At 67.9% G+C, this 44,754-nt stretch carries 44 protein-coding genes, 3 pseudogenes and 1 riboswitch; of the genes and pseudogenes, 25 read left to right on the top strand and 22 right to left on the bottom strand.

From position 1 onward, the window contains the following. Window positions 1-648: 648 nt before the first annotated feature. Window positions 649-1,179, bottom strand: a complete 531-nt coding sequence (locus AB0J93_RS22025) for a pyridoxamine 5'-phosphate oxidase family protein (protein WP_363924178.1) — start codon at window positions 1,177-1,179, stop codon at window positions 649-651. A 495-nt stretch (window positions 1,180-1,674) separates the two neighbouring features. Here AB0J93_RS22025 and AB0J93_RS22020 point away from each other — a divergent pair, with 495 nt between their 5' ends. Beyond that, window positions 1,675-2,112 (top strand): hypothetical protein, encoded by a 438-nt coding sequence (locus tag AB0J93_RS22020; RefSeq protein ID WP_363924177.1) that lies wholly within the window; start codon window positions 1,675-1,677, stop codon window positions 2,110-2,112. An 84-nt stretch (window positions 2,113-2,196) separates the two neighbouring features. On the opposite strand, the gene AB0J93_RS22015 is transcribed toward AB0J93_RS22020, so the two are convergent. Next, the gene (locus AB0J93_RS22015) at window positions 2,197-3,012 is read right to left on the bottom strand and encodes a hypothetical protein (protein ID WP_363924176.1); all 816 of its coding nucleotides are present in this window, start codon (window positions 3,010-3,012) and stop codon (window positions 2,197-2,199) included. 105 nt (window positions 3,013-3,117) lie between these two features. Here AB0J93_RS22015 and AB0J93_RS22010 point away from each other — a divergent pair. From AB0J93_RS22010 to AB0J93_RS22000, 3 genes and pseudogenes are all read left to right on the top strand, one after another. Next, a pseudogene (locus AB0J93_RS22010) lies at window positions 3,118-3,323 on the top strand (DUF4291 domain-containing protein); the annotation flags it as partial. A gap of 157 nt (window positions 3,324-3,480) precedes the next feature. Then, complete coding sequence (locus tag AB0J93_RS22005; protein ID WP_363924175.1) at window positions 3,481-3,645, top strand: hypothetical protein; 165 nt, start codon at window positions 3,481-3,483, stop codon at window positions 3,643-3,645. Between the two features lie 41 nt (window positions 3,646-3,686). Further along, complete coding sequence (locus AB0J93_RS22000) at window positions 3,687-4,127, top strand: hypothetical protein (RefSeq protein ID WP_363924174.1); 441 nt, start codon at window positions 3,687-3,689, stop codon at window positions 4,125-4,127. Window positions 4,128-4,980: 853 nt separating this feature from the next. Here AB0J93_RS22000 and AB0J93_RS21995 read toward each other — a convergent pair. Continuing rightward, window positions 4,981-5,685, bottom strand: a complete 705-nt coding sequence (locus AB0J93_RS21995) for a hypothetical protein (protein WP_363924173.1) — start codon at window positions 5,683-5,685, stop codon at window positions 4,981-4,983. 756 nt (window positions 5,686-6,441) lie between these two features. On the opposite strand from AB0J93_RS21995, the gene AB0J93_RS21990 reads away from it, so the two are divergent. Then, the gene (locus AB0J93_RS21990) at window positions 6,442-6,864 is read left to right on the top strand and encodes a Rid family hydrolase (RefSeq protein WP_363924172.1); all 423 of its coding nucleotides are present in this window, start codon (window positions 6,442-6,444) and stop codon (window positions 6,862-6,864) included. 125 nt (window positions 6,865-6,989) lie between these two features. Here AB0J93_RS21990 and AB0J93_RS21985 read toward each other — a convergent pair. Beyond that, window positions 6,990-7,866, bottom strand: a protein-coding gene (locus AB0J93_RS21985) for an IS5 family transposase (RefSeq protein ID WP_363924191.1) whose coding sequence is annotated in 2 segments (ribosomal slippage) — window positions 6,990-7,524 and window positions 7,523-7,866 — 879 coding nt in all. Because the reading frame shifts where the segments join, the coding sequence is not laid out codon by codon here. A gap of 7 nt (window positions 7,867-7,873) precedes the next feature. Between AB0J93_RS21985 and AB0J93_RS21980 the strand changes: the two genes are divergently transcribed. Continuing rightward, on the top strand, window positions 7,874-9,532 hold the full coding sequence (locus AB0J93_RS21980) for a glycoside hydrolase family 15 protein (RefSeq protein WP_363924171.1): 1,659 nt from the start codon (window positions 7,874-7,876) through the stop codon (window positions 9,530-9,532). Next, the gene (locus AB0J93_RS21975; protein WP_363924170.1) at window positions 9,424-9,777 is read left to right on the top strand and encodes a glycoside hydrolase family 15 protein; all 354 of its coding nucleotides are present in this window, start codon (window positions 9,424-9,426) and stop codon (window positions 9,775-9,777) included. Before AB0J93_RS21980 ends, AB0J93_RS21975 begins: the two co-directional genes overlap by 109 nt. A 196-nt stretch (window positions 9,778-9,973) precedes the next feature. On the opposite strand, the gene AB0J93_RS21970 is transcribed toward AB0J93_RS21975, so the two are convergent. From AB0J93_RS21970 to AB0J93_RS21950, 5 genes and pseudogenes are all read right to left on the bottom strand, one after another. Beyond that, window positions 9,974-10,537 carry a hypothetical protein gene (locus AB0J93_RS21970; RefSeq protein ID WP_363924169.1) on the bottom strand — a complete coding sequence of 188 codons (564 nt, stop codon included), beginning with the start codon at window positions 10,535-10,537 and terminating at the stop codon, window positions 9,974-9,976. A gap of 73 nt (window positions 10,538-10,610) precedes the next feature. Beyond that, a pseudogene (locus AB0J93_RS21965) lies at window positions 10,611-10,901 on the bottom strand (amino acid permease); the annotation flags it as partial. A 279-nt stretch (window positions 10,902-11,180) separates the two neighbouring features. Beyond that, the gene (locus AB0J93_RS21960; RefSeq protein ID WP_363924168.1) at window positions 11,181-11,546 is read right to left on the bottom strand and encodes a GntR family transcriptional regulator; all 366 of its coding nucleotides are present in this window, start codon (window positions 11,544-11,546) and stop codon (window positions 11,181-11,183) included. Beyond that, window positions 11,543-12,319, bottom strand: coding sequence for a hypothetical protein (locus AB0J93_RS21955; protein ID WP_363924167.1), 777 nt, complete (start codon window positions 12,317-12,319; stop codon window positions 11,543-11,545). Before AB0J93_RS21955 ends, AB0J93_RS21960 begins: the two co-directional genes overlap by 4 nt. Window positions 12,320-12,516: 197 nt before the next feature. Then, a complete protein-coding gene (locus tag AB0J93_RS21950; protein WP_363924190.1) occupies window positions 12,517-12,723 on the bottom strand; it encodes a hypothetical protein in 207 nt (68 codons plus the stop codon). 229 nt (window positions 12,724-12,952) lie between these two features. On the opposite strand from AB0J93_RS21950, the gene AB0J93_RS21945 reads away from it, so the two are divergent. The 4 genes from AB0J93_RS21945 (at window position 12,953) to AB0J93_RS21930 (ending at window position 16,046) form a co-directional block, all read left to right on the top strand. Continuing rightward, complete coding sequence (locus AB0J93_RS21945; protein ID WP_363924166.1) at window positions 12,953-13,141, top strand: hypothetical protein; 189 nt, start codon at window positions 12,953-12,955, stop codon at window positions 13,139-13,141. After that, entirely contained in the window at window positions 13,138-14,037 is a 900-nt protein-coding gene (locus tag AB0J93_RS21940; RefSeq protein ID WP_363924165.1) for an ABC transporter ATP-binding protein, read from the top strand. Before AB0J93_RS21945 ends, AB0J93_RS21940 begins: the two co-directional genes overlap by 4 nt. Then, entirely contained in the window at window positions 14,037-14,831 is a 795-nt protein-coding gene (locus tag AB0J93_RS21935) for an ABC transporter permease subunit (protein WP_363924164.1), read from the top strand. The genes AB0J93_RS21940 and AB0J93_RS21935 overlap by 1 nt, the downstream gene beginning before the upstream one ends. Before the next feature lie 87 nt (window positions 14,832-14,918). Continuing rightward, on the top strand, window positions 14,919-16,046 hold the full coding sequence (locus tag AB0J93_RS21930) for a helix-turn-helix domain-containing protein (protein ID WP_363924163.1): 1,128 nt from the start codon (window positions 14,919-14,921) through the stop codon (window positions 16,044-16,046). A 411-nt stretch (window positions 16,047-16,457) separates the two neighbouring features. Here the strand turns inward: AB0J93_RS21930 and AB0J93_RS21925 are convergent, their stop codons facing one another. Continuing rightward, window positions 16,458-17,297 (bottom strand): helix-turn-helix transcriptional regulator, encoded by an 840-nt coding sequence (locus AB0J93_RS21925; RefSeq protein ID WP_363924162.1) that lies wholly within the window; start codon window positions 17,295-17,297, stop codon window positions 16,458-16,460. A 51-nt stretch (window positions 17,298-17,348) separates the two neighbouring features. Between AB0J93_RS21925 and AB0J93_RS21920 the strand changes: the two genes are divergently transcribed. Next, window positions 17,349-17,729, top strand: coding sequence for a nuclear transport factor 2 family protein (locus AB0J93_RS21920; protein ID WP_363924161.1), 381 nt, complete (start codon window positions 17,349-17,351; stop codon window positions 17,727-17,729). A gap of 244 nt (window positions 17,730-17,973) precedes the next feature. Here the strand turns inward: AB0J93_RS21920 and AB0J93_RS21915 are convergent, their stop codons facing one another. From AB0J93_RS21915 to AB0J93_RS21905, 3 genes are all read right to left on the bottom strand, one after another. Then, window positions 17,974-18,396: a hypothetical protein gene (locus tag AB0J93_RS21915; protein WP_363924160.1), complete on the bottom strand. Its 423-nt coding sequence runs from the start codon at window positions 18,394-18,396 to the stop codon at window positions 17,974-17,976. 10 nt (window positions 18,397-18,406) lie between these two features. Then, window positions 18,407-19,372, bottom strand: coding sequence for an MBL fold metallo-hydrolase (locus tag AB0J93_RS21910; RefSeq protein ID WP_363924159.1), 966 nt, complete (start codon window positions 19,370-19,372; stop codon window positions 18,407-18,409). 119 nt (window positions 19,373-19,491) lie between these two features. Continuing rightward, complete coding sequence (locus AB0J93_RS21905) at window positions 19,492-20,361, bottom strand: serine hydrolase (protein ID WP_363924158.1); 870 nt, start codon at window positions 20,359-20,361, stop codon at window positions 19,492-19,494. 32 nt (window positions 20,362-20,393) lie between these two features. On the opposite strand from AB0J93_RS21905, the gene AB0J93_RS21900 reads away from it, so the two are divergent. Further along, entirely contained in the window at window positions 20,394-21,398 is a 1,005-nt protein-coding gene (locus tag AB0J93_RS21900) for a LysR family transcriptional regulator (RefSeq protein WP_363924157.1), read from the top strand. Window positions 21,399-21,992: 594 nt separating this feature from the next. Here the strand turns inward: AB0J93_RS21900 and AB0J93_RS21895 are convergent. Together AB0J93_RS21895 and AB0J93_RS21890 are read right to left on the bottom strand one after the other, a co-directional pair. Beyond that, a complete protein-coding gene (locus tag AB0J93_RS21895; protein WP_363924156.1) occupies window positions 21,993-22,376 on the bottom strand; it encodes a DoxX family protein in 384 nt (127 codons plus the stop codon). A gap of 260 nt (window positions 22,377-22,636) precedes the next feature. Then, window positions 22,637-22,801: pseudogene (locus AB0J93_RS21890) on the bottom strand (MBL fold metallo-hydrolase); the annotation flags it as partial. 95 nt (window positions 22,802-22,896) lie between these two features. On the opposite strand from AB0J93_RS21890, the gene AB0J93_RS21885 reads away from it, so the two are divergent. The 4 genes from AB0J93_RS21885 to AB0J93_RS21870 all read left to right on the top strand — a co-directional run bounded on the left by AB0J93_RS21885 (window position 22,897) and on the right by AB0J93_RS21870 (window position 28,535). Then, on the top strand, window positions 22,897-23,463 hold the full coding sequence (locus tag AB0J93_RS21885) for a hypothetical protein (RefSeq protein ID WP_363924155.1): 567 nt from the start codon (window positions 22,897-22,899) through the stop codon (window positions 23,461-23,463). A 324-nt stretch (window positions 23,464-23,787) separates the two neighbouring features. After that, entirely contained in the window at window positions 23,788-23,931 is a 144-nt protein-coding gene (locus AB0J93_RS21880; RefSeq protein ID WP_363924154.1) for a hypothetical protein, read from the top strand. Between the two features lie 356 nt (window positions 23,932-24,287). Further along, window positions 24,288-27,407: an NACHT domain-containing protein gene (locus tag AB0J93_RS21875; protein WP_363924153.1), complete on the top strand. Its 3,120-nt coding sequence runs from the start codon at window positions 24,288-24,290 to the stop codon at window positions 27,405-27,407. Window positions 27,408-28,025: 618 nt separating this feature from the next. Then, window positions 28,026-28,535: a hypothetical protein gene (locus AB0J93_RS21870; RefSeq protein WP_363924152.1), complete on the top strand. Its 510-nt coding sequence runs from the start codon at window positions 28,026-28,028 to the stop codon at window positions 28,533-28,535. Window positions 28,536-29,221: 686 nt separating this feature from the next. Here AB0J93_RS21870 and AB0J93_RS21865 read toward each other — a convergent pair. Next, window positions 29,222-30,016 (bottom strand): endonuclease/exonuclease/phosphatase family protein, encoded by a 795-nt coding sequence (locus tag AB0J93_RS21865; RefSeq protein ID WP_363924189.1) that lies wholly within the window; start codon window positions 30,014-30,016, stop codon window positions 29,222-29,224. A 365-nt stretch (window positions 30,017-30,381) separates the two neighbouring features. On the opposite strand from AB0J93_RS21865, the gene AB0J93_RS21860 reads away from it, so the two are divergent. The 3 genes from AB0J93_RS21860 (at window position 30,382) to AB0J93_RS21850 (ending at window position 33,045) form a co-directional block, all read left to right on the top strand. After that, a complete protein-coding gene (locus tag AB0J93_RS21860; protein ID WP_363924188.1) occupies window positions 30,382-30,612 on the top strand; it encodes a phosphotransferase in 231 nt (76 codons plus the stop codon). Window positions 30,613-31,123: 511 nt separating this feature from the next. Next, on the top strand, window positions 31,124-32,362 hold the full coding sequence (locus AB0J93_RS21855) for an IS110 family transposase (RefSeq protein WP_363924151.1): 1,239 nt from the start codon (window positions 31,124-31,126) through the stop codon (window positions 32,360-32,362). A 143-nt stretch (window positions 32,363-32,505) separates the two neighbouring features. Further along, complete coding sequence (locus AB0J93_RS21850) at window positions 32,506-33,045, top strand: DinB family protein (RefSeq protein ID WP_363924150.1); 540 nt, start codon at window positions 32,506-32,508, stop codon at window positions 33,043-33,045. 587 nt (window positions 33,046-33,632) lie between these two features. On the opposite strand, the gene AB0J93_RS21845 is transcribed toward AB0J93_RS21850, so the two are convergent. Together AB0J93_RS21845 and AB0J93_RS21840 are read right to left on the bottom strand one after the other, a co-directional pair. After that, the gene (locus AB0J93_RS21845; protein ID WP_158240193.1) at window positions 33,633-33,818 is read right to left on the bottom strand and encodes a hypothetical protein; all 186 of its coding nucleotides are present in this window, start codon (window positions 33,816-33,818) and stop codon (window positions 33,633-33,635) included. Between the two features lie 143 nt (window positions 33,819-33,961). Further along, complete coding sequence (locus tag AB0J93_RS21840) at window positions 33,962-34,645, bottom strand: GNAT family protein (protein ID WP_363924187.1); 684 nt, start codon at window positions 34,643-34,645, stop codon at window positions 33,962-33,964. After that, window positions 34,604-34,720: riboswitch (SAM riboswitch) on the bottom strand. Its footprint overlaps the gene before it by 42 nt. Before the next feature lie 211 nt (window positions 34,721-34,931). Between AB0J93_RS21840 and AB0J93_RS21835 the strand changes: the two genes are divergently transcribed. Beyond that, window positions 34,932-35,327 carry a VOC family protein gene (locus AB0J93_RS21835; protein ID WP_363924149.1) on the top strand — a complete coding sequence of 132 codons (396 nt, stop codon included), beginning with the start codon at window positions 34,932-34,934 and terminating at the stop codon, window positions 35,325-35,327. A 32-nt stretch (window positions 35,328-35,359) separates the two neighbouring features. Here AB0J93_RS21835 and AB0J93_RS21830 read toward each other — a convergent pair whose 3' ends face one another. Further along, window positions 35,360-35,887, bottom strand: coding sequence for a hypothetical protein (locus tag AB0J93_RS21830; RefSeq protein WP_363924148.1), 528 nt, complete (start codon window positions 35,885-35,887; stop codon window positions 35,360-35,362). Window positions 35,888-36,130: 243 nt separating this feature from the next. On the opposite strand from AB0J93_RS21830, the gene AB0J93_RS21825 reads away from it, so the two are divergent. The 3 genes from AB0J93_RS21825 to AB0J93_RS21815 all read left to right on the top strand — a co-directional run bounded on the left by AB0J93_RS21825 (window position 36,131) and on the right by AB0J93_RS21815 (window position 38,762). Then, window positions 36,131-36,601, top strand: a complete 471-nt coding sequence (locus AB0J93_RS21825; protein ID WP_363924147.1) for a hypothetical protein — start codon at window positions 36,131-36,133, stop codon at window positions 36,599-36,601. 90 nt (window positions 36,602-36,691) lie between these two features. Then, entirely contained in the window at window positions 36,692-37,159 is a 468-nt protein-coding gene (locus AB0J93_RS21820) for a hypothetical protein (RefSeq protein ID WP_363924146.1), read from the top strand. A 481-nt stretch (window positions 37,160-37,640) separates the two neighbouring features. Next, entirely contained in the window at window positions 37,641-38,762 is a 1,122-nt protein-coding gene (locus tag AB0J93_RS21815) for a 5-methyltetrahydropteroyltriglutamate--homocysteine S-methyltransferase (protein WP_282237760.1), read from the top strand. Window positions 38,763-39,098: 336 nt separating this feature from the next. Here the strand turns inward: AB0J93_RS21815 and AB0J93_RS21810 are convergent, their stop codons facing one another. After that, window positions 39,099-39,527, bottom strand: a complete 429-nt coding sequence (locus tag AB0J93_RS21810) for an integrase (RefSeq protein WP_363924145.1) — start codon at window positions 39,525-39,527, stop codon at window positions 39,099-39,101. A 286-nt stretch (window positions 39,528-39,813) separates the two neighbouring features. Here AB0J93_RS21810 and AB0J93_RS21805 point away from each other — a divergent pair, with 286 nt between their 5' ends. After that, entirely contained in the window at window positions 39,814-40,494 is a 681-nt protein-coding gene (locus AB0J93_RS21805) for a hypothetical protein (protein WP_363924144.1), read from the top strand. 111 nt (window positions 40,495-40,605) lie between these two features. Here the strand turns inward: AB0J93_RS21805 and AB0J93_RS21800 are convergent, their stop codons facing one another. Together AB0J93_RS21800 and AB0J93_RS21795 are read right to left on the bottom strand one after the other, a co-directional pair. After that, on the bottom strand, window positions 40,606-41,772 hold the full coding sequence (locus tag AB0J93_RS21800; RefSeq protein ID WP_363924143.1) for an IS110 family transposase: 1,167 nt from the start codon (window positions 41,770-41,772) through the stop codon (window positions 40,606-40,608). Window positions 41,773-42,370: 598 nt separating this feature from the next. Next, a partial coding sequence (locus tag AB0J93_RS21795; RefSeq protein WP_363924142.1) for a CHAT domain-containing protein occupies window positions 42,371-44,754 on the bottom strand: 2,384 nt, incomplete at its 5' end.

Here is a 44,754-nt window from a genome sequence, read left to right as displayed (position 1 = left end):
GATCGCGGCTCGGCTGTGAAGGGGCTGGACCTGCCATGACGCAGCCGCCGTCGTGCACCCGCCGAGCACGGAGCGCGGACGGCGGCAAATCCGGATGGCGGCCCGCTTGGTAGCCCGGGAAAGATCAAGATCATGGGATGCAGAGCTGCCAGGTGGGCATGGTCGAAGGTCAGCACGATTCATGAGGCTCGTGCTGGGAGCGCCGATGCGTGTGCCGGTGAGATCTATTCCTACAGATACCGCTCCTACACCCTCTGACAGTCTGTACGAGAGCTGTGTCGGCTTGGCGTGGTGCTCGAGCTGCCGTGAGTACTCCGGGACGGTGGTGTTTGTACCGCAGGACGAACGTGTCCCGGACCTGCTCGCCGAGATGCCAGCATCCGAGCGTGGGCGGTTGTTTCGAAGCGAGGTGAAACTGCTCAACCACCTTGATCGACTCGTCCCGCCGGGGATCTTGGCCGGGTCGCTGGCCGTGACCGGCGGACGTTCCCGACGAGCTGAAGCTCGTCCAGGACGTCGCGGATGCTATCGGCCTGTCCGAAGCGAACAGGCCACCTCTCGGCTTGAACGGATCGCCCGTGGCTAGGCGGTAACGAGACCTCTGACGGCGCGGGTCTTGGACGCGCATCGGTTGGCCGGTGCTGTGGATCAGGGCTGGGACGCCACGGTGAGCTTTGCGATGTCTGGGGCATAGACGGTCATCCAATGCGGATGCAGTCGGTAGTAGACCACGTCGTTGTCCCAGTCGAAGAGGTCGTCGCCGTAGAAGTCCTTCAAGTACGCGAGCACGTCCGGCCAGTCCGTGGCCTGGTCGCCGTTTCGGGGGTTGAGGATCTCCACCTTGCCGTGCGTGAAGACGCCGAGGTCCTCACCGCGCATATGTGCGGCGCTGACGGCGGGCCGCGCCGCGAGGTGGCGCGCCTTGGCGGCGTCGGGCGCCGTGCCGAAGTACCACTTGCCTCGCAGGAAGTGCCCGTCCACACCGCTGATCCGCGGCTCACCCTTCGCCGTCACGCTGGACAGAGCGAGGGTGCACATGCCGGTGAGGACCTGGGTGAGCTGTTCCGCGTTCAGTGTGCGCGCGGTGTTGATGATCGAGCGGAGGTGGGAGGTGGAGCCGGCGAGGGAGGCGTCAAGGAGAGCTTGGAGCCTTTCGAGATCTTCTGGGGTTTCGCGCATGGAGGTCCTTGTCTCTCCGTATCTATCTGTGCCGAGGCCCGCACCTATCACCGGCGCCGACCGATGAACCCATGCTCCACCCAAAACCTGACACCTTGCGTCATATTTCGTCAACTGGCTTGCGGACGCAAGCGGACCGCACGGCAGCCGGCGCGACATGAATGACTCCCGGCTGGCGACGCGCACGCTCGGCAGCATGTGCGTGCGTCATCGCCACCCTCTAAGCTCTTCCCGTCCTCGCCCAAGGTGCGGTGGCTCCGGATGACCGCGCCCGCGATCCTGCAGGAGAGGGTGGCAGCCCGTTCGAGCCGGGCCGGGTCCGGGGGACGCCTCGCCAATGGCGAGGCCTCCCCAAGCCCTTTGTGAGCGGACAGCGGCATGAGCCTGCGATCCGCTGCGGAACCGTGCCTGCCCGCCGTTCTAGCGACGACCCGGGGCAGCAATGACGCGAGGGCGCCGGACCACGTCAGGGCGCAGGATCCTAGCCTTGGGCTCGTGGAACGTATCGAATTCCGTACCATCGAGCAGGAACTCGGCGTCGGGATGTTCACGACACTCGTTCCGTACCTTAACGGCATGCCCCTGCCTGACCTGGTTCGCACGGCTGAGCTGCCCTTTGCGCGGCGGGAAGGGAAACCCAACCTCGCGGGCAGCTATGCGGGGCTGCTGGGCGACAGCGTGCGCTGGCCGAGTCGGCACTATCTCGGTGATCCGGTCCTGAGCTGGTTCGGTGACGGCGACACTGTGTTACTAGGGTGTACCTGCGGTGACTGGGGCTGCTGGCCGTTTACCGCGATAGTCACGGTTGCTGAGGACACGGTCAACTGGTCCGGCTATCGCACCGGACATCGTGATTGGGGCTACCACGAACTGCTTCCCGTCACCTTCGATCGCCTCCAGTACGAAGAAGCGCTGCGGGCGACAGTTCGCTGAGCAGGAGAGGCCACATCATCACGCCGTCGGCTCGCAGGGATGAACGTCCTCAACTCGGCAAAGCAGATTCCGTGTGGGAACATGTCAGAGGTTGTCGATGTAAATGTTCACTGTTCCCTGTGGTGCCGCCGGTTGCAGCACGGTTGCGGGTTCGGCTTCGGTGTACAGCCATATTCGGTGTGGACTCCAGTGCAGGAGCCCGCTGATGTCGCGGCTGCCGGAATAGCTGCCGTGTTCGGGTTGCAGCGGCCATCCGCGGGCGCGCAGGTGGGCGACGAGCCGGGTTACGGTCGCTTCCCGGCTGGCGCCGTCGTTGGCCGTCACCACGAACTTGGCCGTGCAGTTGCCGCTGCTGCCGCCGGAGGCACATGTGTCAGCCGAGACCAGGCGCAGCGACGTCGGCAGCGGAAGAATCTCGTCTACGCGAACAGGTACCCGGAACCTGCCGTCGCCGTCGATCTGGGCGATGCCGAGCCCGCCACCGCATAGCAGCACCACGCCGGCCAGCGGCACCACCGAGGCGATCCACCGAACTGTCAGCCAGTTCCACTCCACCATCGAGGAATGCCAGATGCGGTCGATGATCAACGCCGCCAGGCACACCGCACCAACGAGCAACCACATCACGAACCAGTCAAGCCACGGCGCGACCGGCAGACCACGGGGCCACTGCGAGACAGCGAACAACGTGGCCAGCACGACGATGAACCCGGCACCGACAACCACACCCACACCACGACCGCTGCGGGTGCCCCACGCCCACGCACTGACCACGATTACCCCGAAGACCGCCGCCACCACCGCCGGCCAGGGCGCCCCCTGCCAGTACGGCAACACCACCAGCCCCGCGCTGCCCGCGCTCAGCCCCCACCGCCAGCCGTCACCAGCCGCCATCGCCATACCCGGATCGTAGGATCACCAGGGCCGTCAACGGCACGCACTCGACCCCAGCACACCTGCCGCCCGACACCGAGTCGGACCACGTGGGCCGACACTCACGTCGCCGTGGACGGCTGGACGGTGGCCATCACGGACATTACCGCCACCGTTGAGCGCGTGAGGGACCTCCTGCACAGTGGCGACGAACAGGCCGCAGCAGCCCACCTGCCCGTCGAACATGCTTACCGCTGCCGGCTCAGATCGGCGCCGGCCTCGACGCCAGCCCGCATGTCACCGCCGACGACGTGCCCGAGCAGCAGCACGGACAGTGACGGCCGCTCGGCAGGTCAGCGCGCCCACTCGGCGGCATGTGACTGATCCGATGGCAATCGACTATCGGTCAGCGCAAGGGGCTGGTGATGAACAGCCGCGTCCGAGGTCTTGCCCCTGCTGTTGTGAAGTCCGCGCGCCGGCCCTGGGTCGCATACGATGGCCTTGGCCTGCGATGCTGCCTGGGCCGAGACGATTGTGGACGTCGGCTGCGGCAACCGCACCTTCCGCGAGCTGCGCCGCCGCGAGCGGACCGTGCTGGTCACCGGTCTGGAGCGGTCCAGCACGGTGGTGCTTCGCTTCTGCGGGCTGCGCCGGCCTTGATCTCCGACGCATCACGTACGTCGGACCGATGGGATGAAATGATGCGCAATACCGAGATGGCGAAGCTGGGCGGGCTTGTCGGCGAATGGGCGACGAAGATTTCGGATGCCTTCTTCCTCGAACCGCCGGGCACCGAGGTGCGGGGCACTACCAGGATCGAGTGGCTCGGGGAATCGCTCCTGGTCGCGAAATCGCAGTTCGGCGGGGGCGGGCAGGCGCGTTCCGAGATGAGTCTCGTCCTGGGACGCAGCGACGCGAACGATCGGTTCGTCGCGCTCTATGAAGACGACCGCGGCGTCTGCCGCGAGTTCGCCATGACCTTCGACGGTGAGCACTGGACGATGACCCGTGAGGACCCGGACTTCCACCAGCGGTTCATCGCCAACGTCGACAAGGACCGGATCCTCGGCCGCTGGGAGGCGTCCGAGGACGCCGGCCATTCCTGGCGGAAAGACTTCGACCTCACCTTCGAGCGCGCCTGAGATCTGGCGCCTCCGATCGACGAGCACCGCGCACCATCGGCGGCAGATCCGCGCACGAGTGGATCTACGCTTACGGCCATGGCTCGCTTTTACCGTCGTCGCTGGGACGAATCGCGCGGCGACGAGTTCGACGCCTGGGGGCACTCGGTCTGGTACTTCGAGGTGGATGACGACGGTTGGCCGGTTCGGCAGATTGAGGTGTACGACCGCGGCCCGGTTCTCCGGTACGGACCCGGACATGAGGCAGACCAGTGCGGTGGCCTCGGGCAGGCTAGCCTGGATGATCTAGACGAGGACTGGAGCGGATTCGTCATCACGCGAACCACGTTCGAAGACGCCTGGGGCTCCGCTGGCGGGTAGTCCGAGCCCCTCAAACCAGCCTCGCCTGGCGGCATGTGCATGCGCGTGATCTCGTGCGTCTGTGGGGGTTCATCCGGCGGTGGCTGCCGCCTACGGCTATTCAGGGCCATTCGTTTCCGTTCGCTGGGGGCGATCGGTTGGTCGCGTCCCACGGCGTTGACCCGTGCGGTCGCCGTTGAAGTCCGGGTTGAGGCGGTCGGCCAGACAGGACCGGTGCGCGACGAACGACGCACATCCCGGTCCCTCACTGCTGCGCACATCGACGGTGACGCCGTCGCCGCTAGGGCTGAGGATCGTCAGCTGACCACAGCATCCGCACGGCCAGCTGAAATCATGTAGGTCCGCGGCCCGCATCGTGAGGCGTATCCAGACGGGCGGGCGGTACCGGCTGATCCACTGGACGATCGCGTCGACCTGCTCGCCGACTGGCGGGTACTCCTCGGGCAGCGCGCGAGGTGCGCCCGGGACTGCGTAGATCGACACACTCCCCGCGTCAACACATCCGCTTGATCTTTTGCAGCAGATCGCCGGTCTTTGCTGCATGCCGGTGAGGAAGGTTAGGGAATCCGAGTTGTCGTTCTCCAGCAGCGGAGGTGATGACCAGCCGGAACCAGTAGTCCATCTGCCCGGCGCCGACGTTCACCTTCGAAAATTGTTTGAACTCGATAACCGTCTGCGGCAGGTCCGCATAGGGAAGGTCGAGTGGCCCTAGTCCGTCTGAAAAGGAATCGGCCTGATAGCGAAACCGCCGGTCGGTAAAGATCGCTGACTGAGCGCCTTGGCGCAGAAGCGTGAGGTCGATGAAGGCCAGCACCACTTCGTCAGCGGTGATCGGGTGGGTGCGCCGGGCTGCCGCGAGAAGCCGAGGTGGAATGTGCGGGGTAACGTGGAACCGGCCACCAGACTTGGCCAGCTCCAGCATCTCGACCAGCCGCGGGACGAAGGCTTGCCGGCGCCAGGTCGGTGTCGCGTCCTCCTTCTGCGGCTCGGACGGTAATGGATGAGCTGCCCGCTCGGCCCGGTTCGGAAACATCGGCACAGCGCCGAGATCGCCGCCGGTCTGGTCGGGCACATGCAGCTCTGGACGGGGCGGGTCCTTCACTCGTCCCGTTAGTAGATTCGCGTAGGTAAGGTGCATTATGCAGCGCAGCGACAAGGCTTCGGCCGTCTCTGGGGTTCCTGCCCACAGCACCCGCATCAACGCTCGATTAAACAAGGTATATGTGTTTGGGTCCGCGAGTCTTGCTGGCATACGGGCCGACGCCGCGGCGACGATCGCGACGCCGGGATCGCCCGTCTCCGCCGCGGCTAGCCGACGGACCTCAGCAGATGCCGCCTGCTCCGGGCCACCCTGGACATGGCTAGCCTAGGGGCTGTGTCAAAGTCCCGGGTCGAGCCGAGGCGGAGTCCAGGCGGCGATCCGGCAAAGCCGATGATTCCTGCCCGTGGTTGCCGACCGCGTCCCGCAGGGTAGAAGCTGATCCATGGATTCCAGGATTGGTGGAACGTGGCCCTGGGCGCGGCCGGCCTGGCCGTGGCCGGCTGCGGTGTCCGCATACTGCTGACTCGTCGCATGTCTGCCGTCATGCGGAGGAGGTGGAGGCAGCCCGTCGACGCCGGGATGTACCTCCTCTGCGGCGGGCTCTGCCTGGTACTTCTGTCAGTAGGATACCTCGGCCGGCTCAGCGGTGTGTTCAGCCCCGTGACCGGCTGGATTCTGATGGCCTTGGCGTTCGCCTCATTGACGGTCGGCCTCATCAGGTACCGGCGATGGCAGCAGCCGCAGGTCCGGGATGTGACGGGCCTGGCCTGGCCGACGCCACGAACGTGAACACGGGCGCCCTTCACACGTGAAGTGAAGGGTGCGGCGGTGTACGCGTTGCCGATCCGGGAACCCGCCAGGGCGCGAAGCTCCCTTCCGGCACCGATCAGCAGAACACGAGGAGGAAAGCTCATGAACAGGCCGACGTTCTACGCCACCCCCGGCTACGGCGACACGCAACTGGCCAACATGCATTACAGCCAGGCGGTCCGGATCGGCGGCCGCGTCGAGACCTCGGGTCAGGGAGGCTGGGACGACGACTTCAACTTCCCCGAGGCCCTCGAAGAGGAGATCGTCCGGGCCTTCGACAACGTCGAGCGGACTCTCGCTGAAGCCGGCGCCACATGGCGTGACGTCATTTCCGTGAACTCCTACCACATCCCTGACTCCCCCGACTCCATCGGAGACAGCCACAATCGGGTCATGGTGGAGCAGTTCCGCAAGCGCATGGGCGACCGCGCGCCCATCTGGACCGAGGTTGGTGTGTCGGCCCTCGGTGCGCCGAGGATGCGTGTCGAGATCCGTGTCACCGCCATCGTGGGCGACGACGACTGACACGACATTCAGATAATTCTGGGCGTTTACGGACGCCTCGAGGGCGATCTGGAATTACCTAGATAAACGCGAGGCCCCGACCAGCATTCTTGCTGGTCGGGGCCTCGGGCCTGTGTCGAAGTCGGTCACCGCCACTCGTTGATGGCGGCGAGGTGGATCGTGGCCTCGTACCGGACGGCCAGCTTGCCGAAACGGGTGGCCACGGCTCGGTTGCGCTTGAGGCGGTTAATGCCGCACTCCACGGCGTGACGTTGCTGGTAGATGTGCGGGTCGAAGGCCGGTGGCCGGCCGCCTTTGGATCCTCTGGCCCGCCGGTTCGCGTCCTGGTCGGCCTTGCTGGGGATGGTCGCGGCGATGCCTCGCCGGCGCAGGTAGGCTCGGTTGGCCTTCGAGGTGTACGCCTTGTCGGCCAGGACCCGGTCCGGTCGTGTTCTCGGTCGGCCGGTGACCAGGCGGGGAACGCGGATCGCGGCCAGAACCGGGATGAACTGGGGGCTGTCGCCGCGCTGCCCGGCAGTGAGCACGATGGCGAGGGGTTTCTCGCCTTGCTCGCAGCCCAGGTGCAGCTTTGTGGTCAACCCACCGCGGGACCGGCCGAGCGCATGGTCGGTCGGCTCAACGCTGACACCGCCGGGTGGCCGGCCTGCAGATCCCCCTTTTCCTCGCCCCAGCCGCATGCTGGTGGGCGCGGGCGCTGGTCGAGTCCACCGACACGTCCCAGGTGATCCTGCCGTCCGCATCGGCGAGGGCCTGCAACGCGGTGAGCACCTGCTTCCAGGTCCCGTCGCGCTGCCACCTGCGGAACAGGGCATACACCGCCGACCAGGACCCGTACTGCGGTGGCACGTCCCGCCACGGCGCACCCACCCGGATCCGCCACCGAATCCCATCGATCAACTGCCGCCTACTCCACAACGACGGTCGACCCGGCCGCTTCGGCGTCGGCAGCAACGGCTCCAGCACCGCCCACTGCACGTCGCTCAGGTCGAACCGCCTCGTCACCGCTAGGGTGTCCACGAGGTCTCCGTTTTCAGGTTCTGCTTGGTCGCTGAACCATCTACCGGAGACCTCGCCTACTTTCGATCTCCGACACGCGAAGATCCTCAAACCAGCTCAAGCCCTGGCACCGACTTCGACACAGGCCCTAGTCGCCGGTGACGGCGGACTCGACTGGCTCTGCGTGCCCCGCTTCGACGGCGAGCCCCTGTTCGGTCGACTGGTCGGCGGCGCGGACGCGGGAACCTTCCGGGTCGGCCCGGCCGGGCCGGCCACGGTCGTCGAACGGCGTTACCGACGGCACACCGCCACGCTGGAGACGACCTGGGCCGTGGGCAAGGGCCGCCTCACCCTCAGCGAGGGGATGATCGCGGAGGCCAGCCGCCAGCTCCTGCCCACGACGCTGCTCGTGCGTCGGCTGTCGGCCGAGGCGGCAGCCGTCGACGCCGTCGTCGAGTTCGACCCCCGCCTCGGCGTACGGCACCGCCCGCCAAGGGTTCACCACCGGCACGAGGCCCTGGTGTGTGATCGGGGGTCACTCGCGGTGGGTCTGGGCATCGCACCCAGGCTCACCATCGAACCGGGGCGGCTCCTCCCGATCACGGTCCGCCCAGGCCGTCCGGTCAGCCTCGTGCTGGCCGTGGCCCACCGCGAACCACTGATCCATGTCGACCCGGCAGCTGCCTGGGATCTCCTCGTCGAGGACGAGAATCGGTGGCGGGACTGGAGCGGCGAAGTCGACGAATCGCTGCCCTTCCGGGAGGAGGTCGTACGGAGCCTGCTGACCCTGCGGCTGTTGACCTACTCGCCCTCGCGAGCCCCGGTGGCCGCGCCGACCACGTCCCTGCCCGAGGAGCCCGGCGGAATGCGGAACTGGGACTACCGCTACGTCTGGCCGCGAGATGCCAGCATCGGCGTCAGCGCCTTCCTCGGCGTCGGCAAACCCGACGAGGCCCGCGGGTTCCTCGCGTGGCTGTTGCACGCCAGCCGGCTGCAGCGGCCACACCTGCCAGCGCTGTTCACCCTGTACGGCCGCCACGTGCCGGCGGAACGGGACCTGCCTGGCTGGTCAGGCTATCTCGACAGCGTTCCCGTGCGGGTTGGCAACGGGGCCTCCGGCCAACACCAGCTCGACGGCTACGGTTGGGTGATCGACGCCGCGTGGGCGTTCGCACAGGCAGGGCACCGCCTCTACTCAGAGACGTGGCGGGCGGTGCGTGGCTTCGCCGACGTGGTCGCCCGGTGCTGGCAGGAGCCCGACGCCGGCATCTGGGAGATCCGCGAGCCCGCTCACCACGTACATTCCAAGCTGATGGGTTGGCTCGCCCTGGACCGGGCCCTGCGCATCGGCGACACCCATCCGCTGCCCGAGCGCCAACGTCAACGGTGGCGGAAGGCCCGAGATGCCATCGCCGCCGAGGTCCGCACGCGCGGCTCCGACCCGACGACGGGCAGCTACGTCCGCAGCTACGGCTCCACCGACCTCGACGCGGCTCTGCTCGTCCTGCCGTTGCTCGACCTGGACGACATCGGATCACCCCGGTGCGTGGCACCATCGACGCCATGCGGGACCGGCTCTCCGCGGGCGGCCCGCTGCTCTACCGTTACCCGCCCGGGCGGGACGGCTTCCCCGGTACCGAAGGCGCGTTCCTGCCCTGCTCCTTCTGGCTGATCCAAGCCCTCGCCCGCACCGGACGCCGCGATGAGGCGATCGATCTGTTCCAGACCATGCTTGGTCACGCCACTCCACTCGGTCTCTACGCCGAAGAGCTGGACCCCGCGACCGGTGCCCACCTCGGCAACTACCCCCAGACGCTGACCCACGCTGCGCTCATCCAAGCCGCGCTCGCGATCCGAGACGCCCCTGCTCCTGATCCCGGATCCGACCGCCCGCAGGGAAGTACGTCATTCAACTGAGCTACGAGGAGATCCTGGCGGGGGACGGCTGAGCCGCGAGGCTGACGTCGTCTGCACCCCCGGGCTGCGGGCAACGCGACGGGGAATCGTGGGGCAGCCCGCACCCGAGATCGCGGCACCGCTCGCTCGTCGCCACCCGACGCACCGTCACCGACGAGCGCCTCGCCGACTGCGTCGGCCGCTGGCCCGACGACGCTCAGCAGGTTAGGTGGGTGGGCATACTGGTGACGACGATGCCCGGGTGCCGGCGCAAAGCCCGACGCAGTCGCTGTTCGGTGCGGTAGTGCAGCAACCGCTGCCAGGGGCGGTCGACCACCACATCGGGTGCGACGACGGTGAAAGTCAGGTCGGGATGGCTGAGGCGCAGCGCGGTGGCGTACCCGGCGAGCCGCTGGATGATCACGCGGTGCGGCGACAGGATGGTCTCCAGCGGGATGTGGTCGCCCCAGGTGGCCCACTGCGTGCGGAAACGCTCGGCCTCCGCCCGCTCGGGGCTGACGTGCAGCGCCAGCGCCGGTTGACCGAGCGAGCCGACGTAGGCGAGGGTCCGCAGCGTCGCCTGGTTGAGGCGGGCCACCGGGACGAGGAAGAAATGCCGTACCTGCTGCGGGACGACGGCGGGCGGCTCGTCCTCGGCCGGTTCCAACCCGCCGCGCCCGGCGGCGGCGTGCAGGCCGAGGGCCTGCTGGACGTGGTCGTAGTGACGGCGTACCCGGGAGAACAGGTAGATCAACAGCGGCGAGCACCACCACCCACGCACCTGCGGTGAACTTCGCGACCGCGGCGGTCACCAACACCACGGCCGACAGCGCGGCACCGACGCCGTTGACGGTGGCGCGCCGCCGCCAGCCGGGGTCACGGTGGTGTCGCCAGTGGTTGACCATGCCGGTCTGGGAGAGCGTGAAGGCGAGGAAGACGCCGACCGCGTGGAGCGGGATCAGGGAGTGCGTGCGGCCACCGAAGGCGACGAGGATCACCGCCGCGGTGACCGCGAGTGCGATCAGTCCGTTGCTCAGCGCCAGCCGGTCCAGGTGCAGGAATCGACGGGTCACGTAGCCGTCCCGGGCCATGAAGTGCAGCAGGCGCGGCAGCTCATTGAAGGCCGTGTTCGCCGCCAGAAGCACCGGCGCAGCGATCACGCCGGCACAATGACGATCACCTCGTGCCCCAGGTGAAGGACCACAGGTGCTCCACAGGCGATTACTAACGAATGACGCGGCGGTCGAAAAGCGCGCCGCCGGTTTGCCCACTGGTCACCCTGATTCGGTGCCGGGTCAGGACGTACTCACATCGCCGCCGATCGGGGGTCGGGCCGAGACTTCTCCGTCATCAGTCGTCGCACGGCGGTTTCGTAGCAGCGCAGAGGTCTCAGCAGGAGTGAGGGGCGGTGGGTGGCGGGGGTCTTACGGTGTTGGATGACGGCTCAGGGCGGCCTCGACGATGCGGATGGCCTCGTGGGGATCGATGCCGACGCTGGTGATGACCGCCGCGTAGTCGTGGGCGGCGCGGCGGGCCCGCTCGAGGGCCTGCTCGCCGGCGGCCGAGACGAACGAGCCGGCCCGCCCGCGGGTCTCGATCAGCCCGGCCTCCTCCAGTTCCCGGTACGCCCGACCGACGGTGTTCACGGCGAGGCCGAGGTCGGCTGCGAGTCGGCGGATCGTCGGCAGTCTCGTGCCGACAGCGAGCGAGCGGTCCTGGATCTGCCTCGCGAACTGGGCCCGGAGTTGCTCATACGGCGGCGTTGGCGAGGTGGCGTCGATGACGATCATCGGGTGACCATGGCTCGCCGTGCCGCAGTCCCGACACCGGTCGTCCGGGCCTGGATCAGGCTGAGCGCGAGAGCGCCGGCCACCACGAGGAGCAGCGAGACCACGTTCCACCAGCCGAGCGATTCCCCGTACAGAAAGATGGCCGGCAGCAACCACACCAGGCTGGGTGTGACGAGGGCACGGGCGTCCTCGACCCGCATAATCACATCGGCGGTGAGCGATGCCGCGTCCTCCGCCACGGCCGGGCTCGCCAACACCTGACGCAGCTGCATGACGGTGCCGGCGCCGCTGCCGGCAAGGCCGATCAGCACGACAGCCGCCCCGTACCGCAAGCCGGAGTCCGACACCGGCAGCACGCTCACCGCGAGCAGCACGGCGCTGGTGAATGCGGTGACCGTGAAGATGGCGTACGGCCGGCCCAGCACCTCCGGCCAACCGAGCTTGACCGGGTGGGCGACCCGTCGGGACAGTTGCGCGCCGGCCCGCTGGTCGACGCGTCGCACCCACCAGCCGAGCAGCCACCGCGCCACCAGCAACACGACCACCAACGCCGTCAGCACCAGCAATGGTAGCCAGGAGGACGGGGCGTAGGTCAGTCGCACCGTGTGCGTGAGTGCCGCACCGAGCAGGAAGGCCGCCAGCAGGAGACTGTCGGCGAGCTTGGCCCGCCGCCGCACCACCAGCCGCGCCGCGAGCAGCGGTGTCGGCTCGACGCCGTCCAAGCCGTGCCCGGCCAGCCACCGCCCGGTCTCCGTGTGATCCGCCGGCCGCATGGCACCACCTCCGAATGTCGCAAGCACTGTATCAGTAATGTGAGTCATGGCATGCGACAATTTCAACCCCGGATCGAGCACCGCCACAGAGGTCAGACCACGTCTCCCCCGTCGGCCCGTCGCGGCAGGCCCCGGTCCGGGGCCCAGGATCACGCCACGGACCGGCTCTCCGGCAAACTCGGCTACGGCGGGCACGCTCATGCCGTGCGCATCAATCGTGACCGAAGATGAAGTCGACGCACCCGGAGGAGCTGCTCGTTCCATCCCTCTTCGTCAGCGTCGCGCCAGCGGTGCTGACGCGAGCACTGCCAACTCGGCGGCTCGTCACCCACGATGCAGCCGCCGAGCGCCAGTTGCCCATCGATGGCGGCATCGAACGCCTCCGGGACCGGCAAGCCGAACATCAACGGCACCCCCGGCTCACTGCACTCCGGACAAGCTGAGACCACCTCAAAAGCGTAACGACACGGCGTCCGGTTTCCCGCCGGTACCCGATCCGATCGTTCGCACCACCTGCGGCAAGCCCGCCTGCCAAAGGCCAGTTTCGTCGAGTGATCCTGCGAAGCGGCGCCGGACACACCGCAGCCGCCTTGGTGCTCTGCGCCTGGTCGGTCCGTCGGTAGCGAGCCGAAGGTGATCGTCGACAGTGGTTTTGCCGGAGTTCGGCAACGAAGTGCCCCTGCACCTGTCACGACATCGAACTGGAATATCCCGGGGACGCGGGTGAAGCTTCCCGGCATGGCTGAGTTCCAGCGCGGGCCCGCCGAGGCCGGCGGGTCGCTGTTCCGCATCGTCTCCACCGAGAAAGGGGGTGTGTCATGACATCAGCGATCGAAACCCAGGGTCTGACGAAGTTCTACGGCAACCGCCGCGGGTTGGAAGATCTCGATCTGCGTGTCCAGCCCGGTGAGGTGTTCGGCTATCTCGGTCCGAACGGGGCCGGGAAGACAACCACGATCAGACTGCTGCTGGACTTCATCCGCCCCACCCGGGGCACCGCCACGGTGCTCGGCACCGTTCCCCGACGCGGCGTCGACAATCGCCGCCGGATCGGTTACCTGCCTGGCGAACTGTCGTTCGAGGGACGGGAACAGGCGGCTGAGCTGCTGCGATTCTTCGGCGACGCCCGTGGCGGCGTCTCGGCCCGACGCATCGCGGAGCTGGCGGAGCGGCTGGAACTGGACCTGTCCCGCAGGATCCGCAGCCTGTCGAAGGGCAACAAACAGAAGGTCGGCCTGGTGCAGGCGTTCATGCACGAGCCGGAACTGCTGATCCTCGACGAGCCGACCACCGGCCTGGACCCGCTGATGCAGCAGGAGTTCCTGGAGATGGTGCGCGAGGCTCGTGCGAACGGGCAGACGGTCTTCATGTCCTCACACATACTCGCCGAGGTGCAGACGGCGGCCGACCGGGTCGGCATCGTCCGCGCCGGCCGGCTCGTCGCCGTCGAACGGGTCGAGTCGCTGGGCAAACGAGCCGTCCGCCAGGTCGAGGTGCACTTCGCCGAGCCGCCCGTGGCGGCCGACTTCACCGGCCTGCCGGGCGTCACCGACGTCTCCGTCGAAGGACCGGTGCTGCACTGCACCGTCGACGGGCAACTCGACCCGCTGATCAAGGCGCTCGGCCGGCACACCGTCGTCGACCTCATCAGCGCCGAACCCGACCTGGAGGAGACCTTCCTCAGCTACTACCACCAGTCCGAGGAGACGACGTCGTGATGCCCAGCCTGGTCCGCAAGTCCCTCCGCGACTACCGGCGGGCGGTCGCCGGCTGGATGGTCGGCATCGGGGCCTTCGTCACCATCTACGTCTCGTCCTGGTCCCAGTTCAAGGGCGATCCGGACGCCGCCGAGTCCGCTGCCGAGCGCATCCCGCAGGGGATGCAGACCGCGCTGGGATTCCAGGATCTGTACAGCGGCGCCGGCTACCTGCAGGCCGTCATCTACACCGTGTTCGTACCCCTTCTGCTGATCATGGCAGCGACCGTGTTCGGCACCCGCGCAATCGCCGGGCCCGAGGACGCCGGTGTGCTCGATCTGCTGCTAGCCAACCCGATCAGCCGCCGCCGGTTCGTCCTGCAACGCTTCGCAGCCCTCGCCACTGCCGTCGGCGCCGTCGGCGCGGTCGCCTGGCTGCTGGTCCTTGCCCTCGCCGCCGCGTTGGACATGAACGTCGGCGTCAGCAGGATCAGCGCCGCGTCCCTCGGCCTACTGCTGGTCGGGCTCTGGTTCGGCGCTCTCGCCCTGACCGTCAGCGCGTTCGTCGGACGCCGTCCCGTCGTGCTGGCCACCACCGGCAGCGTCGCCGTTGCCACGTACCTGTTGCATGCCCTCGGCAACCAGTTCGACGCCATCCGACCGTTGCGGTGGCTGTCGCCGTTCCACTACTACCTCGGCGCCGACCCGCTACACACCGGCTTCCACGTCGGCTACCTCCTCGTCCTGGCCGGCACCATCGCCGTCCTTGTCGGGATGGCCGCCGCGGCGTTCGAGCGACGCGATCTCGCCGTCTGATGTCTCGTCCGGTGCCGTCGGTCGCGCGTCGGCACCGGACGAAGCGAAACCGCCCGTGACCATACAGTTCTTGCTGTGGAGCCAGGTGTGAGTGACGAGTCGTCCGGCCCGACATGTGACCTCGGCACACCCGGCGTGCCAACCGAACTGCTGCAGGGTTACCTCGACGCCCTCGCCACCGCCGCAGCAACCGGCCGCCGCCCGCAACGCGCCGACCTCGACAGGTGCCGGCGGCACGGCGAGCGGGCTGCGGACCTCAACATCACCCTGCGTGCCCTGATCGCCGGCTACCTGCACGCCGCCGAGACCCTCCTGCCCACCCTGCCCGGCCTCGCCGACGCCCCCACCCCCAGCGCCGCCCGCGCCGCCACCACCGCCGTCTGGACAGCGGCCCGACGCCTCCTCGACGCCGCCGCAGAGGGACACGAACGTTCACACCTGCACGCCGCCCGCCGCGACCACACCGCCCGCCGCGAATTCATCGACGATCTGCTCTACGGTCACGGTCACCCCGGTCGGCTCGCCGAACGTGCCCACCGCTTCGCGGTCCAACTCGCCGGCCGGCACCAGGTCATCGTCGCCCGCGCGGCCACCGGGTTCACCGACCCGGTGCTCGACCTCGTCGAAGCAGGACTCGCCGCCCGGTTCGGCAGCCGGAACACCCTGATCACCAGCCACGACGACCTGCTGGTCTGCATCACCCCAGCAGCACTTCGCGGCACCACCGGCGAAGTCGCCCACCACCTCCTCACCGCCCTCGGCACCGACAACCGATGGCAGATCGGTGTCGGCCGCCCTCATCCAGGACCAAGCGGCATCCAGCAGTCCTACGAAGAAGCCCGCGACACCCTGCAACTCGCCGACCGACTCGGCCTCACCACTCCCGTCCTGCGCGCCGCGGACCTGCTCGTCTTCCCCGTCCTCCTCCGCGACCGCGCCGCCATCACCGACCTCGTCCACACCGTTCTCGCGCCACTGACCGAAGCGCGAGGCGGCGCCGTACCGATCCTCGACACCCTCACCGCGTTCTTCGCCTGTCACGGCAACACCACAGCCACCGCCCGACAGCTACACCTCAGCGCCCGCACCGTCGCCTACCGACTCGACCGGGTCCGCCACCTCACCGGGTACGACCCCGACGACCCCACCCAACGCTTCACACTGCAAGCCGCCGTCCTCGGCGCTCGTCTACTCAACTGGCCCGCCGAACCGTAAGAACCCCCACCCGGAACCCTCCCACGGGCCGCTGCGGCCACCCCGACGAAGCGGCCACCTGACTGACCGGACAAGTCCTCACCATCGACGGCGGGCCCGATCTCGCCTGACAGCAGCACCTCGGCTGACGAACGACCGCAGCCCGAGCCCCCACAACTCCTATCTGGAGCAACGACACGCCGCTGAGTGCCTGCTCAGCCCCGTCATCACGATGAAAATGGCATCGCAATACTGATGTCAGTCGGGTACATCAACTCGAATACGTGGATGAACTGTGCCCGGCTCGACGGTGGGTGCGGTGGCGGCGAGTTGGCCGACCTCGCGGCCCCCGGTCGTACGGGCATTGCCGTCAACTTGATCTCTAACCTGTGGGCACGAACGTTCCACAGTACGGTGTTGCCGGGAATGGCCCTATGCCGTGCTGTTGTGGGCGCGTGCTCGGCTGAACTGGTGGCATTGACGTTCCGTCGCCTCATTGGCGGGCAGGTAGATTTCTACGGTGACTTCCTCAAGCATGAGGTCGAATGCGGCCCCGAACGTCGTGACGGTGTTGATGAAGCACAACTCGGCACCGCGGTAGTCGAGCCGGATCGGCAGGGCGATGTCGGCAGGGTCCGGTGGCCGCATGTACTCGTCTTGCCCATAGGCGAGCAGTTCTTCATATAGCGCCATCAGCTGCGGGTCTCCGGTGTGCGCCGCTTGACGGCCGAGTCTGGGCAGCAAGTGGGCACGGACCTGGGCGAGGTTGCGCAACCGTGACGCGAGTCCCTTGGGGTGAAAGCCGAGCCGCATCATGTTGACCGGCGGTTGCAGTAGTTCGGGGTCGGCGTCCTCGACGAGGAGGTCGAACGCTCCGTTGGCGATCAGCACGTTCCATCGGCAGTCGAGCGCGATCGCTGGGTACGGCTCATGCGCCCGCAGGATCCTGCCCAGCGCCTCCCGCACACGATCGAAGTCCGGATCGTCCGGCAGTCGCTCCCGGTAGACCGGGGCGTGGCCGGCGGCGACCAGAAGGCGGTTTCGCTCACGCAACGGCACATTCAGGTACTCGGCCAGCCGATGCACCATGGCGCTGCTGGGGACAGTCCGCCCGGTTTCGACGAAGCTGATATGTCGGGTTGAGACGTCGGCTTGGATCGCCAGCTCGAGTTGGCTGAGTTTGCGCATGCGGCGCCAGCCGCGCAGGAGTTGACCGGCGGTTTCGTCGGGGGGCACGTCCCGAGTGTCGCGGAGGATCGCCTCCTTGGCCATTACCTCTGGTGTAATCGACGGCGGGTGGGTGTGGCTGCGATCGTCTGCGGCATGACTGACATGACCGCCGCCCACAACAACAAGGACCTGGTCCTGCGTGGCTTCGCCGAATTCGCTGCCGGCAACATCGAGGTGCTGCGAACCCTGCTGCGGGAGGATTTCATCGAGCACAGCCCGGACAATCCGTCGGGCCGTGACGCCTTCGTCGAGTTCATCGCCACCGCGTCGGTCGCGCGCGCGGAGCTGGATCTCAAGCGGATCGTCGCTGACGACGAGTACGTCGTCGTGCATTACCACATGCATACTCCTGAAGATGAACGCGGTACTGCCGTCGTCGACATCTGGCGGCTGGTAGACGGACAAATCGTTGAACACTGGGACGTCGTCCAATGCGTTCCCGATCCGTCCAGAATCCCGAACGGGATGTTCTGACCCGTCCGGACGACAACCGCACGTCGGCAGTTCCGTGTCCCCTCCTATGGCCGCAACCTGCCCGAGCCGATGCGCGAGGTCAACCGCTCCCACGCAAGGATCCGCGCCACTGCTGCGCTCGAAGGAGCGGCCGCAGGGCGCTACACGCCACGCCCCGGCGATCCAGTTGATCTACCTGTTCGCAATTCGCATGTTGACGCCCTGTTCTTCGCCGCCCGCACCAACTCAGCGGCAGTCGGTTCGGTCACGCTTCGCGCGTCTTGGCTCGTTGGTTTGCGATCCCCAGCCAGACGGCCGCACCGAGGCAGGTGGTGGTGAGCAGGAGCAGGAGCACCAGAGTCGGGTTGACCCATGCCGGCACCAGGTCGTAGGTGGCGTTGCACTTGTTGTGCAGGGGGAACCATCGCGACGGTTCCTGCCAATGGGTGGAACGGTAGGCGCCGTCATAGGTGGCACCGACCGCGCGGCAGGACTCTTCCGCGTCCAGGGAGGGACCCGAGAAGGCACCGATGAACCAGGTGACCGCGGCAGCGACGGCGCAAAGCGCGGCTGTTGCGAGGAACCAGCCGGGGGTTTTCCACCGGCCGGCGCACAGCGGTCTGCCCCACAGCCACAGCACGAGTAGGGCGGGTGCGGCGACCAGGAGAGAGCAGGCGATGAGCGACATGGTTCCGGTGCTAGGCGAACGTGTACGGGGTCAGGTACCGCGGTAGCAGGATCTTGGTGCGCGGTGCGGATTCGCGTACGGCAGCGAGGAACGCGTCGAGCCGTTTCTGGTCGCCGGGTGTGGTCGTCGGCGGGTTGGTCAGCGGGACCTCGAAGTTGTCCCAGTGCACCGGCACGATGGTCGCCGGCCGGCCGAGCGCCGCGAGCAGGCGCGGCACGTAGGTGTGGGTGACGTCGGTGCTCGGAACGGCGACCATGGCGACGTCGGGGCTCAGGCCGGTGAGGTTGCGTTCGACGAAGTCGCTCGCGCCCATGAAGAACACTGACGGCCCGCCCTTGACGGTGACCTGGTAGGCGAGTGTGTCGCCCTCGGGGAGGTCCGCGATCGTGGCCGGTTTGTCGGGCACCGCCATGCGGACACCGGGGAAGGCCATCGAATAGGAGGCGTTGCGGCTGTGCAGCGCCGCGACCACCTCGACGGTGTACTCGCCGAAGTCGAGCACCTCGCCGCCCTTGACCGGGCTGAGCTGGGAGGACGGCAGGCCACCGGCCAGCCCCAGGTGGTACGCGGTGAGGGTGCCGAACACGCGGGCGCCGGACCGCTGCGCGATGTGTGGTACGTCGTTGTAGTGGTCCCAGTGGGTGTGGGTCACCAGGATCGCCTGCGGGGTGCCGGGATGGTCGGCGATGCGCTCGACGTCGACGGTCAGCGGGGTGTCAGGGTTGAACTGCCCGTCGAACAGCCCGGTGCGGAAGCGGCTCAGGTACGGGTCGATCAGCAGAGTCTTCGCCCCGAGGTCGACCCGCCACCCGGAGGTGCCGAGCCAGCGGAACGTGGCCGGCACGCCCCGTGATGGACGGCGGCGGGGAGCGGCGGTCGCGGTGGCCGGCAGCACGGTGGTGCCGGCCACGGTGCCCAGCGCGGCGCCGGCGGTGGTACCCAGGAATCGGCGGCGGCTCAGTGGTGGTTCGGTCATGACGCGCAGCCAACCATCGCGCCAGGCGCGGCGTCCAAGACCATCCTGCGCCAGCGCCGATACGCGCTCGCGTATCGCCCCAGCAGAGCGGCCCACCACGGCGGCGGCCGAGATGTCGATCACATCGTCCGTAGCGTTTCGATGGCCGCCCGGGCCGCCTCGCCCATCGCCAGGTCAATGTCGATCCGTCGGGTGGCCAGCCGCTGGGTCTGCGCGAAGACCGCGACCGCGTAGCGGCCGCCGTCGGGATACTCCACCACCCCGGCCTCGATGTGCAGCCCGGGTAGCGTGCCGGTCTTCGCGGCCACCCGGACCTCGGGCGGGAAGCCGGATGGCAGCCGGGTCCAGAACAGTTGCCGCGCCATCAGGTCACGCACCATCGCGCAGGCGGCGGGCGGGCCGGCCTCGTCCCGCCAGATCAGGGTCAGCAGCCGGGTGATCTCCCGTGCCGTGCTCGAGCTGGTGTGGGCGGGGTCGAAGACCCGCATGGCCCGTATCCGCTCCTCGGGCAGGGCGGCGAAAGCGCGGGCGAACTCGGTCGCGTCCCGCGCGCCAACATCGGCGAACATCGACTCCAGCAACTGCCGGGGGCCTCCGACAATCCGGGTGCGGGTGAGCCCCAACTCGCCTGCGAGCAGCGGGAGAAGGTCCGGGCCGACCCGGCGCAGGAGCAGGTCGGCCGCCGTGTTGTCACTGACCGACATGGCGAAGTACGCCAGGTCGCGCAGGGACAGCTGCACATCGTCGGCGCAGCCAGCGGTGCCCCAGCCGCCGAGCCGGTCCTCAGCGCGCACCAGCACCCGTTCGGTGGGGTCGAGCTGCCCGGCCGCGGCCTGTCGCGCGAACTCCAGCACCAGAAGGATCTTGAATACGGACGCGATCACGACCTGTTCGTCCGCGCGCATCCCGACCTCGCGGCCGCTGTCGATGTCGACCGCGTGTAGGCGCGCGTCGACGCCCACCTTGTCGAAAATCTCCCCCGCCAGCACGGGCGCCACCCTAGTACGCCTATCGTCGGGGCGTGGATCTCTTCCGGCACCTGCGCTACTTCACGGTGGTGGCAGAGGAGCTGCACTTCGGCCGGGCTGCCGAGCGGCTGGGCATCGCGCAACCCCCGCTGAGCCAGTCGATACAGCGGCTGGAGCGGGAGCTGGGCGTCGAGCTGATCGACCGGTCCCGCCGCCAGGTCGACCTCACCCCCGCCGGCCGGCTGTTGCTCGACGAGGCGCACGCCCTGCTCGTCGGCGAGCAACGGATGCGCACCCTCATGCGGATGGTGCGCGATGGCACGCTGGGCACGCTGCGCGCCGGCGTGCCGCCGGAGACACCCGCGGTGACCCTCCAGGCGTTACTACGGCGCCTCGCCGACCAGATACCCGGCCTCGACGTCGACCTGCAGGAGCTGACCACCGGCGAGCAGCTGCGGATGCTCGCCGACGCACGGCTCGACATCGGGTTGATCCATCACCCGGTCGATGCCCCCGACCTGCGATTCGGACCAACCGCACAGGTACGGCTCGGCGTGGTCCTGCCGCGCGCCTCGCCGCTGGCTGTGGCAACCGAGCTCGCCCTCGCCGACCTCGCCGGTCACGACCTCGTCCTGCCTCCGCGCCCCACCGCACCGGGCTGGCACGATCATGTCCTGGACGTGTGCCGCCGCCACGGCTACACGCCGGCACGCATCCGGCATGCCCGCAACCCCGAGTTCCTGCTGGGCTTGGTGCTCGCCGGCCATGGCGTCGCATTCGAACCGGAGAACGCCGCTCGACGCGAACCGCGTGTGGTTTGGCGTCCTCTCACCGGTCACCCACTGCACAAGACGACCGCCGCGGCGTGGGCGGCGCAGTCACCGCACCCCGCAGCCGAGCGGTTCGCCGAGATCGCCGCCGAGACGCTGGACGAGGCGGCGCCACCGCCGATTACCGTCCCGGCGCCGGACGCGGCACGCCCCTGGAGCATCGTGTACGCCGCCCGCACGGCCGGCACCGGCGAATCAGCAACAGCCCGCCCCGCTCGTCATGGCTGACAGACTGTCCCGCCGCGCGGGAGAAAGATCAGTCTTTCGGTGGCTGGCATGTGCGGATTGGTCTGCTCGGCGGTCCCTATGCCGGCTCATCGAAGCTAAGCGGGGTTGAGGTGTCCGCGGTGGCGTCGGGCGGTAGCGGTGCGGGTGCGTAGCTGCTGATTCTCCGGGTTGCGGAAGCCGTAGGCCCGCGGCGCCCGCCTGGGGTCAGCGTCATGCGCCGGCGGACCTCGGTGACGGACCACCGCCAGGCGAGGCCGATCCGACGCCACGTCGGCCGCGGACCGGCCTCGCCCGAGGTGGTCAGTCACGTACGCTAAAACCGCCGCGGCTGGGCTGGAAGCCCGAAGCGATCCCCTGACTGAACCGCCCTGGACCTTGTAGAGACCCCACAGCACCCGGGGCGGTTCACTCTGCTGACGACGTTCTGGTTCTGGCAGGACCGGCGACGCCGCGCTCGTACCCTGATCCGGGTCTGTCGGGTGTGTCCGGCCGGCGAGGCAGCCGGTCAATCCGGCCGAAGCCACCGCCGGGGCGGCCCGTGCTGCGGACTACCCCCGCGAACAGGACACCACCCCGGCCAGCGGCACATCCTCGTCAGCCGGTAAAAGGCTCAAGGACGAAGCGGCCCCACGCGATGAAGGCTGCAAGCAAAAGATAGACCAAGTTCAGCATTACCAACTTGGGCTGACCAAAGCGGGCATGGGTGATCATCGCGCCTACCATGAGCAAGATCCAGCAGACGGCGGTCACCGGGACCATGAACGGCGCGATGTCGAGCACAGCGGGCAGGATCAGGCCAACCGCAGCCAGGAGTTCGAGGACCCCGAGAGTCTTGACGAAGACGACGCTGGCGTGTCCGGTCCACTCCCCTCCACTGTGCGCAGCCAGTTTCTCCTTGGGTACGAATGTCTTGCTGATGCCGCCGGCTAGGGCGACCGCTGCCAGCAGTCCGGCAGCAATCCAAAGAGCGAGGTTCATCCGGTCTCTCCTTGCTAGGTGTAGATGAGTCCGATGTCCTGGAAGCCGTCCGGCACCAATGGATCTCCCATGGGACACCCTCGGTGGTCGGTAGCCGTTCGAGGTGGGATCGCCGATACCTGACCAAGAGGGCAGGCCCTCCGTTCGTTTCCAGGGACTCAACCTCAAGACACCGCGTGACTGATCCTTCTGACGGGGTGTGAGGCAGACAACTACACAGGCGTGGACGCCAACACGCGGCGTCACCAGGGGACGGAGCCGCCGAAACCGTGCGTCGGCCACACCTCGGCCCCGTCGGGGAGCAGGTCGGCCAGCCGCTTCGCCGAGGCATGCTGGTGGTGAGCGAGCTCGTGGGCGTGCTCCTTGCCGAGCAGGTCGGTGCGCCCCGTCGTTCCGAACAGCAGCGACCCGCCGGTGAAGACGCCCGTTGACTTCCGGATCTGGCGATTTCAGTGCGGTACGCGAGCCAGCCGGACGGGCCGACTGATTTATCGCACATGGTGCAGCTACGCTGCGGGCCATGTCGACAAGAGAGGACCAGGTGTTCGATGCGGTAGTCAGACGGGTCGCCGCCGGCGGGTACATCGACGAGGTGCCAGCCAGCCGGTTGGCGCCGCTGCGACCCGCGCCGCCTGCCGCAGTTGCAGAGGCCGAGGAACTGGCCGGCCGGTCACTGCCGTCGCTGCTGCGCCGGCTTTACCTGGAGGTCGGCAACGGCGGTTTCGGCCCCGGTTACGGCCTCCTCGGCCTCAGGGACGGACATCGAACTGGCGGCCTTGACGCGCTGACCAGCCTCAAGGGCGGCGTCCTCACTCTCTGCGACTGGGGCTGCGGCATCAGCAGCCAGCTCAACCTCCCCGACGGCCAGATCTGGGGCCACGACCCGAACCCGGCCCCTGACGGCGTGTCATGCACGTTCCCTCAGCACATGACGACCGTTGACTGGTTCTCTCAGTGGGTCGAGGGCACGCTCTACCAGCCGTGGCTGGTCCAGGACCCGATGACCGGTGAGTGGCGCGGCGCGACGGACGCCGAGTACGCGGAGATGATCGAGGAGGCGTTTGGCCCCAGCGGCCCGGAGGACTGACCGCCGGACGTTGAAGGGCCACAGCACGCCGGTGTCCCACCGCCGAACAGCGGGCATGGCTCCATCCCCCGCGTCACATCACACGCTCATGGCAACCGCCAAGGCATGGCCGGAGCGAGTGTTCTAGGGTGGGGTTTGGCGGGTCCGGGAAGTGGCTTGTCCGAAGTGTCGGCCCAGGGGTTCGGGCCGGCCGCGCTGGATTGCAGAGTCGCCCCCACGTGTCCTCCCGGGCCCGTCCTGAGCCGTGTGACGTCGGCGGTCATCTGCCGGTAGACGATGTCGGCGAGTCGCCGTTTCAGCGCACGCATGGCTTGCATCGTGGTCTTGCCGTCGACGATGTCGCCGATCAACCGAGCAGCGCCGGACGAAGCCGATGCCGTTCAGTTGCTCAAGACGGCTCCCAGTTGCCGCGACGAGTTCGGTCAGCTCTCGGATACCCTCAGCGGCAATTCCACCATCATTCGCTGACGCCCGAGGGTGGATTGGCGGGAACCTGACCGCAAGGTTCCGACACCGGTCCCCGAGACCATCGAGGGCCTACCCACTCCGCCCCCGCAGGAATGCCGGAACCCGGCGCTGGCCGCGAGGACGAGCACTAGCGTGTGCCTGAGGAGGCTCGGAGTCTCCGGCCGGTACCAGCCATGTGGATCATGGGGGTGTCCATGCGCGGGCCGAAACGTGGTCCGGTCTGGGTGGCCCGCCTGTGGGTTCGTCAGCGTCGGCGTAGGTGGCGTACGCGGCGGGAACGGCGGGTTGAGCGGAACCGGCGCCGCCGCACGGAGGAGCGGCCAGACCACCGGTTGGATTGGCGGCACCATCGTGGGTTGCGGTGGGCGATCGTCGCCACCGCCGGAGCGCTCGTGGTGTGGACCGTCTTCTCTCTGGTCCTGACGGTCCTCAACCGCGAGCCCGGTTTCCTGCGGATGTCGAAGTGGTGTGCGGGGGACCAGCCGAGGTCGTACTACTGCGGGCAGGTGGAGGGCTTCGTCAAGGGGCCGCTCATCCTGGCGCTGGGCCTCGCGGTGTTCCTGTTCTGGCGGTACGTCCCGGTCCGTCGCTGGTACGACGGCAACGCCCTGCGCAATCTCCGGATGGTGCTTCCCACCGCCGAACGCGACAGCAGAGCGCATTATGTCGTGGGCCGAGACGAGCTGTGCGAGCTGATGGTCCAGAGGCTCCGCGACGAGCAGCGCCGGCGGCCGCTGCTGCTGGTGGGCGGCATCGGCACAGGCAAGACCGCGACCCTGGTACGCCTCGCGGAGATGCTGATGGCCAGTGACGTCGTGCCGGTCGGGATCGACCTGCGCACCGTCACGGACCCTGCGAAGCTGAACTTCCACCAGCTCGCCCTCGAACAGTTCCAGAAAACGATCGACAGTCAGCTGCACGCCGCCGGCGAGGCCGACAAGGTGTGGCGACGGCTGTGGCTGGAGAACCGCATCGTGGTGCTGGCCGACGGCTTGGAGGAGGTGCTCGCCGAGTCCGGCCAGCCGGCAGACCGGGACAGCGTGCTGCGCGAGGCGGTGCGCGGCGCGGTCCGCGAGCGGCTCCCCCTGGTCATCGCCTCACGACCGGACGATCCGCTACGCGGGTTGGATGCGCTGCTGCTGCAACTGGAGCCGCTGTCCATCGGCGCCGCCCTGGAGTACGTGCAGGCCCGGAGCCACCGCTCGGACACCGGCCAACAGTGGGACCGGATCACCGAGCTGGTCAAGGCCGCCGACGTGGCCGACTCACCGTTCTACCTGCGGGTCATCAGCCAACTCCACGGGGTGGACCGCCTGGACCGGGTCGGGCCGACGGACCGGGGCAGGGCTTTCCTGCGCTGGTGGCTGCTGGAGGAGTGGTGGGCGGCCGTCGTCGCCGGGGATCTGTACGAGGACTACGGCATGCCGCAGGCAGAACGGGCGGACGCCATGGAGGTTCTCTCCGCGCTGGCCTGCGTCGGGTTGCGCGACAACCGGCTGTCGGTGCGTACCACCGATCTCACCAGCGCCGACGGCCGGAAGGATGGTGGCCGGCGGTGGATCCTGGACGAACTCGGGGCCCGGCTGCACAAGCTCGGTGCCGACAACCCGCAGGATCTCGGGCTCGCCGAGACGACCGGCGAGGAGCTGAACATCGTCGTGAAGCGGCAGGACGGGGTGCGTTTCCAGAGCGGGGTGCTCCAGGCGTACCTCGGTTCGCGCTACCTGACAGCGGCCCTGCGCGACGAGGGCTTCCTGGAGCATGCCTTCACCGAGAACCACGGGCCGGGACGGGAACTGCTCGCCGCTCTCACCCTGCACGCCTGCAGTGCGGGCGCGTTCGAGCGGCTCGACGGGCGACGGGCACCACTGGCGGCGTACCGCGCCCTGCCGAGGCTCCGCAAGGTCCTCCGGTTACCGGTGGGGCCGTCGGAGAGCGCCCGCGACGCCAGGGCCACCCGCGACCGGTCCATCGCCCTGGTGCACCGGTTGTGTGCCGAGGCGATCGGGACACGCAACCGCACCCGGGCCCTGGAGCTGTTCGCGGCGGCGCTGGAGGTGGACGCCGCCACCGGGCACACGGCGCACGGGAAGCTGGCGGACGCGATCCTCGGCAGCTGGCCGAACTACCAGGGAGACGGCTCGGTCACCGACCGTCCGCTCGAGGACGCCAAGGTCGCCCTGGTGCACCGGTACGGCGATGCCGCGCGGCAACTGAGGGACCAGCCTCCCGAGCCCGTCGGGTTCCGGGGACAGCCGCCCACGCCACAGTACCGGCAGCTGTTCCAGACGATGGCGCACGAGACGTCGTACCTGCCTCGGCTGACGGCGGCCCGGCAGATCGCCAGCGGCGGCAACGCCGCGATCCGGGCGCTGCACGACCTGCTCGACCGGCCGCCGCAGGCGGCCGACACCCAGGGCCGGGAGCGTCTGGAGGAACTGCGCACCTGGTTGGCGCCGCTGCTGTTTCTCTTCTCCGATGCCACGCACACCCCGGGCGAACCGGACTGGCAGCGCGTGGCGGCGGACACCTTGCGCCGCTGGGTCGACCGCCTGGCCACCGACTTCCGCGAGGGGGCGCGCGTCTACGAGATCACTCTCGCGCAGGGGTTCCGGATGGCGGCCAACTGCCGCACCTACCCGGCGCATCGCAGCGTGCTGATCGAGGAGGCCGAGAAGGCGCTGCGTCATTCCCGGTTCTGGTACTCCCACCTGGTGCTCATCCAGGCGCTCACCCTGCTCACGCTCCCCCGTGATCCGAGCGAGTCACTGCGCGAGCGTGGTCATGGTTCCGACCCGCGCGGCTTGGTGGACCATTGGACCTCCATCGCCGGGGGCGGGCTCCGCGCCCCGCACCCAGGCAGCGGTACGAGGCACCCGCTCGTTGTCGAGGTCGCGGATCTGTGCGTCGACGCGCTCATCGACCGTCACCCGGAGCGGCACTGCTGGTTGGACGAGCGGGAGATCGTGGGTCGGATCGGGTCGGTCAGCCCGCAGCCGGGCGTCCGCCGCCTTCAAGCCTCCTGGTTGTCGCCCTGGCACGGCTGGGCCGTCCTGGAACCGCGGGCACAACGGCTACTGGCCGACGTGATGCTGCTGCTCAACCTGGCCGACCGGGGCCGGGACAACGATCAGCGGGCCCGACGGCTCAGCCGCGCCAGCCGGGCCGAGTTGCCCCCGTGTCTCACGGTCGACCGCACCGCCCTGCGGGTGAACCTGAGCCGCCGCCAGGCGCACGACGTGCAACCGGGCGCCACGTGCATCGATGATTGCCCGTTCCGGCTGTGCCCACTACCGCCGAAGGGGGACGACCTGCCGTACCAGATGGACGAGGCCTTCTGCGCCCACCAGATCGACCTCGTCGGGCGGTCCCTCCGCTCGCCCGGACGGGCGGACTGGCAGGCGGTCAACCGCCAGGATCTGCGAACGTTCTGGCGGGAGATGTCGGAGCGGATGGCCCCTGCCTGGCGCAAGTAGTCGAACCCGGGGCCAACCTTTATGGCTCTGCCCAGACGAGTTGCTCAATGAGCAGCCGAACCGCAAATCCCCCACATGATCAACGCGGTGTTCGTAGACGTCCCCGGCGGAGACATCTACCGCCGCGCAGGGCTGCGGGTCGCCACCACGGCAGAGCTGAATCAGCCGCTCCACGAGCGGCACCTACATCTTCTGACCGAAGAAGAACGCCGGGATGTCGCCTACCACCAGCCGAACAGGCTCGGCGACCTGCTGTTCACTGGTTCGACTGAACCGCCCTCCGCGCGCACCGTGCGGCAGATGCGGATGTCGAGACAAATCGGATTGGCAGGCCAGCGCGGTTGTTGCCTGGCGCGCCTTCTTGGCCGGCACCGCCGTGGTGACGCACTGACCCGCGATGGGTCAGTGGACGATGCTCGCGGCCATCACGGGCCGGTCCCTCAACGCGCGCCCGGCCGCCCGCTGCCTGGGTGCCGAGCGAGTTGGTTGAACCCGACCCAAAGGGGTCATGCTGTTGACGATTGTCGATGTTACCGTAGACAATTTGTCGTCGTTGTTCTACCCCGCGCATGGTGGTTTCCACCGCCCCTGTAGCGAACTCGGTGAAGGGAGTAGGCGATGAGCAGGCTGAGGCTGGCTGCGGTGGTCGCCCTCGCGGTCGTCAGCTGCGTTCTGGCGACGTCCGCCGCGGCGCACGCGAACGCGGTGTTCCCGTTCAGAGCTGACTCTGGTGACAACTGTCGTTATGGTTCCACTCAGGGCAGCTTGATCTGGCGGTACAGCACCACAACCCCGATCCGGCCGATCGCGCTCGACGTCCGCGGCACGCTGGTCGACCATCCACTGCCCGACGAGTGGGGCTTCTTGTGTCGCGACGACGGCTACTACTCGGTGGCGACGTTCGTCGCGTACCTGAGCAACGGCATGACCTCACGAGCAGAAGCCCGGGCTGACGCCGCGCTCGTCAGCTTGGACTTCACCCTCGGATCCAGTACGGCGACGGCCAGTATCAGCCGGGCGACCGTGCAGGTGTGCCGATCGCCGCTGTTCGGCACCGGACCCACTTATTGTGGCCCGCCACAGCACTACGCACCCGTGGTCTACGACCCGCCGCCACCTATCCCGTAGACCGCGACGGACGAGTAGTCGGTGAGGACGACCCATCTCGTCGGTCTGGTTCGGGTGGAAAAGTCCGAGGATCAGCTCAGGTCGAGTGGCACAACGAGGTCTTCATCGGCGATGACCTGCGGGTTCGGCAGTGTAGGGCTGGACACATGGCCGCGCCGGGCGCCTCAGCTTCACTGGGGAGTCAGGCATCCCTGATCCGCCGCTCTCCAAGGCGCTGCGTGGCACCGCGTGCGACTCGCTGCTGGGCGTCATCGTCGGCCTGGTGATTTGCCTGACGGCTGTCAGCTCCGGGTGGGCAGAGCACGCGGGCATAGCCGGCCTGGCCGCTACTGGGATACCACAAGCCCGCCGGGGATACCGGCTACGAGGGCGCTCATTTTTCTGGTCACGACTGCAGCCTGCCTGGTAGTCGGCATCGTTCTCGGAGGCGGACTGCGGGCGCCGTGGGACTTGTTCTTCCCGCTGGCCTTCGCCCTGTCCGTCGGCAGCCTCGCGGGGACGACTGCCGCCTACTTGCCGTGGCGGATTCGTGAACAGAGAGGATAGGAGCAGCAGCCTCGAACCCCGAGCCCGGACATCCACTGTCGCCATGGCCGCGCTCGACCCCGCGGCAGATCCGGGTCCGCGCGCCCGGGTCGCGGCTAGAAGAGAACCTTGAACGGTCGGTGCCGATGACGGCTGTGACCTTATGGCTGCAGGTCGGCGACCACCGCGAAGTGGTCGGACGGGTACCGCCCGTTGATCGGGTGGTCGCCAGCTAGGAACACCCGCGGCACTGTGATCGTGCTGTCGACGCGGCCGGGGCGGGCCAGGATGTGGTCGATGCGGCGGTCGGTTTGCTTGCTCGCCTCCAGTGGTGCATCCGGGACGGCGGAGCTGAGCGTGACGGCGTTTGGGTCGCCGCCGCCCGCTGTCCAGGTGTCGACCATTACGTCGAGCAACGGAGCGAGTTCGGGCTGGTCTACTGCGGCGTTGAGGTCTGCGAGGAGCAGTACCGGTAGCTGACCGTCGAGCCGAGGATCGGTGGCGAGCGCGGCGAGGGCTCGGCTCTGCGCGAGTTGGTCGGCGGCGTAGGCGGGCTCCCACTCGATGCAGGAGACGATCACGTGCAGCGGCCCGTGCGGGTGTTCCACAGTGGCCAGCAATGCCGTCGGAGGTGGGCCGGGCCGTTGGCCGTGCGGCAGGTCGTGGACGTCGGTTGCAAGGACCGGCCATCTGCTGATCAGGCCGATTCCCATGTCGATCCCAGCCTGTGTCGGATCTTCCGGCGGGTTCGGTAGCGGTGGAAGCGACGTCGGCGCGAACAGGGCGGCCGCCGCGCCGAGCCGGTCGGCCAGTCGCTGCGCCTGTATGGTGCCGTCGCCGGCCCAGGTCTCGACCAGCCCAACGACGTCAGGGCGGACTTGCTCAAGCGTTGCCGTGATGCCCGACTCTCGCTCCTGCCACGCACCGCCGAACCGCCACCAGAGGTTCCACATCATGACCCGCACAACGTTGACAATAAAGGCGGAGGCGATTGAGGTGTGTCTGGGTATGAGGGACGAGACGGGCACCATCAGGACGGCTATAACTCGCCCATCAGGGGCTGACTATCGCTGCTCCCGGTTACCGAACGTAGTCGGAGCTGGTATTACCGAGCGGCGATTGGCACCGACCCTCAAGCGGTCCCACCCGCGGACTACGCCAGAGCGCTCGAACGTCTGCACACCGGAATGCGCCGGATCGACCTGCCCACCCCACACGTCACGGACCGGGTTTGCGAGGCCCAAACGCTCGTGGCTGACTCCGAGCGCACCCCGAGGCTGGGCGAGGAGGAGCGGACTTTTCTCGCTGGCACGTTGGACGGCTGCGCCGAGCGGTCAGCGACAGCAGCCGGCCCGAACAACTCCTGCACGGCGAACCTCACCCGGGCAACCTGCCCTCGACCCCGACCGGCCTGCTCTTCATCGACTTCGAGACATGCTGCCGGGGGCCGATCGAGTTCGACCTGGCCCACGCACCCGACGAGGTCGCAGATTTCTACCCGGGCACCGATCACCACCTGCTCCGAGACTGCCGGCCCTCATGCTCACGATGATCACGACATGGCGCTGGGATCGCGACGACCAATTCCCCGACGGCCACCGCCTAGGCATCCAGTGGCTGAGCGAACTCCGGACGGCGACGGCTCGCTAAACTTGAACCCCCGCGCACGGCGCATGCGCCGGAAAACGGCGCAGAAGCATGGTCGCCATGCGTAGCAGGAAGGGCTGGGCTGCACCGGCTCGAGGGCCGCAGCAGCCCGTCGCCTGTCCCTCCATGGCGGACTCCCCCATCACGACGTGCGTTGCCTTCCGGATCTCATGGGTTCTGTCGGGTCGGTTCTTGGAGCAGACTCGGCGTCGGTAGCGGCTGGCGGGTCAGCACTCTCCGGATCTGACCCGTGCGAGGTCTTGCGGCAGACCGTGCGTCCGCTGGTCGTGAGGAGATGCATCACTGCTGGGATGACGTGCCCCTGTACGTGTGGGTGAGCACTGGACCATGAGATCGTCGGCTGTCTCCTCCGCGCTGCTGCTTGATCTTGGTGGAACCGTGGGAGCGAGGTAGTGATGCTGTTCGTGGGTGATGACTGGGCCGAGGACCACCACGACATCGAGATCGTGAACGAACAGGGCCGTCGGTTGGCGCGCCGGCGTCTGTCGGAAGGTTTGGATGGCGTCACGCGCCTGCACGCTCTGATCGCCGGCGTGATGCCGAAGGAGTGGGCCGAGCTGCCCGCCTCCGATGCTGCCGCTCGGGTCAAGATCGGGATCGAGACCGAACGCGGTGCATGGGTCGCCTCGCTGGTGGCCGCCGGTTATGAGGTCTTCGCGATCAACCCGATGTCGACGGCACGGTACCGGGAGCGGCACTCCACGTCGAAGGCGAAAAGCGACGTTGGCGATGCACACGTGTTGGCGGAGATCGTGCGCCTCGACCGCGATCACCACCGCCCGATCGCCGGGGACTCCGACGACGGCGAGGCGATGAAGTTGGTCGCTCGCAGCCACCAAAGCATGATCTGGGACCGGACTCGGCACGTGCTACGTCTACGGAGCGCGCTACGGGAGTACTTCCCGGCGGCGTTGACCGCCTTCGACGACCTCGACGCGCCTGACGCGCTCGCCGTCCTGGCCGCGGCACCCGATCCCGACCGGGCCGCGCGACTGTCCACGGCCAGGATCGGCACGGCACTGCGTAAGGCAAACCGTCGTGACGTCGCGGTCAAGGCGCTGCAAGTCCAGACCGTCCTACGGGCGCCTGCGCTACGGCAGCCTCCTGCCGTGCAGCAGGCGTTCGCGGCCATCGTCGCCGGTGAGGTCAGGCTGATCGCAGCGCTCAACGCGGAGATCGACGCCCTGGGCGAGGTGGTGGCAGAGCATTTTGGTCGGCACCCGGACGCTGAGCTCTACACCAGCCTGCCCGGCCTCGGTGTGGTCCTCGGTGCTCGGGTGCTGGCCGAGTTCGGCGACGACCCCAAGCGTTACGCCGACGCCAAGGCGCGCAAGAACTACGCCGGCACCTCACCGATCACCCGAGCCTCTGACACGAAGAGAACCGTGCTGGCGCGGCATGTCCACAACGACCGCCTCAGCGACGCCGTGCACCAATGGGCCCTCTGCGCTCTGCGTGGCTCACCCGGTGCCCGCGCCTACTACGACGCGATGAGAGCTCGAAAGATCGGCCACCACGCCGCACTGCGCCAGCTCGGCAACCGCCTCGTCGGCATCCTCCACGGATGCCTCAAGACCCGCTCAATCTACGACGAACACAAGGCCTGGGCTCACCACAGCACAGCAGCCGCTTGACATTTTGAATCCTGGGATGTCTGCCGCCAGCCGCGCGGTCGTGCCGATGAGCGAGTGGAGATCGAATTCCTCCTGGCGGCCGTCGAAGTTGAGGCGCCGCAACCAGCTTGACTGGTGCGGTCCGCCCGCGATTGGGTGGCGCCGTGAGCAAATTGTGGACTGCCCCCGAGGACGACCCCAGGACCTTCGGCCAGCCCGTCGGCGAGAAGGCAACCTATCGGGAGTACCTCGACAACTACCGTCTGACCATAGAAATGAAGTGCGACGGGCTGCACGCCGAGCAGCTCGGCCGACGCTCGGTACCGCCCAGCACCCTGAGCTTGCTCGGCCTGGTCCGCCATCTGGCTCAGCTGGAGAACCACTGGTTCCAGCATGTGCTGCAAGGGCGGACCGACGCACCGTGCCTTTGCAAGCACGAGGACGACGCAGATTGGGACTTCGGGGGCGCGGTCCCCGACCCAGCGGTGGTGAAGGACGCCTTTGCAACCTGGAAGGCCGAGATCGCCAAGGCGGACGAATGGCTCGACGCCATCGAGGAGGCCGACCTGGGCCGCGAGGTGCTGGTCGACGGTGGCAACCACGCCACGCGTGACGTGCTTGTCCACGTAATCGAGGAGTATGCGCGGCACGCCGGCCACGCCGACCTCCTGCGCGAGTGCATCGACGGGCGAACCGGCCTGTGACCCACCGAGGCGGTGGGTCGGCATAAGGACCGCCGCCAGCGCGGTACCAACACCGTGGCACCGGAATGCTGGCGGCAGATCGAGCACCGCGCCAAGCCGACGCAGCGCTCGTAGAGTCTGTGCGAGGGCGCGTAAGAGCGGTACCTGTAGGAGTAGATTCGCCGGTACACGCGGCACCGTCCCATCACGGACCCCGTGAATCGAGCTGACTGTCGATTATGTCTACCTGGCAGATCAATGCCCCATGACTTCGATCTTCTCGGGCCGACAGCACCCGAGACCATCCGAGTTGTATACCTCTGCATCGTCGTCTGCGAGACAGGCAGCCGCACTTCGACAGCGACTTGCCTACCGTCGCCCTCCCGGTCTGCTCTTTCGCACAGGGTCAGTCTCTCGCACGCGAGTGCCAGACGCGCCGCGAACCGGGTGCGTGACGGCGACAGCAGTCCGTCACTGACCGCACGTTGTCGGGCAACCTGGCGGAGCACGCTCATACCGATGGGACTGCGCCAGCCTCCACCCCTGCCGCACCGACAACTGGGCTGCTGTACTGGCTGCTTTACTGCCGGGAAGGTCAGCGGTCGAGGCTATCGTGCCTGGCGTTTCGGGGCACGGATGGCGGCCTCCAACCGCAGGCCGGTCCCGACGAGTACGAGCAGCCAGGCCAGCGTAAATGGACGGTCGGTGGTTGTGCCGAGAGTCAACAGGGCGATGAGCAGTCCGACGACGATTGCGGCGGTACCGACGTTCCGGAGGGTGATGGTGGTCAACACGCGGCTGAGTTTGCCAGGGCACGTGGCCGTGCAGTCATCCGGACGCACTGATCCGCCACCGACCGGCTATCACGTGACGTGACAGACGCGCGATCTTGCCGATGGGCGCCTACCCGTCTCCCATCAGAGCTCTGGTTGTCGGATCAGCGATTCGTGACCCGTCCGACCTGCGCCTGTAGTGCGGTCCGGCAAGCCGGCCATTCCGAATTGATGATCGAGTACATGGCGGAGTCTCGCAGCAGGCCCGCCTCACCCGGTGCCCAAGACCGCGACCAGCACCGTAGTACACCTTCGAGCCGGGCCCCCGTACGCTCGATCGCTTTGCGGGAGACCGTGTTGCGAGCATCGGTCTTGAGGTCGACGCGGGCCACTTTCCACACCTCGAACGCGTTCGCGAAGAGCAGGAGCTTCGCCTCCGTGTTCACCCCAGTGCGCTGCGCCGACGCTGCCAGCCAGGTGAAGCCCACCTCCACCGCGTAGGGCGCATCGCGGTCGGGCAAGAACCGCGGATCCCAGTAGGCCGTTACGCCGACGGCGCGTCCACTGACCTTTGCCACCTGAGCGTACGGCATCAGCCTCCCCTGAGCCGCCCGGCTCAACTGTGCGTCGATGTAATCGTTGACTCCGGCGGCGGTGGGCACCCACGTGAAGCGGTACGAAGTTCGGTCCTCTTCGGCCGCTGCAGCCAGGTCGGCGGCGTGCCGGTGATCCAATGGCTCCAGCCGAACGAGGTCGCCGTCGAGAACATGGGCGGTACGCGTCATGGGGAATGGCATGGTCTCTCCGTCCGCGGCTTGCCCGATGCGACGCGCAGCGAGCCAGGTCATCACCCGGGGCACCCCACCCACGAGACGGAGGGTTGCCGGCCAGCAAGCCGGGGCTTCGCGCTGGCGCTCATGACCTGGAACGACCCTAACAAGCGGCACGACCGCACCGCGACCCCGAAACAAACGCCCGACGCCACCGCCTTCGCCGTCGCCGGCCGATACGACTTGGTCGGCCGACGGATCGCCCAGATCGAATCTGCGCCGCAGTGCCGCCCACAATTCGATGCACGCTCATGCCGCTGTCGGCGCGCGGGCGGCGAGCACGACGGACCCTTCGTACGCTGCCGTGGTGCAGATCGACTTGGTTGCCCTGATCGTTGACGAGTACGACCCCGCGATCGCGTTCTTCACTGACGTACTCGGCTTCGATCTCGTCGAGGATTCCCCATCGCTGACCACTGACGGGCGGCCCAAGCGGTGGGTCGTCGTCCGGCCGCCGGGTGCCCAGACCGGGATTCTCCTCGCACGCGCCGACGGAGAACACCAACGTGCCGCAACCGGTAACCAAGTAGCTGGCCGAGTCGGGTTCTTCCTCCGAGTCGACGACTTCGACGCCGCTTACCGACGGACGGCGGAGGCCGGTATCACCTTCGTCCGGGAGCCACGGGCCGAGCCCTATGGCCGGGTCGCGGTCTTCCTCGACATCGCCGGCAACCGGTGGGACCTCCTCGGATCCGCATGACGTCGCCGCAGTTGCCAGTCGAGGCGCCCAGCTCAGACGTCCTGATTTGCCGCCGTCCGGACGTCACAGCCCGTGACGGAGGAACGGCGGCGGCAGGCGCGGTCGTGGCCGACGTCAGCGCGTTCGATCATGCCGAGGACTTCGCGCCCTGATCTATTGGGGAATGCATGGTCGTCGAGGACCGTCTCGCGCGTCTTCTCATAAGAGAGGACGACAACCTTGTCGCCGGGTTGGTGACGTGCTGCATCTCGGTCGGCGTTGGCCCAAGCGACCTGCGCGAGAGCGCGTCGTCGACCGGGTCCGGCGCCAGCGATGATGTCAGCGTGTCCCCGAATCAGAAACCCTCCACGGAGAAGCTGGCCCCGGTCCGCCCACACGGCGGGGCTGGACGTTTCCGATCCCGCGCCGTTGACGTTGACGACCGCGCGGTTGCTGCGCTGCTTGCCTATCACGCGCTTATCGAGATCCGCTCGTCGGCCGGGAAAGCACGCCGGCAGCCGGAAACTGCCGTCACCGACGAGGTTCTCGAACGCATCCGGTTCTTGGCGGACCTGACGCACAACCTGCCCTTAGTCGCCCGCCCGCAAGGCAGATGGCGACCTTCTCGCCCGGGGCTTATAAGCCGGCGAGACCGGGCGATGCAGACCCGGCCGATGAGCTGGACCTGGAACACCACCGGAGAACAAGGGCGGAAGTGGATGCTGCGCCACATCGCCCAAGCCGGATACCAGTGGACACCGCCTCCCCCGCTCCCGACGCCCCGCAAGGATGCTGCTGCCTGGAACCTTCGACAAGGATTACGTGTGCTGGCCGGCTGGCCCGTCCGTACCCCACCCGGTCGGCAGCCCCTTCCCCGGCAGGCCCGGATACTCAAGGCCCTCAACCGCGACCAGATGTACGCCCTGTACGAGGAGGCGGGCAGGCGACGGCTCGGGATGGGATCCGCAAGCCCCGAGTTTCGGGCACACCTGGACCCGAATACCCCGCACTACCTCTTCCCCGACCCGGCCAACTACTACTGGCCCGACAAGGACCACCCCTGGTGGGAATGCCGCGTGCTCCTACGCATGGCCGACGGCGAGCAAATCACCGGCACACTGGCTGTGCTCCCGGAAACGTTCACGGCACTGCCATCGACCGTGCCCGTAATACGGCAACGCCGACTCGCGGTGACTGCTCGGATGCTTGAGCGGGACTACTACCTCTGGTCGAGGGACCACACAGAGGACTGCTCGCCGCAACGGTGCGGCTATCCCGCCGAGCCAACCGCGTAGTACCTCCGTCCGTCAGCGGCGAGTCGCCACATTCGCGCGGACGATGGCCCGGACGTTGATGAGGGCATCAGGCAAGGCATCCTGACTGCCGTGAGTGATGGATACATACGTCTCATCCCGACGGACGTGACCTGGCAGCCCACCCTCGAGGCCGCCGCCGCGGCCGTGGCCTACGTCGCTCGACTGTTCTCCGGTCCTGACGACGACGTCGAACAAGTCGAACACGAGTTCTACGACAAAGTCACTCTGATCGACGCCGGCGAGAACACCACGAGGATCACGTGCTCGTGCTGCCTCGCGGAGATCGATATGGAGTGGTTCTACGATCTGATCGAGGAGAACGGCGAGAGCTTCGACAACCTGGATACGACGGTGCCGTGCTGCGCTGCGGTCACCTCCCTGGTCGCGCTTCGCTACGACTGGCCGGTCGGCTTCGCCCGATTCGAGGTGTGCGCCATGAACCCGACCCGCGCGAAGTACGAGCTCGATGCCCGGGAACTCGCCGACGTGGCCACCCTTCTCGGCCACCCTGTCACGCAGATCCTTGCCCACTACTGATCGGGCGGCTGCGTAGTCCTTCCAGACTTGATCGAGTGCACTGTCATGCCGCAGATCGGGCGTTGCGGTACGTGACCGAGGACAGCAGAGCCTGGCGCGCGGTCGTGCCGAAGAGCGTGCATCCGATTCAAGAATGCCTGATCGGCCGCAGCTACTCACCGTCAGCGAACTCTGTCCGGCACCGCCTGACGCCACCGACCGATCACGACGGGATGTGCACCGGAGGGCCATTGTGAATTTCTTCGATCGGATTCCACGGCCGGCCGCCGAGCCCGAGCCGGAGCAGCCGCCCCGGCCCGCCTGGATGAAGCCGGCGGATCTGCTCGGCGCGGCGGTACCCCGGCATGTCGACCCGGTGCCTGTGGCTTGCCGCTGCCTTGCTAGCCGGAGACATCGCCCTCTGCGGCCCGCGAGCGCCATCGCCTGATCCGCTTGCAAGCGGTAGCGTATCGAGCGGGGTAATTCCACGGAAGGATCAACGATGACGCTGCGCGACACCCCGCCGTTTCGTGCCGACCACGTCGGCAGCCTGCTCCGCCCAGCCCTTCTACTCAAAGCGCGCGAGCAGATGGCCACCGGCGAGATCAGCGCCGACGAGCTGCGCGCCATCGAGGACGAGGCCATCCGCGACGTGATCCGCATGCAGCGCGACGTGGGTATGCGCTCAGCCACCGACGGCGAGTTCCGGCGCACCTCATGGCACATGGACTTTATCTACCGTTTAGGGGGGATTCGTCCCACCGATGAGAAGATCCAGGTGCACTTCCGTAACGATCAGGGCGAGCTCGATTTCGAGTCGGCGGCGCTGGCGATCGACGCCCCGGTCCGGCTCACCGAGACGATCTTCGGCGACGACTTCACCTTCCTGGCGAACGAGGTGGATGACGACGTCACCGCCAAGCTGACCATCCCGTCGCCCAGCATGGTCCACTACCGGGGCGGCCGCGCGGCCATCGACCCGAAGGTCTACCCCGACGAGGAGCAGTTCTGGGCCGACCTCAGTGCCGCCTACGCCGAACAGGTCCGCCGCGTCGCCGACCTGGGCTGCCGCTACCTGCAACTCGACGACACCAGCCTCGCCTACCTGAACGACCCCGCTCAGCGGCAGCTGCTCAACGAACGCGGCGACGACGCCGAACACCAGCACCTGCGCTACATCCGCCAGATCAACGCCGCGATCGCCGACCGCCCCGCCGGCCTGGCCGTCACCACCCACATGTGCCGCGGCAACTTCCGCTCCTCATGGGCCGCCGAAGGCGGCTACGACTTCGTCGCCGAAGCCCTGTTCAGCGAGCTGGCCGTCGACGGCTTCTTCCTGGAGTACGACGACGAACGCTCAGGCGGTTTCGCCCCGCTGCGTTTCGTCCCGCCCGGCAAAATGGTCGTCCTCGGCCTGGTCACCACGAAGAAGGGCGCCCTCGAATCCAAGGACACCCTCAAGCGCCGCATCGACGAGGCCGCCAAATACGTCCCGCTCGACCGAATCTGCCTCTCCCCGCAGTGCGGCTTCTCCTCAACGGTCGAAGGCAACGTGCTCACCTACGACGAAGAGGTCGCCAAACTCCGGCTGATCGCCGAAACCGCAGAGGAAATCTGGGGCTGACCGCTCAGAGGGCGGTTGGAGATCTCTGGTGTTGGTCTATGCGTTGTGTCCGGTTGGGGATCGTTGCGCCTCGCACCAGAAAGGTCCCGAGCGATCCAGGTCGGCGCAGTCCAGGACCACCGCCAGGATGACGTCGCTGCGTCCACCAAACCGAGCCCGGCCCGTCAGTCATTGCTGCAGGCTATGCGACAACCATGGGCTCCGGACGGGGCGCCTCGCAGGAGGTACTGCGCTTGCCCAATAGGCCACCGGGTCTGGCACCGCCGACCGGGCATCACAGTACGTGACCGAGGAGGGCAGAGCCGGGCGCGTGGTCGTGCCAATGAGCGGTAGCTGTCAGGCTCGTTGCCGGGCCTCGTAGGTGCGGATCACTCGGGCAGTAGGGTCCGCGCCGCCCTCGGGTGTACGGAACCGATCGGTCAGCAGAAAGCCGGGCAAGGAGAACTGGGCCGCATGCTCGCGCTCGGACAGCAGGAACCATCCGCCCTGTACCTCTGGCTGCCACCCGATCTTCAGGGCATAACTGATGATTGCCCGCATGTCGGCTGATGTGGGATAGGCGCCGTCAGTCGCACATGCTCCCCATGGTGCTGGCCAAGCGACTGACAGCAAATCCGCCTGGAGCGCCTGGCTGGTCTTTCCGGCGCCCCAGGCTCGAACACGGATGCACCGGTGGCAATCGCCGCTGCCCTGCACGTGATTAATCTCCGCGCGCCACACAAAGGTCTGCGCGGCGACTCGCAAGTGCCGCAGGCGAATTCTCACGCGAGTCACCCCCCCCGACCGGTGGATCTTCCCCGATTCGCCAGCAAAGCGTCAACATATTCGCCGGTAGCACCAGTCGCAGTCGGTGTGCACTCTCAGTAGCCGCGATCTGCGGTCTATCTGTGGGGACTGAGCCTGCGTCAGACGGCGCCGGTGCTGATGAGGCTGTCATCGATGCTTTGCTGAACGGCTGCCGGCGAAGGCAACGTCCGCCTGCCACCGTCGCCCAGCCCGCACGCTGCGGGAGGGGACGGGGGCGGGTGCGGACGACTGGGATCATGGGCCGATGATGCATTCGTTCCATCTCGCACTGCTTCCGCCGGTCTTGACCTTGCGCACACTGCGTCGCAGCCCTCAGGCTGCTGGGCTGCGGCACGCCGAATGCCTCGCGCTCATGCGACTCGACTCCCCGGCGTTGTCGGTGGAACGGATGCAGCTGCGACGCCTTGCGATGTTCGCCGAATGGGACGACGAATCGGCGTTGGAACGGTTCCTCGCAGACGACGATCTAGGGCGGCAGCTCGACGGCGGATGGCATGTGCGATTGCAGTACCTGCGCCGTTACGGCGAGGTGGCCGCCCTCGCCGGCCTGCCGGTGCAGGCGGGCCGGTGGGATCCGCAGGAGCCAGTTGTGGCCGTCACCCTCGCCCGGCTAAAGGTTCTCGAACTACCCAGGTTCCTGAAGTGGGGGCGGCCCGTCGAACGCTTGGTCGCCGGCCACCCCGGCACCAACTTCGCCACCGCAGCGGTACGCCCGCCCCACACGTTCTCCACCTTCACGATCTGGCGCAGCGTCCGCGAGATGACCGACCTGGTGTACGGCCGCAGCGCCGTCCCACAGGCCCACGCACATACCGTCGCCATGACTGAACAGCATCGCCGGGACTTCCACCACGAATCCGCGTTCATGCGGTTCCACCCTTTGTCCGAACACGGAACCTGGGACGGGCGCACCCTTCTCCCCTGAGCGACTCCAGAACCACGCTTGATCAGATGCACGCACATGCCGCGAGCCGGGCGCTACGCAGCGTCCCGCCGAGCCAGCCCGGGTTCCGTACGGACGTGGCTCCCCTCTGTGTCAAGACACCGCCGGGAGGAGAGTTCTATCCTGGGTCTCGGCGGGTCCGGGAAGTGACTTCTCCGAAGAGCCGGCTGGGGGATGAGAGTCGGTCACGCTGGAGCCAGTCGTCGTTCCCCGTTGTCCTCCCGGGCTCGCCGCCGTGGCCACGGCGTCGTTGGTCATGCTGCGGTAGACGATGTCGGACAGGCGTCGTTTCAGCGCACGCATGGCCTCCATCGAGGTCTTGCCGCCGGCTTTCTTCCGGTCGAAGTAGGCGCGTCCTTCGGTGGGGTTACGCAGTTGGACGGTGGCCATGATGTGCAACACCCGGTTGATCTGCCGGTTGCCGGCTCGGGAGAGCCGGTGTCGCATCTGCTCGCCGGAGGACGCGTCGATGGGGGCGGTGCCGTTCCAGGAGGCGAAGTGGGCCCGGTTCGGGAACCGGGTGATGTCGGCGACCTCGACCAGCAGCCGGGCGGCGCCGGAGGGCCCGATGCCGTGCAGGTCCATCAGCGTGGTGCCGGTGGAGGCCACCAGTTCCTTGAGTTCCTTGTCGGCTTCCTTGGAGCGTCGGTAGACCCGTTCGAGGTCGGCGATCAGCTCCGCGGCGACCCGCCGTCGGGCCTTGCCGACCGCGTCACGGGGCCGGACAGTGGCCAGCAGTGCCTTGGCTTGGGCTGCGGACAGGCTCTTCTTCGCTCCACCGGGGATCAGTTCCAGCAGCAGTTGGTGCAGCTGGGAGACCATCCGGGTGTGGTCCTCGCCGAGGGAGCGGCGTCGGTCGACCAGAATTCGCAGCAGGGCCAACTGCTCATCGTTGACCAGCGGGCGCAGCCCGGCCATGCGGGTGCCGACCAGCGCGATGGAGTGGGCGTCGGTGGCGTCGGTCTTGCGGCCCTGGCCGGTGGCGAACACCCGCGCCCGGGCGGACAGCTTCGGCGGCACGTCGACGACCTGTTCGCCGTCGGCCAGCAACCGGTTGGCGATGTGCCGGCCGATACCCTGGCAGCCCTCGATCGCCCAGACCCGGTTCGGCCACTGCTTGGCGTACTTCCTCATCGCCGTGTAGCCGTCGCGGTCGGTGTCGAACCGGCCGCCGCCGGCAATCGTCTCGTCGCGGGCCATGACCTCGATCGTTGCCGAGCGCTTGTGCGGGTCCATCCCGATGACCACACGATCCGACACGACAGTCAACGCGTCCTCCGATGCTCGATCCACCTGGGTTGTCGAGCCGGGAGGGCAACGCTACTTCGAGCCGAGCAAACCCCTCTTGAGCCTCTCCCCGCCCTGGAGCGGTGCCCGGGCTACGCAGGCCAAATGAGAGCCACACGACCAGCGTGGGCAGCCGAAAAGTGAGCGACAGCCCGGGCACCTCGACCGAAGCCTGGCCGGGCAACAGTCGCAGGTCAATGAAACAAGTAGCCGATGACAGTGCACCCGACCGATCAAGGCGCGTTGGGCCAGAGTGCCGGTCGTCCGGTAGGCATTAGGCCGCTGGAGGCTAGCTAATGAGGTGATCTCAACAAGGCTCGGAGCGCCGATCGGCGCGACACGGGCGCTGCGTCCAAAGCGGACCATGCTGGGAAGGGCACCCGATAGACAGGTTCTTGTGAAAGAAAACGATCTATCTGGAGGACCCCACGTGATTGCCTATCGTGCCATGCTCGATGTCCCCGGGGAACTCGTGCGGCACGTGGCGCGGCTACTCGCGTCGAGCGTCGAGCGGTGGATGTTCGGCCATCGCCCGGCCCACGATCGGGCCACCTCCGGGGCGTGGGCTTCGCTACGGGCCCGCATGGATGAACGGTGCCCAGATGCTGGGGCTGTGGGGGGCGTCGTCGCGTAGTGTGCGGACGGCGCGGTGCAGGGCCCAGGCGGCGTGGGCGGGATCGAGGTGGCCGTCTCGGACCAGGTGGGCGTAGACCTCACGGCTGATGGTGGCCGCGGATTCGTCCCAGACGCGCCATAGCGTGCCGATCACGTGTCGCCATCCGGCGTGCTGCATGGCGGCGGCGACGGTGATCGCTTCGTCGAGGGTGGTGACCCCACCCGTCGCGGTCTTGCAGGCGGACAGGAACGCGAATTCGCCTCCGAGGTGGCGGGCGGCGGTCAGGTCGGTGACGCTGATCGGGCCGGCGGTGTCCCAGTCGTACGGCAATAGGCCGCCCTCGGTGGGGCCGGCCATGTTCTGCGTGCCGTGGCAGGAGGCGTGCAACCAGCGGTGCCGGCTGATTTCGGCGAGAACCGTGTCGTGGGTGGCGTGGGGGCCCGTCAGGAGAGTTCGATGGGTTGCGGGGAAGCTCGCGCAGAGCAGGTCCTGTTCGATGCTGGCGCCCCGGAGCGGCTCGCGTCGGGGGGTTTCGGGGATGGCGATGACCAGGATCTCGCGCGGTTGCGTGGACTCGGGTCGTACGCGTGCCTCGTGCAGTGCCCGCAGGGTCGGAGTGTAGGAGGATATGACCCGGTCGTGGACGGTGTTCGTGGTGTGGTGGTAGCCGGCGGCGTGCAGGGGGAGCACGGTGAGGGCTCCGGTGGGGCACCACCACAGTCGGGGCCATCGGTCGCGGGGGATGGTGGCGTGGCCGAGGGCGTCGAGGATGGGGCGGGTGATGTAGTCCCACAGCCATTCCAAAGTGGCAGTGATCGCCATTTCGAGGATGAACCGGTCCGTGTAGTCCCGACGGCCGGTTTCGAAGGTGTGCAGGGCGTCGAGGTATCGGTTGGCCTCGGTGACGACCTGCTTCTCGGTCACGTCGGGCAGTTCGACCAGTTCGACGCCTCCGTGGGTGAGGACGAGGGCGTCGCAGCGCCATCGACTCAAATTGACGATCACCGTCGGGTCCTGGCCGGGCTCGGGCAGCAGGGTGTGGACGGGTGGCGGCCTGAGGAACCGATCCGGGTGGGGAAGGTGTTCGGTCGGGGGCAGCGCGCGGACGAGGTCGAGAAGTTCCTCGAAGCGCCGTGCGGCTCGTAGCCGCGTTTCGCCGGACGGTGCCGAATGGTGGTCGCCGGTCGGGACGGGACGCGTGAGGACAGCACGGCAGCGGTGGAGTTGCTCGGCGAGGTCGGGGTCGGCCCGCTGAAGTGCGGTCAGGTCGGTGCGGGTGTCGAGCAGCTGGGACCAGAACATGCCTCGGCCGTGTTCGAGCAACTCGACGGCGAGGTCGAGTCGACCGGCGTCGACGGCGCAGGCGGCGCCGTCGCGAGCCAGGGAGGCGGCGTGGGTCTCCAGGAGGTGCTGCCGGTCGGGATGATCGATGCCGCGCCAGGCCATCAGCGGTAGCAGGTCGATGCCGGCGGCGTACGCCTCGGTCGCGGCGGCGGGGCCTCGCGCCCGCGCGACGGCCCGCCCCCAGCGGCTCGCGGCCGCCACCCGCATCGAGGCCGGCGCGGCAGTCGACGCGCAGGCCTGTGCCCACGCCTGTACGGCGCCGTCCAGGTCTGTGGCGTCGGCGCTTCGGGTGAACCGGGTGTGCAGCGCCGCGCCGAGGTTCGACAGGGTTCGTGCCCGGTTCGGATGGCCGGCGGGGGTGGCCTGGACCGCTTCCCACCCGACTTCCACCGCTTCCTCCAGGTCGGTGCTCACTCCGGTGTGTTCATACCGGGTCTCCAGCGACAGGCTGAGGTTGGACAGCCGCGGTGCTCGGTCAGGGTGGTCTCGGGGAGTGGCGTCGACGGCTTGCCGCGCGATGTCGATCGATTCGTCCAGGTCCGCGTCGGCCTCGACCTGAACGAATCGGTCGAACAGGGCCACGGCGAGGTTCGTCAGGTAGATTGCCCGGTTCGGGTGGTCGGTGGGGGCGGCTTCGACCGCTTGTCGTCCGATCCGCACGGCCTCGTCGAGGTCGGCAGCGCTGCCGGTGCGGTCGTAACGGGACCGTAACGCGTGGCCGAGGTTGGACAGGCAAAGAGGACGGGAGGGATGGCCGGCCGGGCTGGCGTCGGCGGCCTGCCGCAGGACGGTCACCGCCTCGTCCAGGTCCCTACCGGTTCCGAAGTGCTGGAATCTGACCTGTAGCGCGTTGCCGAGGTTGGACAGGCACCCGATGCGGTAGGCGTGGTCGGCGGGGGTGGCGTCGAGGGCCTGCCGTAGCACGGTCACCGCCTCGTCGAGGTCCGCGTCGGCGCCCGTGCGGCCGAACCGGGCGTGCAGCGTCATGCCGAGGT

The organism is Micromonospora sp. NPDC049374 (assembly GCF_040677165.1).
GTDB lineage: Bacteria > Actinomycetota > Actinomycetes > Mycobacteriales > Micromonosporaceae > Micromonospora.
The sequence above is the reverse complement of the archived record's forward strand: the minus strand, read 5'-3'. Positions and strand labels throughout refer to the sequence as shown.

Coding starts and splice junctions, on each gene's coding strand:
- AB0J93_RS22025 (WP_363924178.1), bottom strand. CDS start 1,179: ATGCGCGAAACCCCAGAAGATCTCGAAAGGCTCCAAGCTCTCCTTGAC.
- AB0J93_RS22015 (WP_363924176.1), bottom strand. CDS start 3,012: ATGGCGATGGCGGCTGGTGACGGCTGGCGGTGGGGGCTGAGCGCGGGC.
- AB0J93_RS22005 (WP_363924175.1), top strand. CDS start 3,481: ATGGCCTTGGCCTGCGATGCTGCCTGGGCCGAGACGATTGTGGACGTC.
- AB0J93_RS22000 (WP_363924174.1), top strand. CDS start 3,687: ATGCGCAATACCGAGATGGCGAAGCTGGGCGGGCTTGTCGGCGAATGG.
- AB0J93_RS21995 (WP_363924173.1), bottom strand. CDS start 5,685: ATGCGGGTGCTGTGGGCAGGAACCCCAGAGACGGCCGAAGCCTTGTCG.
- AB0J93_RS21990 (WP_363924172.1), top strand. CDS start 6,442: ATGAACAGGCCGACGTTCTACGCCACCCCCGGCTACGGCGACACGCAA.
- AB0J93_RS21975 (WP_363924170.1), top strand. CDS start 9,424: ATGCGGGACCGGCTCTCCGCGGGCGGCCCGCTGCTCTACCGTTACCCG.
- AB0J93_RS21960 (WP_363924168.1), bottom strand. CDS start 11,546: ATGATCGTCATCGACGCCACCTCGCCAACGCCGCCGTATGAGCAACTC.
- AB0J93_RS21955 (WP_363924167.1), bottom strand. CDS start 12,319: ATGCGGCCGGCGGATCACACGGAGACCGGGCGGTGGCTGGCCGGGCAC.
- AB0J93_RS21950 (WP_363924190.1), bottom strand. CDS start 12,723: ATGTTCGGCTTGCCGGTCCCGGAGGCGTTCGATGCCGCCATCGATGGG.
- AB0J93_RS21940 (WP_363924165.1), top strand. CDS start 13,138: ATGACATCAGCGATCGAAACCCAGGGTCTGACGAAGTTCTACGGCAAC.
- AB0J93_RS21935 (WP_363924164.1), top strand. CDS start 14,037: ATGCCCAGCCTGGTCCGCAAGTCCCTCCGCGACTACCGGCGGGCGGTC.
- AB0J93_RS21925 (WP_363924162.1), bottom strand. CDS start 17,297: ATGGCCAAGGAGGCGATCCTCCGCGACACTCGGGACGTGCCCCCCGAC.
- AB0J93_RS21920 (WP_363924161.1), top strand. CDS start 17,349: ATGACTGACATGACCGCCGCCCACAACAACAAGGACCTGGTCCTGCGT.
- AB0J93_RS21915 (WP_363924160.1), bottom strand. CDS start 18,396: ATGTCGCTCATCGCCTGCTCTCTCCTGGTCGCCGCACCCGCCCTACTC.
- AB0J93_RS21910 (WP_363924159.1), bottom strand. CDS start 19,372: ATGACCGAACCACCACTGAGCCGCCGCCGATTCCTGGGTACCACCGCC.
- AB0J93_RS21895 (WP_363924156.1), bottom strand. CDS start 22,376: ATGAACCTCGCTCTTTGGATTGCTGCCGGACTGCTGGCAGCGGTCGCC.
- AB0J93_RS21885 (WP_363924155.1), top strand. CDS start 22,897: ATGTCGACAAGAGAGGACCAGGTGTTCGATGCGGTAGTCAGACGGGTC.
- AB0J93_RS21870 (WP_363924152.1), top strand. CDS start 28,026: ATGAGCAGGCTGAGGCTGGCTGCGGTGGTCGCCCTCGCGGTCGTCAGC.
- AB0J93_RS21865 (WP_363924189.1), bottom strand. CDS start 30,016: ATGATGTGGAACCTCTGGTGGCGGTTCGGCGGTGCGTGGCAGGAGCGA.
- AB0J93_RS21855 (WP_363924151.1), top strand. CDS start 31,124: ATGCTGTTCGTGGGTGATGACTGGGCCGAGGACCACCACGACATCGAG.
- AB0J93_RS21840 (WP_363924187.1), bottom strand. CDS start 34,645: ATGACCTGGCTCGCTGCGCGTCGCATCGGGCAAGCCGCGGACGGAGAG.
- AB0J93_RS21815 (WP_282237760.1), top strand. CDS start 37,641: ATGACGCTGCGCGACACCCCGCCGTTTCGTGCCGACCACGTCGGCAGC.
- AB0J93_RS21805 (WP_363924144.1), top strand. CDS start 39,814: ATGATGCATTCGTTCCATCTCGCACTGCTTCCGCCGGTCTTGACCTTG.